This is a genomic window from Paenibacillus sp. HB172176 (assembly GCF_011947265.1).
Lineage (GTDB): Bacteria > Bacillota > Bacilli > Paenibacillales > Paenibacillaceae > Pristimantibacillus.
In genome coordinates this window covers 56,867-114,537 of record NZ_JAATHD010000020.1, presented here as the reverse complement: position 1 = coordinate 114,537, position 57,671 = coordinate 56,867, and the positions used below count along the sequence as shown (strand labels likewise).

General features: G+C 52.8%; 51 protein-coding genes (2 of these 51 running past the window's edge). 46 read left to right on the top strand and 5 right to left on the bottom strand.

The genetic code is table 11. The features are described from left to right. On the bottom strand, nt 1-674 hold the 5' portion of the coding sequence (locus tag HFP08_RS21670) for an MFS transporter (RefSeq protein WP_168122699.1). The gene continues 532 nt to the left of window position 1, outside the view; only the first 674 of its 1,206 coding nucleotides appear in the window; its start codon is at nt 672-674; its stop codon lies off the left edge, out of view. Between the two features lie 223 nt (nt 675-897). Between HFP08_RS21670 and HFP08_RS21665 the strand changes: the two genes are divergently transcribed. The 8 genes from HFP08_RS21665 to HFP08_RS21630 all read left to right on the top strand — a co-directional run bounded on the left by HFP08_RS21665 (nt 898) and on the right by HFP08_RS21630 (nt 10,321). Then, nucleotides 898-2,382 (top strand): sensor histidine kinase, encoded by a 1,485-nt coding sequence (locus HFP08_RS21665; protein WP_168122698.1) that lies wholly within the window; start codon nt 898-900, stop codon nt 2,380-2,382. Then, complete coding sequence (locus HFP08_RS21660) at nt 2,360-3,049, top strand: response regulator transcription factor (RefSeq protein WP_168122697.1); 690 nt, start codon at nt 2,360-2,362, stop codon at nt 3,047-3,049. The genes HFP08_RS21665 and HFP08_RS21660 overlap by 23 nt, the downstream gene beginning before the upstream one ends. A 16-nt stretch (nt 3,050-3,065) precedes the next feature. Next, nucleotides 3,066-6,104 (top strand): efflux RND transporter permease subunit, encoded by a 3,039-nt coding sequence (locus HFP08_RS21655; RefSeq protein WP_168122696.1) that lies wholly within the window; start codon nt 3,066-3,068, stop codon nt 6,102-6,104. 133 nt (nt 6,105-6,237) lie between these two features. Further along, entirely contained in the window at nt 6,238-7,119 is an 882-nt protein-coding gene (locus HFP08_RS21650; protein WP_168122695.1) for an NAD(P)-dependent oxidoreductase, read from the top strand. 70 nt (nt 7,120-7,189) lie between these two features. Beyond that, nucleotides 7,190-7,525 carry a DUF3889 domain-containing protein gene (locus HFP08_RS21645; protein WP_168122694.1) on the top strand — a complete coding sequence of 112 codons (336 nt, stop codon included), beginning with the start codon at nt 7,190-7,192 and terminating at the stop codon, nt 7,523-7,525. 85 nt (nt 7,526-7,610) lie between these two features. After that, nucleotides 7,611-7,922 carry a rhodanese-like domain-containing protein gene (locus tag HFP08_RS21640; RefSeq protein WP_168122693.1) on the top strand — a complete coding sequence of 104 codons (312 nt, stop codon included), beginning with the start codon at nt 7,611-7,613 and terminating at the stop codon, nt 7,920-7,922. A 221-nt stretch (nt 7,923-8,143) separates the two neighbouring features. After that, nucleotides 8,144-9,106: an ROK family protein gene (locus tag HFP08_RS21635; protein ID WP_168122692.1), complete on the top strand. Its 963-nt coding sequence runs from the start codon at nt 8,144-8,146 to the stop codon at nt 9,104-9,106. 39 nt (nt 9,107-9,145) lie between these two features. Continuing rightward, nucleotides 9,146-10,321, top strand: coding sequence for a DUF2264 domain-containing protein (locus HFP08_RS21630; protein WP_168122714.1), 1,176 nt, complete (start codon nt 9,146-9,148; stop codon nt 10,319-10,321). An 83-nt stretch (nt 10,322-10,404) separates the two neighbouring features. Here the strand turns inward: HFP08_RS21630 and HFP08_RS21625 are convergent, their stop codons facing one another. Beyond that, on the bottom strand, nt 10,405-12,330 hold the full coding sequence (locus HFP08_RS21625; RefSeq protein WP_168122691.1) for a glycosyl hydrolase family 18 protein: 1,926 nt from the start codon (nt 12,328-12,330) through the stop codon (nt 10,405-10,407). A gap of 176 nt (nt 12,331-12,506) precedes the next feature. Between HFP08_RS21625 and HFP08_RS21620 the strand changes: the two genes are divergently transcribed. After that, the gene (locus tag HFP08_RS21620; protein ID WP_168122690.1) at nt 12,507-13,028 is read left to right on the top strand and encodes a DUF309 domain-containing protein; all 522 of its coding nucleotides are present in this window, start codon (nt 12,507-12,509) and stop codon (nt 13,026-13,028) included. A 13-nt stretch (nt 13,029-13,041) separates the two neighbouring features. Here the strand turns inward: HFP08_RS21620 and HFP08_RS21615 are convergent, their stop codons facing one another. Continuing rightward, a complete protein-coding gene (locus HFP08_RS21615) occupies nt 13,042-13,377 on the bottom strand; it encodes an iron-sulfur cluster biosynthesis family protein (RefSeq protein ID WP_240941691.1) in 336 nt (111 codons plus the stop codon). A 158-nt stretch (nt 13,378-13,535) separates the two neighbouring features. Here HFP08_RS21615 and HFP08_RS21610 point away from each other — a divergent pair, with 158 nt between their 5' ends. From HFP08_RS21610 to glnA, 20 genes are all read left to right on the top strand, one after another. Then, entirely contained in the window at nt 13,536-15,050 is a 1,515-nt protein-coding gene (locus HFP08_RS21610; RefSeq protein WP_168122689.1) for a carboxypeptidase M32, read from the top strand. Between the two features lie 86 nt (nt 15,051-15,136). After that, nucleotides 15,137-16,150: an ABC transporter substrate-binding protein gene (locus HFP08_RS21605; protein ID WP_168122688.1), complete on the top strand. Its 1,014-nt coding sequence runs from the start codon at nt 15,137-15,139 to the stop codon at nt 16,148-16,150. A gap of 42 nt (nt 16,151-16,192) precedes the next feature. Next, nucleotides 16,193-16,987, top strand: coding sequence for an ABC transporter ATP-binding protein (locus HFP08_RS21600; RefSeq protein WP_168122687.1), 795 nt, complete (start codon nt 16,193-16,195; stop codon nt 16,985-16,987). Between the two features lie 100 nt (nt 16,988-17,087). Then, nucleotides 17,088-17,888 (top strand): ABC transporter permease, encoded by an 801-nt coding sequence (locus tag HFP08_RS21595; protein ID WP_168122712.1) that lies wholly within the window; start codon nt 17,088-17,090, stop codon nt 17,886-17,888. Nucleotides 17,889-17,935: 47 nt separating this feature from the next. After that, nucleotides 17,936-18,913 carry an aromatic acid exporter family protein gene (locus HFP08_RS21590; protein ID WP_168122686.1) on the top strand — a complete coding sequence of 326 codons (978 nt, stop codon included), beginning with the start codon at nt 17,936-17,938 and terminating at the stop codon, nt 18,911-18,913. Nucleotides 18,914-19,195: 282 nt separating this feature from the next. Beyond that, nucleotides 19,196-19,765 (top strand): outer spore coat protein CotE, encoded by a 570-nt coding sequence (locus HFP08_RS21585; protein ID WP_168122685.1) that lies wholly within the window; start codon nt 19,196-19,198, stop codon nt 19,763-19,765. Nucleotides 19,766-19,789: 24 nt separating this feature from the next. Continuing rightward, nucleotides 19,790-21,367, top strand: a complete 1,578-nt coding sequence (locus HFP08_RS21580; protein WP_168122684.1) for a putative amidoligase domain-containing protein — start codon at nt 19,790-19,792, stop codon at nt 21,365-21,367. A gap of 83 nt (nt 21,368-21,450) precedes the next feature. Next, the gene (mutS, locus tag HFP08_RS21575) at nt 21,451-24,093 is read left to right on the top strand and encodes a DNA mismatch repair protein MutS (protein ID WP_168122683.1); all 2,643 of its coding nucleotides are present in this window, start codon (nt 21,451-21,453) and stop codon (nt 24,091-24,093) included. A gap of 54 nt (nt 24,094-24,147) precedes the next feature. Further along, nucleotides 24,148-26,220, top strand: coding sequence for a DNA mismatch repair endonuclease MutL (mutL, locus tag HFP08_RS21570; protein ID WP_168122682.1), 2,073 nt, complete (start codon nt 24,148-24,150; stop codon nt 26,218-26,220). Further along, on the top strand, nt 26,217-26,996 hold the full coding sequence (locus HFP08_RS21565; protein WP_168122681.1) for a class I SAM-dependent methyltransferase: 780 nt from the start codon (nt 26,217-26,219) through the stop codon (nt 26,994-26,996). Before mutL ends, HFP08_RS21565 begins: the two co-directional genes overlap by 4 nt. Further along, nucleotides 26,989-28,023, top strand: coding sequence for a tRNA (adenosine(37)-N6)-dimethylallyltransferase MiaA (miaA, locus tag HFP08_RS21560; RefSeq protein WP_168122680.1), 1,035 nt, complete (start codon nt 26,989-26,991; stop codon nt 28,021-28,023). Before HFP08_RS21565 ends, miaA begins: the two co-directional genes overlap by 8 nt. Then, a complete protein-coding gene (hfq, locus tag HFP08_RS21555) occupies nt 28,020-28,265 on the top strand; it encodes an RNA chaperone Hfq (protein WP_168122679.1) in 246 nt (81 codons plus the stop codon). Before miaA ends, hfq begins: the two co-directional genes overlap by 4 nt. A 149-nt stretch (nt 28,266-28,414) precedes the next feature. After that, nucleotides 28,415-30,964 carry a transglycosylase domain-containing protein gene (locus HFP08_RS21550; protein WP_168122678.1) on the top strand — a complete coding sequence of 850 codons (2,550 nt, stop codon included), beginning with the start codon at nt 28,415-28,417 and terminating at the stop codon, nt 30,962-30,964. A 60-nt stretch (nt 30,965-31,024) separates the two neighbouring features. Continuing rightward, nucleotides 31,025-31,681, top strand: coding sequence for a peptidylprolyl isomerase (locus HFP08_RS21545; RefSeq protein ID WP_168122677.1), 657 nt, complete (start codon nt 31,025-31,027; stop codon nt 31,679-31,681). A gap of 125 nt (nt 31,682-31,806) precedes the next feature. Beyond that, nucleotides 31,807-32,364, top strand: a complete 558-nt coding sequence (locus HFP08_RS21540) for a ribonuclease FAU-1 family protein (RefSeq protein ID WP_168122676.1) — start codon at nt 31,807-31,809, stop codon at nt 32,362-32,364. Beyond that, nucleotides 32,361-33,038, top strand: coding sequence for a YdcF family protein (locus tag HFP08_RS21535; protein WP_168122675.1), 678 nt, complete (start codon nt 32,361-32,363; stop codon nt 33,036-33,038). The genes HFP08_RS21540 and HFP08_RS21535 overlap by 4 nt, the downstream gene beginning before the upstream one ends. Nucleotides 33,039-33,126: 88 nt before the next feature. Beyond that, nucleotides 33,127-34,101 carry an AAA family ATPase gene (locus tag HFP08_RS21530; protein ID WP_168122674.1) on the top strand — a complete coding sequence of 325 codons (975 nt, stop codon included), beginning with the start codon at nt 33,127-33,129 and terminating at the stop codon, nt 34,099-34,101. A 35-nt stretch (nt 34,102-34,136) separates the two neighbouring features. Then, on the top strand, nt 34,137-35,429 hold the full coding sequence (locus HFP08_RS21525; RefSeq protein ID WP_168122673.1) for a methionine gamma-lyase family protein: 1,293 nt from the start codon (nt 34,137-34,139) through the stop codon (nt 35,427-35,429). 61 nt (nt 35,430-35,490) lie between these two features. Further along, nucleotides 35,491-35,901, top strand: a complete 411-nt coding sequence (locus tag HFP08_RS21520) for a MerR family transcriptional regulator (RefSeq protein WP_168122672.1) — start codon at nt 35,491-35,493, stop codon at nt 35,899-35,901. 29 nt (nt 35,902-35,930) lie between these two features. After that, nucleotides 35,931-37,259, top strand: a complete 1,329-nt coding sequence (gene glnA / locus HFP08_RS21515) for a type I glutamate--ammonia ligase (protein WP_168122671.1) — start codon at nt 35,931-35,933, stop codon at nt 37,257-37,259. A gap of 278 nt (nt 37,260-37,537) precedes the next feature. Here the strand turns inward: glnA and lexA are convergent, their stop codons facing one another. Then, the gene (lexA, locus tag HFP08_RS21510; protein WP_168122670.1) at nt 37,538-38,161 is read right to left on the bottom strand and encodes a transcriptional repressor LexA; all 624 of its coding nucleotides are present in this window, start codon (nt 38,159-38,161) and stop codon (nt 37,538-37,540) included. A 168-nt stretch (nt 38,162-38,329) separates the two neighbouring features. On the opposite strand from lexA, the gene yneA reads away from it, so the two are divergent. From yneA to HFP08_RS21490, 4 genes are all read left to right on the top strand, one after another. Next, a complete protein-coding gene (yneA, locus tag HFP08_RS21505) occupies nt 38,330-38,698 on the top strand; it encodes a cell division suppressor protein YneA (protein ID WP_240941704.1) in 369 nt (122 codons plus the stop codon). Nucleotides 38,699-38,861: 163 nt separating this feature from the next. After that, complete coding sequence (locus HFP08_RS21500) at nt 38,862-39,056, top strand: DUF896 domain-containing protein (protein WP_168122668.1); 195 nt, start codon at nt 38,862-38,864, stop codon at nt 39,054-39,056. A 26-nt stretch (nt 39,057-39,082) separates the two neighbouring features. Continuing rightward, nucleotides 39,083-39,589, top strand: a complete 507-nt coding sequence (locus HFP08_RS21495; protein WP_168122667.1) for a hypothetical protein — start codon at nt 39,083-39,085, stop codon at nt 39,587-39,589. A 23-nt stretch (nt 39,590-39,612) separates the two neighbouring features. Then, nucleotides 39,613-40,401 (top strand): HAD family hydrolase, encoded by a 789-nt coding sequence (locus HFP08_RS21490; protein ID WP_168122666.1) that lies wholly within the window; start codon nt 39,613-39,615, stop codon nt 40,399-40,401. A 91-nt stretch (nt 40,402-40,492) separates the two neighbouring features. Here HFP08_RS21490 and HFP08_RS21485 read toward each other — a convergent pair whose 3' ends face one another. Then, nucleotides 40,493-41,041, bottom strand: a complete 549-nt coding sequence (locus HFP08_RS21485) for a 1,2-dihydroxy-3-keto-5-methylthiopentene dioxygenase (RefSeq protein ID WP_168122665.1) — start codon at nt 41,039-41,041, stop codon at nt 40,493-40,495. Nucleotides 41,042-41,198: 157 nt separating this feature from the next. Between HFP08_RS21485 and metH the strand changes: the two genes are divergently transcribed. From metH to HFP08_RS21420, 13 genes are all read left to right on the top strand, one after another. Continuing rightward, nucleotides 41,199-44,624: a methionine synthase gene (gene metH, locus HFP08_RS21480; protein WP_481856592.1), complete on the top strand. Its 3,426-nt coding sequence runs from the start codon at nt 41,199-41,201 to the stop codon at nt 44,622-44,624. 131 nt (nt 44,625-44,755) lie between these two features. Then, entirely contained in the window at nt 44,756-45,697 is a 942-nt protein-coding gene (rnz, locus tag HFP08_RS21475) for a ribonuclease Z (protein WP_346768753.1), read from the top strand. A gap of 102 nt (nt 45,698-45,799) precedes the next feature. Beyond that, a complete protein-coding gene (locus HFP08_RS21470) occupies nt 45,800-48,085 on the top strand; it encodes a DEAD/DEAH box helicase (protein WP_168122662.1) in 2,286 nt (761 codons plus the stop codon). Further along, complete coding sequence (locus HFP08_RS21465; protein ID WP_168122661.1) at nt 48,082-49,380, top strand: ribonuclease H-like domain-containing protein; 1,299 nt, start codon at nt 48,082-48,084, stop codon at nt 49,378-49,380. Before HFP08_RS21470 ends, HFP08_RS21465 begins: the two co-directional genes overlap by 4 nt. A gap of 24 nt (nt 49,381-49,404) precedes the next feature. Then, nucleotides 49,405-50,211 (top strand): TIGR01457 family HAD-type hydrolase, encoded by an 807-nt coding sequence (locus tag HFP08_RS21460; RefSeq protein WP_206109302.1) that lies wholly within the window; start codon nt 49,405-49,407, stop codon nt 50,209-50,211. A 44-nt stretch (nt 50,212-50,255) separates the two neighbouring features. Continuing rightward, on the top strand, nt 50,256-51,065 hold the full coding sequence (locus tag HFP08_RS21455) for an Fpg/Nei family DNA glycosylase (RefSeq protein WP_168122660.1): 810 nt from the start codon (nt 50,256-50,258) through the stop codon (nt 51,063-51,065). 33 nt (nt 51,066-51,098) lie between these two features. Further along, on the top strand, nt 51,099-51,431 hold the full coding sequence (locus HFP08_RS21450) for a cyclic-phosphate processing receiver domain-containing protein (protein ID WP_168122659.1): 333 nt from the start codon (nt 51,099-51,101) through the stop codon (nt 51,429-51,431). Nucleotides 51,432-51,489: 58 nt separating this feature from the next. Then, a complete protein-coding gene (locus HFP08_RS21445; protein WP_240941689.1) occupies nt 51,490-52,506 on the top strand; it encodes an SAM-dependent methyltransferase in 1,017 nt (338 codons plus the stop codon). Nucleotides 52,507-52,597: 91 nt separating this feature from the next. Further along, the gene (locus HFP08_RS21440) at nt 52,598-54,178 is read left to right on the top strand and encodes a serine/threonine protein kinase (protein ID WP_168122658.1); all 1,581 of its coding nucleotides are present in this window, start codon (nt 52,598-52,600) and stop codon (nt 54,176-54,178) included. Nucleotides 54,179-54,273: 95 nt separating this feature from the next. Further along, nucleotides 54,274-54,972, top strand: a complete 699-nt coding sequence (locus HFP08_RS21435; RefSeq protein ID WP_168122657.1) for a response regulator transcription factor — start codon at nt 54,274-54,276, stop codon at nt 54,970-54,972. Beyond that, nucleotides 54,969-56,324, top strand: coding sequence for a sensor histidine kinase (locus tag HFP08_RS21430; RefSeq protein ID WP_168122656.1), 1,356 nt, complete (start codon nt 54,969-54,971; stop codon nt 56,322-56,324). Before HFP08_RS21435 ends, HFP08_RS21430 begins: the two co-directional genes overlap by 4 nt. A gap of 42 nt (nt 56,325-56,366) precedes the next feature. Further along, complete coding sequence (locus HFP08_RS21425; RefSeq protein WP_168122709.1) at nt 56,367-57,227, top strand: carbon-nitrogen hydrolase family protein; 861 nt, start codon at nt 56,367-56,369, stop codon at nt 57,225-57,227. Nucleotides 57,228-57,266: 39 nt separating this feature from the next. Beyond that, on the top strand, nt 57,267-57,671 hold the 5' portion of the coding sequence (locus tag HFP08_RS21420) for a GNAT family N-acetyltransferase (RefSeq protein WP_240941687.1). 246 nt of this gene lie beyond the right edge of the window; 405 of the gene's 651 nt are visible here — the first part of the coding sequence; the start codon lies at nt 57,267-57,269; its stop codon lies beyond the right edge, outside the window.

Below are 57,671 nucleotides of genomic sequence, written 5' to 3'. Positions count from 1 at the left end.
GGGGTGAAGCCGAACATTGTAATGAATAGTACGCCATGCGCGAGAATGCTGAGCATCGATACGCGCAGCAGAGTGGAGTTGCGGACAACCTTGCCAACTCTATCCAGCGACATGCGTTTCCCCTCATCCAGCGAAGTATGGCTCTCGCGCAGGAAGAGGGAAAGCGCGAGCCCGATTACAGCTGCGGCGATTCCAACGACAAAGGGAGCCTTCGGGCTGAAATCATCCGTCAGCCAGCCGCTGAGGAGCATGCCCGCCATCTGTCCGGAAACGGTCATGACACTAATGTTGCCCATCGCTTTGCCGGCTTCGCCATGAGCGAAGAAGGCGGCGTACATAACGGTGAACGCAACCCAGGTCGAGGCGCATACGCCGGCCAGCAGTCTGCCCGCAAGCGGCCAGATCCACAGATCCGGAAGCAAGAACAGCATGCAGCTGCCGCCGGCGCTTACAAAACCGAGCAGAATGAACGGTTTGCGCTTGCCGAGGCGATCCGACAGAACGCCAAGCGGGAAACGCACAAGCATCTGCACGAGGCCATAACTGCCGAGCACAATGCCAATGAACGGCAGGGAATATCCAAGATCGCTTAAGTACGGAGACAGCGTAGGCACATAGATGTACATGGAAGTCCAATAGAGCAGCGTGACGATAGTAAACAAACGTCGTTCCATAGCGTTGCATCAAGCCCCTTTCCTTCTCCACTTTAGCTGATGAGCAAGGAGGATGTCACGATATTTTCAAATTTCGATTGGCATTCGTAATAATTTTGTAAGAATTAGGTTCAACATCGTTTAGAAATGGACGATAAGATAAACATTAGGAATAAGACATGAGTACCGCGAAAAGATCGAAGAACAGGACGTGAGGCTGTTGTCCATAAGAGTAAGACTGTACATGTCTTATCTGGCCATGGCATTCGTGCCGGTCGTGCTGCTGATGCTCATCATTATATTCGTCCTCTTGACCGGAGACAGACAGGATTTGCGAGAGCTTACTTCTGCGCAGAAGAACGAGAATTTCAATCAGGCGTTAATCTACGGGGAGCTGTCCTACGTACTGCGGGAGGATACGGAGCAACTTCAGAATCCCGCATTCGTCGAAAACCTGCAAGAGAGGCTGCGCGAGCAGTGGGCGGGAGTTCTTATTACGAAGAACGATCAACTGACGAATGTGTCTCCATTCCTCCGCGAGCAGTCGCAGGAAGAGAATTGGGAGGAGGTGGCCGCAAACCCGAAGGAAAGCTACGCCTTCAAGCGGTATCGCTACACGACGCATACCATCGCGTTCACGTATGGGGATGGCAGCAAAGGGGAGGTCATTCTGCTTCATCGGTCCAATCCGGTTCCAATTTTCTGGCATCCTCTGTCGATGCTCATTCTGGCGATTATTATTTGCTTGACGAGCCTGATCTTAACCTATCTGATGTCTCGGAGCATCATTCGGCCCATTCATCAGCTAAGAACGGCGGCGCTGCGTATCAAGGATGGCGATTTGACCTATGAGCCGCCTCGGAAACGCAGGAAGCGCAGATTCGGCGGCAAGAAGATGAGCGAGCTCGATCAGCTCAGCTCCGCCTTCGAGGAGATGAGAATGAGGCTGAAGCATTCTATCGACCAGAGTCTTCTCTACGAGGAGAACCGCAAGCTGCTTCTCTCTCATATTTCCCATGATTTGAAGACGCCGATTTCGGCCATTCGCGGTTATGTCGAGGGTATTCTGGACGGCATCGCCAATACGGAAGAGAAGAAGGAGAGATACATGCGGACGATTTACCGGAAAGCGGCGGATATGGACCAGTTAATTGATGAATTGTTTTTGTTCTCGAAGCTGGATCTGCAGAAAATTGCCTATGATTTCAAAGTAATTGATCTATGCCGCTATACCGAGCATGTCATGGAGGAGCAACGGTTTGAGCTGGACAAGGAGCATGTGCAATTGACCTATATCAAGGAAAGCGAAGGGGAGCTGTGGATCGCGGCAGATCCCGAGAAGCTGAATCGGGTATTCATGAATATTTTGAGCAATTCCGTGAAATACATGAGCAATGATCCAGGCGCTTACGGGAAGCGTTCAATAACGGTCACGCTTACGGAGCAACCTCGGCATGCGGTCATCCGTATAGCAGACACAGGACCGGGAATCGACGAGGGCGATCTTCCCTTCATCTTCGACCGCTTCTACCGTGCGGAGCAATCCCGCAATTCGGAAACGGGCGGCAGCGGCCTCGGACTTGCCATCGTGAAACAAATCGTGGAGGGACATGGCGGCGAAGTATATGCGGAGAACAGGTCGCAAGGCGGAGCCTGCTTTACGCTTAGGCTCCCCAAATCGACCGATGTCAAGGCGGTGAACGAACATGAAGAATCTATTGATTATTGAAGACGAGAGATCGATAGCCGAACTGCAGCGAGATTACCTCGAAAGCCACGGGTATGGCGTTGAGATTGAAGGAAGAGGAGATGTGGGGCTCGAGAGGGCGCTCAGCGGCGAATTTCATCTCATTATTCTGGATGTGATGCTGCCGAAGCTTGACGGCTTTGAGATTTGCAGGCGAATCAGAGCGGTGAATAATATTCCGATTCTGCTGGTAACATCGAAGAAAGAGGATATCGACAAGATCAGAGGGCTTGGCCTCGGCGCGGATGATTATATGACGAAGCCGTTCAGTCCGAGCGAGCTGGTGGCAAGAGTGAAGGCCCATCTGAGCCGCTATGAACGCTTAACCGCGGACAAGCTGGAGCAGGGGGAGCATATTCAAATTCGCGGACTTTTCATCGACAAGACAGCCAGACGAATTTTGATTCACGATAAAGAAATTATGCTCACCTCCAAGGAGTATGAACTGCTTGTGCTGCTCGCCTCGCATCCCAACCGCGTGTTCGAGAAAGAAGCGCTGTTCGAGCGGGTATGGGGACTTGATTCCAATGGAGACGCAGCTACGGTGACGGTTCACATTCGGAGGCTGCGCGAGAAGATTGAACACGACCCGTCCAATCCGCAATATATTGAGACCATCTGGGGAGTCGGGTATCGATTCAAGATATAAAAAGAGGAGTGGAAGCATGAAGAGTATCATTAAATTCTCGATTAACAACAAATTCGCGTTATGGATTATGACGCTCATTGTTCTTGTCGCCGGCTTGACTGCGGGAACGAACATGAAGATGGAGACGTTGCCGGATATTACGATTCCGATCGTCAGCGTGACGACCGTCTATCCCGGCGCCGCGCCCGAGGAAGTTATGGAGAAGGTGACCAAGCCGATAGAGCAGCGCACGCGCAATCTCGAAGGTGTGGATACGGTATCCTCCACCTCCTACGAGAATGCTTCATCGATTGTCATTCAATACACGTTCGAGACGGATATGGATAAGGCGGAGGCTGAGATCAAGAGCATTCTTGCGGATATCAGCTTGCCTGACGGCGTGAACGCGCCCGATGTGTCCCGCATCTCACTGAACGCTTTTCCTGTCATTTCTCTCAGCTTGTCCAGCGACTCGCAGGATCTGACGGATCTTACGAAGCAAGTGAGCGAGAGCATTTTGCCAGAAATGCAAGGCCTTGACGGTGTTGCCGACGTGCAAATCTCGGGACAAAATGTAAGAAAAGGCGAGCTGACCTTCGACGCCGAGGCGCTTCAAAAGAATGGTCTGACCGAGGATACGGTTCAAACCATTATTAAGGCATCCGCGATATCCGTTCCGCTCGGCATCTTCGAATTCGGCGACACGGAGAAATCGGTTCTTGTGGACGGGAATATCGCGACGGAAGAGGATCTGAACAATCTGATTCTGATTCCGGGCGTGAAGCTTAGCGATGTGGCGACGCTCAAGGTCGAGGACACCGCGGAATCGATCTCCCATACGAACGGCAAAGAAGCGATTGGCATGAATATCGTCAAAGCCGCCGACGCGAACACAGTTGATGTCGTGAATGCGGTTAAGGATGAGATCAAGTCGCTCGAAGCGGACAACAAGGATCTCGCCTTCACGATTACGCTCGATCAAGGCAAGCCTATCGAGGATTCGGTTCATACGATGATCAGTAAAGCTGTTATTGGAGCATTGGCCGCGATTGTCATTATTCTGCTCTTCCTGCGAAATATTCGGACAACGATTATTTCGGTCGTATCGATACCGCTGTCTATTCTGATCGCGATTCTGCTTCTGAAGCAGATGGATATTACGCTTAATATTATGACGCTGGGCGCGATAACGGTTGCGATAGGTCGGGTAATCGACGATTCCATAGTCGTTATCGAGAATGTGTACAGGAGAATGTCGCTTGCGAACGAGAAGCTCTCCGGAAGAGAATTGATCGTCTCCGCAACCCGGGAAATGTTCACCCCGATCATGTCCTCGACGATTGTAACCGTAGCTGTATTCTTGCCGCTGGGCTTCGTAACAGGCGCGATCGGACAGATCTTCCTGCCGTTTGCTCTTACAGTCGTATTCGCGCTTGGCGCATCGCTTGTGGTCGCGGTTACTGTCGTGCCGATGATGGCGCATATGCTGTTCCGCAATGGCTTGAAGGCGAATCAAGTGCATGAAGACAAGCCGGGCAGACTCGCGCTTTGGTACAAAGGCGTGCTGAATTGGACGCTCAATCATAAAATCATTACTTTCGGTGGCGCGGTTCTGTTGTTGATCGGCAGCCTGCTGCTCGCCCCGGTTGTCGGCTTCAGCTTCCTGCCTGCCGATGAAGAGAAAACGATGATGATCACGTATAATCCGGCTCCGGGCGAGACGCTGGAGAACGTCACGGATATGGCGGCGAAGGCCGAGGAGCAGCTAATGGCGCGAGAAGGTCTGGATATCGTGCAATATGCGGTCGGCGGATCGAATCCGTTCAGTCCCGGCGCTTCCAAGCAGGCGATATTCAACCTGAGCTATGCCAAGGATTTCAAGAATTTCTCCGATGAGAAGGAGAAAATTGTTCCGCTCTTGCAAGAGCTGGGCGGCAAAGGCGAGTGGAAGGAACAGAATTTTGCCGGAGGAGGTCTTGGCGATTCCGGCCTCTCCATCAAGGTCTACGGTCCGGATATGGCGTCCTTGAAGCCTGTGGTCGATGATCTGACGGCGAAGCTTGCAGAGAATAAGGATTTGTCGAACATCGACTCCAGCTTGAAGGAAACGTATCAGCAGTTCCGCATCGTCGCGGATCGCGAGAAGCTGAGCAATTACGGCTTGACGGCAGGACAAGTGGCCATGGCCCTTAGTCCCGTACGCGAGCAGCCGGCTCTGACAACGATTGAGAAGGACGGAAAAGCGGTCAGTGTATACGTCAGCGTTGATTCGAAAACGTACAATGATAAATCGGATCTCGAGAATGTCAAGCTGATGACGCCGCTTGGAACAGAGGTTGCGCTGAAGGATGTAGTAACGATCGAAGAAGGAGAGTCGCCGAACACGATTACCCGTCTGGATGATCGGGTCTACACCGAGGTGAGCGCCGATGTGGAGTCGTCGAACGTTGGAGCCGTATCCAGCGATGTGCAGAAGATGATTGACGAGATGGAGCTGCCGAGCAATGTGGATATCGATATGGGCGGCGTAACGGAGCAGATGAATGAAACCTTCTCCCAGCTTGGTCTGGCTATGCTGGCAGCCGTGGCTATCGTCTATCTCGTGCTTGTCATTACATTCGGAGGCGCGCTTACGCCGCTCACGATTCTGTTCTCTCTTCCGTTCACAGTTATAGGAGCTATGCTAGGGCTCTTGATCTTCAACGAAACCATCAGCGCAACGGCATTAATCGGCGCCTTGATGCTGATCGGTATTGTCGTAACGAACGCGATTGTGCTTATCGACCGCGTTATTCACAAGGAACGCGATGGCTTGTCTGTACGCGAAGCGCTTCTCGAAGCGGGCGTCACAAGACTCCGTCCGATCCTGATGACGGCAATCGCCACTGTCGGCGCGTTGCTTCCGCTGGCATTCGGCTTTGAATCCGGCGGCTTGATTTCCAAAGGCATGGCAGTGACCGTTATCGGGGGGTTGACCAGTTCGACGCTGCTGACACTTATCATTGTGCCGATTGTATATGAATTCTTGAATCGCAAAAAAGCGAAAAAGCAGAAATTGCAAGCGGCAAACCATTAATTCGTTATCAATTGAGAAACAGCAAGTTTGAGGAAGCTCCGCAGGCGCGTTATGCGCTTATGGAGCTTTCTGCTGTTGACAGGGGTATAATAGAGAATGGACGACATTCAAACTCATGTCTGGAGTGATGTTAATGACAGCGTTAGCGGGAAAGAAGATCGGCTTTATCGGATTAGGCGTAATGGGCAGGAGCATGGCGAGACATCTAGGGGAAAACGGAGCGGAGTTGCATATCTATACACGCACGAAGTCGAAGGCGGAGGATTTGATTGAAGCGGGCATGCAGTGGCATGGCTCGGCGGGAGACCTCGCCCCGATATGCGATATCATCATTACGATTGTTGGCTATCCGAAGGATGTGGAAGAAATTTATTTGGGCGAGAAGGGACTGATTCTATCCGCGAAGCCGGGGACGACCTTCATCGATATGACGACCTCGAGTCCCGAGCTTGCGAAGCGGATCTACAAAGCGGCGGAAGGCAATGGCTGCTTCGCCCTGGACGCTCCCGTTTCAGGAGGCGATATCGGCGCGCAGAGAGCGGCTTTGTCTATCATGGTCGGGGGAGACGAGACGGTGTTCGAGGCGGTTCTACCCGTTCTGCAATGCATGGGAGGAGGCATCGTGCTCCAAGGCGGAGCGGGGGCGGGCCAGCATACGAAGATGGCCAATCAGATTGCGATCGCGTCGAACATGGTCGGCGTTTGCGAAGCGTTGATCTATGCGAAGAACGCCGGACTTGAGCTCGAGTCGGTGCTCCAGAGCATCGGCTCAGGAGCGGCCGGAAGCTGGTCCCTAAGCAATCTCGCGCCGCGCATTATTGGAGGCGATTTCGAGCCGGGCTTCTATGTGAAGCATTTTATCAAGGATATGGGCATCGCTCTTGATTCAGCGAAAGAGATGGGCCTTGACCTGCCCGGACTTGCGCTTGCGAACGGCCTCTATGAGCGAATTGCCGAGGCAGGTCTTGGCGACAAAGGCACGCATGCGCTGTATAAGGCTTGGGATGTAGAATAAGGCGGGCTTAATCAGGACAAGCTAGCCTCATCATTCCTGCGCTTTGAAGCAGATTGAAGGAGGCGTTGATGTGTTCGGAAATATTGTGGTGAAAACGGTGTTGCTGCTGCTTAGCCTTGCGCATGGCGAGACCGCATTGCATCTGGAGCAAGCTCATGCCGCCGTCGCGGCTCCCGGCTATGCAAAATGGGGAAGGCTTGCCATGGAAGAGGCGGCTAAGGCCTATTCCGGCGCGGACATTGTCGATTATAAGTATGAAGGAAAATCTAGGCGCAGCGACGGCCATTACGAAGAGAGCTTCTTGCTGCTTCTGAATCGCAATCAGAAGGAATTCAATGTTCGCGTCGTTATCACAGTGGATTCGAGCTCCGAGAGAGAGCTGAGCTTGAAGATAATTGAACTGTAGACTCTTCGCGCCAATGGACAACTTCGTCCTGATAACGTTACAATGCTATTGTAGCTTTGATTCATTGGTGAAAGGTGATGAAGGAATGTATCGTGAAATGACGGCCGATGAGCTGCACGAACAATTGCAGCAAGGCGTGAAGTTGAATCTGATCGATGTCAGAGAGCCTGATGAATGGCAGGAGGCGCATATTAAAGAAGCGCGCAGCATTCCGCTGTCCGAGTTCCAAGCCAGAGCGAACGAGGTTCACGAGGTAGAGGGCGAGGTCGTGTTCATTTGCAGAAGCGGCGGAAGAAGCGGCAGAGTTTGCGAGTTTCTGACCTCGCAGGGCTTTGAAGTCGTGAATGTGAGCGGCGGCATGCTGGCTTGGCAGGGCGAGGTTGTGCACGGCGAGTAAGATGTCTGGCACGGCTGTACGAGCAGGTTTTGCTTCACGATTAGAATATAAGCCTAGGCGGGCTGCCGGCATTCGATTATGGGATACCGGCAGTCCGTTTCGTATTTCAAGGCAAGGTTTCGGGCTTCCGAAGCATTAATGGACTTCTTTTTCACAGAGCCATCCCATCCCTTTCTGAGGTATACTCTACCTAAGAATAGAAGGAGGCATGGAGGCTGGCCATGAACTATGTAATAGGCGTTGATGTAGGAGGAACGAACATCGTTGGCGGTTTGCTGGATTCGGAAGGCCATGTTCTGGCCAAGAAGAAAGATTCGACTGAAGCAATTAAGGGCAGCGCGCATGTGATTGGCAAAATTGCAGGCATGGTGAATGAGCTCTTGGCCGAGCAGGGGGTATCGAAGCGGGAGCTGATCGCAGTCGGGGTAGGAACGCCGGGCTGGGTGGATCCCGAGCAAGGCGTCGTGCTGATTGCCAGCAATTTGAACTGGCTGGATGTGCCGCTGGCCTCCGAGCTGTCGGCTGTTCTCGGCGTTTCTGTCTATATTGACAACGATGTGAGAATGTATGTCTATGGGGAAGCAGTCATAGGAGCGGGCCGCGGTTATGAGCATGTATACGGAATTACTCTGGGCACAGGAATCGGCTCCGCGCTGGTAGAGAGAGGACGGCTGTATTACGGCAGCCGTTATATGTCAGGCGAGCTTGGTCATATTCGCGTTCACGGCTTGAAGCGAAGATGCGCCTGCGGGAAAATCGGGTGTCTGGAAACCTTGGCCTCTGCAACCGGAATTGCCAGATTTGCCGTTGATTTGATAGAAGGAGGAAGAAAGAGTATATTACAAGAGAAAGCGGCAGGCGAGCTGTCGCAATTGACAGCACTTGATGTCTCGAATGCTTACGACGAAGGGGACGAGGTGGCGATTGAGGTGCTGCATGAAACGGGCAGAAGGCTTGGAGAAGCCTTGTCATACGCTGTAGAAATTGTTAGTCCCGACATTATTGTCATTGGAGGGGGAAGCGCCATGGCCGGCGAAAGGCTGTTCAAGCCGATGCGGGATGAACTGCAGCAATGTCTCGAGCCGAAATTCTGGGCAAATCTCGCCATCAGGACCGCTGAACATATCGACGAAGCAGGCGTGATTGGAAGCGCATTGCACGCGAAGGCCAGATTCAGCGAATAACGAACAAGCAATGGGATGACGGAGGCGGTTGCGATGACAATGAGTAATCAGAAAAATCAAGTGAGTGAAGCATTTCAAAAAAATCCAGGGGTTAACGATCGATTGTATTGGGTCGGCTTGCTGGATCAAATCGCGAAGCCCGTTCTGAAAGCGTTGTCTGAGCGTCGATTGAAACGCGACATGCCTGCGGCAGGGCATAGCGATCGCTCGGCCTTCGCCCATCTGGAGGCGCTTGGCCGATTGCTCTGCGGAATCGCACCTTGGCTTGAGGCTGAAGGGCTAAGCGAAGAAGAGGAAGAGCTAAGGCAACAATATGCGAATTGGGCCAGAGATGCAATTACGGCAGGAACAGATCCGAATTCTCCCGACTACATGAACTTTGAATATGAGCATCAGCCCATTGTAGACGCGGCGTTCCTGGCGCAGGCGGTATTGCGGGCGCCGAAGGAATTGTTCGAGAAGCTGGATGAGGAAGCGAAAGGAAATCTGATTGATGCCTTGCAGGCAACCCGTACGCGATTGCCCGCCTACAACAATTGGTTGTTGTTCGCCGCGACAATCGAGGCTGCTTTGCACAGAATGGGGGCCGATTGGGATGTGATGCGCGTCGATTACGCGCTGCTTCAGCACGAGCAGTGGTATGTCGGCGACGGCGCATACGGCGACGGTCCCAGCTTCCACTGGGACTATTATAATTCCTTTGTCATTCAGCCCATGCTGGTCGATGTACTGGCTGAAGTCGGTCATTTGCAGGGCAGATGGTCGAAATTGATTCCAACGGCAAGAGAGAGAGCATGTCGGTATGCGGCCGTGCTTGAGAGATTTATTGCGCCCGACGGTACCTATCCTCCGATTGGCCGTTCGCTTGTCTATCGATTCGGAGCGTTCCATGCACTGTCGCAAGCTGCGCTTCTGCATCGGCTTCCGGACGAGGTTTCGCCGGCGCAAGTGCGGTGCGCGCTTACGGCTGTCATGCGCAGAACGATGCGGCTGGGGAACAATTTCGACGAGGGGGGCTGGCTGACAATCGGATTGAGCGGACATCAGCCCGGTCTTGGAGAGCCTTACATCTCTACCGGAAGCTTATACTTATGCGCTGCCGTATTCCTTCCGCTGGGGCTGTCTCCAAACGATGATTTTTGGCAAGGCGAAGCGAAATGGACGGCTGTGAAGGCTTGGACCGGAGAAGCGACCCCGATTGATCACGCCTATTAACAAAGAACGAACAAGAAAAAGAACGGACCGCTGTTTCATGCGGCCGTTCATTTTTTTTGAGAAGCGCCCTCCTTCCTCTATGCTTATCTGGCTCTGAGCAGCTGCGTCCACAGCTCGCCGTCTTCATAGCCGAGCCTCCAGGCCGCTATGCCCGCCAAATCGTATTTCTTGGCGATCGCGACTCTGGCCAGCACCGTGTCCGGAGTTTCGGCCCAGAATAGATGCGTGTAGCCATCCTGCACATAGGTGTATTTCCACTGACCGGAAGCGATATCGAATTCGCCGACAGCTCCCGTATCCTTAATGAGCTGCGGGATGCTCTTCATCAGAATCGCTTTGTTGTCAATCAACGTTCCGTCCGTGGCGAGCCGCCATTCTCGGACATAGAATGGAATGCCCAGCATCAGCTTGCTGCGCGGCACACCGTAATTCAGAAATTGCTTCACGCCTTCCTCCGCCCAGGAGAGACTTGCGACCGAGCCGGGTTCCTCGCTGCCCTTCCAATGCTCGTCATAGGCCATAATGATGACCGTGTCCACGATTCCGGCAAGCGCGGCATGATCATACGCGGTTAGATGATTCCAACTGACGCTTCCTCTCGGAAGATCGATGGATACTTTAAGCTGCTTCGCATGAGCCGCATCGGCGAGTCTTTTCACGAAGGCCGTATACGCGTCGCGATCGGCGCCGGCGACCTCCTCGAAATCCAGATTCACGCCATGAACGCCAAGCGCGGCAAGCTTGCTGACCAACTGCAGGATGAATAAATCCTGCGCCTTCAAATCGCTTAGGAAGGCGGAGGTCAATGCGCGGTTGAAGCCGTTGTGAACGAGCGGCGTCACGAGAATGCCTTTATCCTTCAGCTGCTTAACCACGGAAGCGTCCGAGGTATCCCCAATGGCGCCGTCGGAGCCCTTCAACTCGAACCAGGTCGGCGAATCGTAATTCAGTCCCTGCGTATTCGCCACATGGCTTGCAATGACTGAGCTTGAACCGCTCCCGTTCCAGCCTAGAATCTGGAGCGGCTTCACATTCGTCCATAGCGCTCTGCCGTCATCTGTACGGATTGTAATATTTGCGTAGTATTTGGCATATTGCAGCGCGGAGCCAAGCTCATGGAAGGTGTTCACCAGCCGTCCGCTTTGATAGATCTTCAAATAAGGAACGGAGGTCCATAGCACGCTGCCGTTCCGCTTAACTTCGGAGTTCGCATATTTTTTTGCCATTTTCACCGCCTCATCCATGCCGATGAAGGTTTTCAGGAGCTTGCCGTTCTGTAGAACTTCATAAGTTTGCTCATTCGAATGAACGATTTTGCCGTTAGCGACGTTTACAACCTGAGAGCCCTCATAATCGTTAGAAGCTTCAATCGCTTCCTTCAAGTAGGCATACATCTTCGCGCCAACGATGGGAGCGTTATCGAACTGAAGCTGGTACACGGCATTCGCGGAACGTTGATCCTTAATCTGCGAGGCTGTTAGATTATCCCATATCCATGTCATGGTATTAAGATCGACGATATGCGCGTTGCTCCATTTCTTCGCTTCCTTCTTCGCTTCCTCCAAGCTGCGGAAGGACCATTTCGACAACGTGTTGTCTCCTTGATAAAGCCGATAACGGTCATAGGACTCGTAAGTCCAGCCGATGTTCTCCAAATCGCGAATGGATGCGTTGGCTAATGTTTTGGCGTAAGCGAGCGCGGCGTTATAATCCGCAAATTCCATCTTCGTTGTAGATCTGCCGTTTTGGTACACTTTGTATTTCGGAAAATTATTCCACAGCCATTTTCGATCCGCGATTCGTTCGACATGACTGTAACTGAAATATTTGGCGTAATTCAGAGCGGCGCCCTCGCTTGCGAACTCTTTCAACGCCTGGTCATACTGGTAAACCCGGTATTCCGTCATTTGCGCCGACGCTGCCGCGGCTTCTGTCCTATGCATGCCCGGTGCAAGGGAAGCATGGAGCAGCATGATGAACGCTGCGATCAGACCTAGCTTCTTGACCATAACCTATTAATCACTCTCCTCTATTCGTCTATCTATTAAACGCAAGAGGATAGGAAGAGTTGCTCGCCAGCTGCACCATTCAGCAAAGAAAAATGAGGCGATGATTTTCCGGACCGGATTGCGAATCCGCCTCAATACCGATACTATTAAGATATCTCTAGCACGGGGAGGGAATTATGAAGCATTTGCCTGAAGCCTATTTGGCGTTTCTCATTGAATTTCATGGAACAAGAGATTATTTCGAATGCCATGAATTGCTGGAGGAATATTGGAAAACATTGTCCGTGAAGGACAAAGATAATATATGGGTTGGCTTGATACAGCTCGCGGTAGGCCAGTATCATGAACGAAGAGGGAATGCGCGCGGAGCCATTAAGATGTACAAGGGCGCTTTAAGTAAATTGGGGGAACAGCAGCTTGCATCGCTGGGCTTGGATGGACAGCGGCTTAACCTGCTGCTCAAGGAGCGGATTCGCCTCGTTGAGGCGGGAGAATCGCCATTCGCGGATCTGGATTTGCCGCTGAACGACGAAGCCTTGCTAGCGAGCCTGCAATTGAAATGCGCTGGCAAAGGCTTGGTATGGGGCGCTGCCAGCGAGATGGATAATGCGGCGATCATCCATCGCCACAAGCTGAGGGATCGAAGCGATGTTATTGAGGAGAGAGACGAGGCTTTGAGACGCAAGTCGAGAAAGTGAGAGTCGAGGCTTCCTAGACGTTTTCTTCCATAAATCTCAAATGCTTCGTATAAATCTGGCTTGCGCTCTTGAGACTAAAGCTGCCGCTTGTTTCATCGAAGTCGATGCTCAGTTCGTCGTCGTAGAATACTGCATACCAGGCTTCATACAAGAACGGGAACGGGTCGCCTTCCCCTTGCTTGTCTTTTGGAGCGAGCTGCCGAGTCGCCTGCAGAACAGGCACGCCGCTCATGCCGCAGCCGCAGCCTTCCGTATCATAGAACAGCTTGAGTCTGCTCCCCGTCTGTTCAAGAATTGGCGCAAGCTTCCGCACGGCTGTCGGCGAGAATGTAATATGAATGATAATCAATTCCTTTCCAAGCAGGGGTCATTGGCTTGCGAACGGGAGGTTCTCAAGTTTAAGATGATTATAAGTTCTTCATTTTTAAAGATCAAGGCGATGACGGGTTGCAGCATGTACGGAAAGGAAGAGAGAATTCAATGATAATCGGAGAGGCGGCGTATTAAATGAACGAGCAGAACAAGACGGTGCTTGACAGCTTTAAGGAGACGATACATAAAATTGCGGGCTACGAGGAGGCAGTAGGCCTTCTCTACTGGGATTTGCGAACCGGAGCGCCTCGCAAAGGAATGGATACGCGCTCGGAGGTCATCGGATCGCTGTCCGGAGATATGTTCAAGCTATCCACCTCGCCGGAGCTTGGCGAGCAGCTGGCAGCCCTGGAGGCTGCCGAAGTGTTCGGCGAGCTTAGCGAGATCGAGCAGCGGCTCGTAACCGAGACGCGCAAGGATTACGACCGCAGCGTGAAGATTCCGCCGAAGCTGTATCAGGAATATGTCGTGCTGGCCTCGCAATCCGAATCGAAATGGGAGGAAGCGAAGGAAGCGAATGATTATGCTGGCTTCGAGCCGTACCTCGAGAAGGTAATCGGCTACACGCAGCAATTCATCGATCTTTGGGGCGCGAAGGAAACCAGGTATGATACGCTTCTCGATCAATATGAGCCGGGCATGACGGTCAGGCAGCTTGATGATATTTTCGGCGGCCTAAGGGAAGAGCTTGTGCCGCTCGCGGCAGCAATTGCGGCGTCGCCCCATCAGCCCGACACCTCCTTTCTCAAGCAAAGCTTTGACAAGTCGGCCCAGAAATCATTCTCTCTCTATATTTTGGAGAAAATGGGCTTCAGCTTCGAAGCGGGCAGACTCGACGAGAGCGTTCATCCCTTCGCGACGGGGCTGAATCCCGGCGACGTGCGCATTACGACGAGATATCTCGAGAATGATGTGACAAGCGCGCTGTTCGGCACGATTCACGAAGGCGGGCATGCGCTCTACGAGCAGAATATAAAGAAGGAGCTTATCGGTACGACACTATGCACGGGCACTTCGATGGGCATTCATGAATCGCAGTCGCGTTTCTGGGAAAATGTGATCGGCAGAAGCCGTCCGTTCTGGAACAGCTGCTTCGGCGAGCTCCAGAAGCGCTTCCCGGGACAGCTCGACATGCCGGTGGACACCTTCTATCGAGGGAATAACACGGTTGCCCCTTCGCTCATTCGAATCGAAGCGGATGAGTTGACGTACAATCTTCATATCATTATTCGTTACGAGATCGAGAAGCTGATCTTCAACGAAGGAGCGAAGGCATCCGAGCTGCCGGGCATTTGGAATCAGAAATACAAAGAATATCTCGGCGTCGTACCTGGCAATGACGCGGAGGGCGTGCTTCAGGATGTGCATTGGTCAGGCGGTGCTTTCGGCTATTTCCCATCCTATTCGCTCGGCAATATGTACGCCGCGCAATTCGCGGATACGCTGGAGCGGGAGCAGCCCGATATGTGGGATCATGTGGCCAGAGGAGAGCTTCTGGCTATTAAGGATTGGCTGACGGAGCGCATTTATCAATATGGAAAGCTGCGCACGCCGTCCGAGCTCATTACATCCGTGACCGGCAAAGAGCTTGATCCGGCTTATCTGGTTCGTTATCTGACGAAGAAATACAGCGATATCTATCAATTATAAGCAACAGAGGTCCTTCAATCACCGACAACACCTCCCGCGCATAGGCTAATGTACATATACATTGCCTATTGGCGGGAGGTATTTTTATGAGTAGACGAAGAAGGCTGGCATTCGCGGCGCTCGCGATGCTGCTTTTGGCTTCGGCCGCCTTGGCGGGCTGCGGCAAGAAGGATTCGGACACCAAGCTCATACGAATTGGAGAAGTGACAAGATCCTTGTTCTATGCGCCGCAATACGTTGCGATCGAGAAAGGCTTCTTCAAGGACGAAGGCCTGGATATCGAGCTGACAACGACGCCGGGCGGCGATAAAACAATGACCGCGCTGCTGTCGAATGTGATTGACGTCGCGCTGGTTGGTTCCGAAACCTCGATTTATGTGTACCAGCAAGGCGCGGATGATCCGGTTATCAACTTTGCGCAATTAACGCAAACGGACGGAACCTTCCTCGTTGCACGCAGCAAGGCGGATGTATTCAATTGGGATTCGCTGAAGGGAAGCGTCTTCCTGGGCCAACGCGTTGGCGGGATGCCGCAAATGGCGGGAGAGTTCGCGCTGAAGAAGCACGGCATTGATCCACATAAAGATCTGGAGCTCATTCAGAATGTGGATTTCGCCAATATCGCGCCGGCGTTCGCATCCGGAACGGGTGAATATGTGCAGTTGTTCGAGCCAACTGCATCGATCTTCGAGAAGGAAGGTCAAGGCTATGTGGTTGCCTCCTTCGGCGTGGAGAGCGGACATTTGCCCTACACCGTATTCATGGCCAAAAAGAGCTTCATCGATAAGAACAAGGAAAGCGTTCAAGCGTTCACGAATGCGTTGTATAAGGCACAGCAGTGGGTTGATGCGCATTCGGCAGAGGAAATCGCGGATGCGGTGAAGCCGTATTTCGAGAATGTGGATGGGAATATTCTCATCTCCTCCATCGATCGTTACAAGCAGCAGGGCTCCTTCGCGACTGATCCCCTTGTGGATGAAGCGGAGTGGAACAATCTGCTGGATGTGATGACTTCCGCCGGGGAATTGAATAAGCGAACGGAGCATGACACGCTGGTCGATACAAGCTTTGCGGAGAAAGCCGTCAAGTCGACCGATTAGAGCGCCGCGACTCATGAACTCCCCGGAGAGGAGGATATCGCTATGGATAAGGCCGCACTCGAGCTTCGCCAATTATCGCATGTCTATGTGAACGATAAAGGCGCGGCATTAGCCCTTGAAAACATCGATCTCTCTGTCGCACGCGGGGAGTTCGTCGCACTTGTGGGCCCGAGCGGCTGCGGCAAGACGACTTTGCTCAGCCTGCTTGCCGGCTTGTTCGCGCCGACCGTCGGTCAGGTGCTCTTGAATGCCAAAGAGGTGACGGGACCAACGCCGAAGGTAGGTTATATGCTTCAGCAGGATTATCTCTTCCCATGGCGGACAATACGGGATAATGCCGCAATTGGACTGGAAATTAACGGAACAAAATCGCGTTCGGCAATGAAGCTCGTGGACGAGTGGCTCGGGGAGCTGGGACTGGCTGGAAGCGGCATGAAATATCCGCATGAGCTGTCAGGAGGCATGCGCCAACGCGTTGCTCTTGCCAGGACGCTGGTGACGGAGCCGGAGGTGCTGCTGCTCGACGAGCCGTTCTCCGCTCTTGATCTTCATATAAAGCTGCAGCTCGAGGAGCTTGTCCAGCTTACGCTGAGGAAGCTTGGGAAGACAGCCGTTCTCGTTACTCACGATCTTGCGGAAGCTGCGGCGATGAGCGACAGAGTCATTGTGCTCGGACGAAATCCGGGACATATCAAACGGACATTCTTCATGCCCGTGGAGCTGAGAGAAGCGGGACCGATGGAGGCGCGCAAACACCAATCCTTTCAACAGGCTTTCGATGATCTATGGACGGAGCTGGATAGTGAGGGAGAGACAAGGAGCGTTCCTCATGCATGAACGCGAATCCGGGCAAGGGGAAGGGAGGTTAATCGTGTCAGTTCAATCGGAGAATTTGCGGAAGGCAGTCGTTTCGGGCGTTCGCGAAGATCGTTCCGCCATGCTCGGCAAGCTGTACGCCAAGCATAAGAGAAGGAACCGCAAGCTTGCCGGAGCGGTCCGCGCCAGCCAGCTCGTTCTGCTCATTCTGTTCATCGGTTTGTGGGAGATCGCCGGACGTAATCGCTGGATTGATCCGCTTCTATTCAGTTATCCGTCGAAAATGCTGAAGCTGCTCGGCCATATGATGGCGGACGGCAGCTTATGGCCTCACTTGGGCGCGACCGTGACGGAAACGATCGTCGGTTTTGTCGCGGGCACTTTGATCGGCACCGCGATTGCGGCCGCGCTATGGTGGTTTCCGTTTCTTTCTCGCGTGCTGGATCCGTATCTTGTCGTGCTCAACAGCATGCCGAAGGTGGCGCTTGGTCCGATCTTCATCGTCACCCTCGGCCCCGGCTTTCTGTCAATCGTTGCGGTTACATTATCCGTAACGGTCATCATTACAACGCTTAACATTTACAATCAGTTCAGAGAAATCGACAGCGGCTATCAGAAGGTGGTGAAGCTGCTCGGGGCGACGAGAGCGCAATTGTTCCGATTGGTCATTCTGCCGGGCTCGTTCCCGGTCATTATATCCACCCTTAAGGTGAATGTAGGATTGGCTTGGATAGGCGTTATCGTAGGCGAGTTCCTCGTGGCGAAGGTCGGTCTCGGTTATCAGATGATCTACGGCTTCCAGGTATTCAATTTCACGCTTGTGCTGTCGAGTCTGCTGGTCATCGGAGCGGTGGCAACCGTCATGTATCAGCTCGTGGCGGCGCTTGAGAAGCGGTTGACGGATGGTTGGCGCGAACGGTAATATGGGAATAGCTTTTGTTTCCATAATCAGCTAAGGAGCTTGCATCGATGGGCATACGAGTCGTTAAAACAGCCATAGCCGCGATTGTCGCGATCTATACAGCCGCTTATTTGGATTTGCAGCCTGTTCTCGGAGCGGGCATTCTCGCCATACTCGGCGTCGAAGTGACGCGGATGAAAGGGCTGAAAAGCGTTTTCATTCGGTTTGCAGCTTCGGTGCTGGGTCTTTTTTTTGCTTCGTTCATTTTCTCGCTGCTCGGCTTTCATTATTGGGTGGTGGCGATTTTCATCATGCTGACCTTTCCCGTGCTGGCCCGTTTTCAACTGAAGGACGGTATGCTGACAAGCGCGGTTATTGTGTTCCAGTTGTTCAATTATGGGCAAGTAAGCGTACATAATCTGGTGAACGAAATTTTGCTGCTTGTCGTCGGCCTCGGCTGGGCGACTGTTATTAATTTTATCTACATGCCGAAGGAAGAAGGCGTGCTTGCGGCTCTTCGCGTTCGAATCGAGCATAATTTCAGCAGCATCTTCTCGGAGATGGCGCGGACGCTGGAGAATCCCAGTCATCTGTGGAGCGGGAGCGAGCTGCTGGACGCGCATCAAGCCATTGAAGAAGGCGCGAGGCGATCGATCATGAACAGAGAAAATCGATTCTGGGGGTATGAAGCCTATTGGATGACCTACTTCGACATGCGCAGACAGCAGCTTGAGCTCATTCAGCAGATGATGCTTGAAGCGGCGTTCGTCTATGAACGGTTTCCGCAGGGAGAGCTGATTGCCGGTTTGCTGAGACAGCTCTCCGGCGACGTGAAATCGGAAGTCTATCAAGGCCAGGTTGAGAATCAGGTCTTCGAGCTGCAGAGAAAATTCCGCAAGATGGAGCTGCCGAAAACCAGAGAGGAATTCGAGGTGAGGGCGGCGCTGTACAGGCTGCTGCATGAGATGGAGCGGTATCTAGGCATCGCGAAGCGGCTCAAGAAGAAAGCGGAGGAGGAAGCGGAGCTTGTCCGAGGGGAAGGCTGACGACACCGATTGCGGATTTTGCTCATCCTCGAAAGGCCGCGATAGAGGTTTTCTCATAATTTTTCTGCAACAAGAATATAAATGAAGCGAGTAGGTTTTTTGAAGGTTCGACAGGATGAGAAAAAGCTTTCCTACGCGCAATTAGCAGAAATGAATAGAGGACGTAAGCGGCGAAAAAACGGACAGGGAAAATAAATTTGTTTGTTTAGACTCGTTTAATCAACAAACGCCTATGACCTGCATACACTTTAAATGAATGATTGTATGGAGGAGGTTAAATCAATGACTATTGCAGATAAACAGCTTCAGTGCAGAGAAATTATTACAAAAGCTGTCTGCGGCAAAGGTCGTAAGTTTTCCACTGTAACCCATACCGTAACTCCGCCTCATCATCCGACCAGTATACTGGGCGCATGGATAATCAACCATCAGTATGAAGCGGTCCGTTCGGGCGACGGTATTGAGGTCATCGGTACTTACGATATCAACATTTGGTATTCGTACAACAAGAACACGCAAACAGAGGTCGCGAAGGAATCCGTACAATTCGTTGAGAATGTTCCGCTTTCGTATGTGGATCCGAAGCATAGACCTTCCACAGAGGAAGTTTCTGCCGAGGTGCTGCAGGAGCCCAATTGCATCGAAGCCAACATCTCTTCGAGCGGAACGGGCGTCGTCGTGCGCGTAGAGCGCGAATTCGCGGTGGAGCTGGTAGCCGAGACGAAGGTTTGCGTGGCTGTTGTTCCTGGGGGCTGCGGCGATTTGGACGATAAGGATTTGGACTTCAGCCTCGGCGATGACGACGGCGATTTCGAGGATCTGGATCCTGAATTGCTCGACGACGAGTTGTAACGCTTCCGCATGGCGGTGCGGATCATGCATTATATGCTGCTTATGCGGCAACTTCGAGGGCGATTGCCCTCGTTTTTTTTCTTTTTCGCATTTTGCGGATCGGCAAGGGGGAGTCGGGGCGTGATTAAGGTGTGGCTGTGGCGAGGGGAGGCTGCGGAATTGAAGGAGCTGCGCGGCGCCGATCGAATGGAGCGTGCAGGAAGGCGAAGGCAAGACGCGCAATTGCGTTCGGATAAAGCGGGGGCGGTCGGAATGCGGTTGCCTCAGCTTGGAGATGTCATCTTGGCGTCTTCGTTATATGAAACGATTGATGAGCGACGTTATTCCGGCATGCGCGTGCTCAATGCCGGCGCGGCGGCATTCGCGGAAAAAAACGTCTCGCAGCTGGAAAGCGACTGGAGGCTGGCCGGTCTGCAAATCAGCGAAAAGCCGCTGGAGAACGAGCGCGTGTATCGCGTATGTATGGTCGATCTCGAGCCGGTCTCCTTGCGCAGAATCAACCGATACGGTGATGAGGCGGGGGACGAGCTGCTGAGTGCAGGGATATCGGCTGAGAGCCGGCATCGCATCGGAGCGTGGCCTCAGGACACGGTGCTGCGGCGAGTGATGCGAGCCGCTGCGAGGGCGGTGTACACGGCGGGACTCGACCTTGGCGAGGCCGATATCGCGGTGAGCGGCGACGGGATCGCCGTCGTGCGCGCGGTGTGGCCGCAGCTGAGAGACGCGAGGCTCGAGGCGGCTGCGCTTGGCGAGCTTGCCGCGTGGCATGCGGCGGGCGAGGCGGCGGAGGATCGGCGGCGCATTCTGCTTGGCGCCGATCCGGAGTTCGCCTTGCTGACGCCGAGCGGCAAGCTTGCCTCGGCATCGCGCTTCTTCGGCGCGGGAGTCGGCGGAGCCGCGGGCTCCGACGCGCTGCTTGTCGGGCGGCGGCTGCTCTACCCCGTCGCCGAGCTGCGGCCCGCGCCGGCGGAGTCGCCGGCCGCGCTCGCCGCGAACCTGCGGCGGCTGCTCGCGCGCGCCGCCGGCAAGGTCCGCGAACCCGGGCTGCGCTGGGTTGCGGGGGCGATGCCCGTGCCGGGGCTGGCGCTCGGCGGGCATATCCATATTAGCGGAGCGCCGCTCTCCGGTCGCTTGCTCCGCCTGCTCGATCGCTGCGCGGCGTATCCGCTCGCGCTCGTCGAAGATCCCGCCGGCCGGCGGAGGCGCCCCCGCTACGGCGGGCTCGGAGACTTCCGCCTGCAGCAGCACGGCGGTTTCGAATACCGCACGCTGCCGAGCTGGCTCGTCTCTCCGGCCGCGGCGAAGGCCGCCTTCGCGCTCGCGCTGCTATGCGCCCGCGAGGCGGAGCGCATGCCGCGCTTGCCCGCATCGTCCGACGCCTTCAGGCAAGCGTACTACAGAGGCGACCGCGAGACGCTCGCGGGCTGTCTGGATGATATTGCGGAGGCGATTGCGTCCACGCCTTCCTACGGAGAGCTGGCGATGTACATTGAGCCATTGTTCGAAGCGGCCCGCCAAGGCAAAACATGGGATGAATCGCAGGATATCCGGACCAAATGGCGCATCCCCGTCGCTTCCATTCGTTCAATATCCGAGAAGTGATAGCGCACATCTGTTCCACTTGTTATAATAGAGGTTGTTCAAAAAGGTTGTTTTGCAATGACAAAGGAAGCAGGAGGAGAAGCATGGCCGGTTACACTCCGATGATTCAACAATATTTGGCGATCAAAGAGGAAGCGAAGGACGCCTTCTTGTTTTTCCGATTGGGCGATTTCTACGAAATGTTTTTCGAGGACGCGATTCGCGCTTCCAGAGAGCTTGAAATCACATTGACGGGCAGAGAGGGCGGCGGCGACGCGAAGATCCCGATGTGCGGCGTGCCGTACCACTCTGCCGATAACTACATAAGCCGATTAATCGAGAAAGGCCATAAAGTGGCGATCTGCGAGCAGGTCGAGGATCCATCCGCGGCCAAGGGCGTCGTCAGGCGCGAAATTGTCCGTATCGTTACGCCCGGCACGATGATGGAATCGAAGACGCTGGAAGGCAAGTCCAATAACTTCATTGCGGCAGTCGGCGTCGCGGAAGGCATGACGGGTCTCGCCGCATGCGATCTGACCACGGGCGAGCTGTATGTCACCTCGTTCCCGCAAGGGACGGAGACGATGATCGACGAGTTGAACATGTACTCGCCTTCGGAGGTGGTCGGCGACGCCGAGCTGCTGGACATGCTGCGCGAGACGCAGGGATGGAATCGGCATTTGCCGCTGACGGCGCGCGAATCGATGGAGACCAATCGATTGACGGAGCAATTCGGCGAAGCGGCGCTGAAAGGTCTCGCGGCGGCGAGACTTCGGGCCGTCAGCATTCTGACCGGCTATCTCGACGATACGCAGAAGCGCTCGCTCTCGCATGTGAGCATGATTCGGGCTTACGAGCCGAGTCAATATATGTTCCTCGATCATTACACCAGGCGCAATCTGGAGCTGACCGAGACGGTTCGGGATCGCAGCAAGAAGGGCTCTCTGCTCTGGCTGCTGGACCGGACTGGCACTTCAATGGGGGCGAGGCTGCTGCGGCGCTGGATTGACAAGCCGCTTCTCAGCGAGTCTGCCGTGAACAGACGTCTCGACGCGGTGGAGACGCTGTGCGGCGATCTTATTCTGCGCGAGGATATTCGCGCAGAGCTGCAGCCAATCTACGATCTGGAACGGCTCGTCGGCCGCGTCGCCTACGGCAACGCGAACGGACGCGATCTGAACGCGCTCAAGCTGTCGCTGCGGCGCATTCCAAGCTTGACGGGGCTTTGCTTATCTTCAAGCTCCCAGGTGCTTCAGAAGCTCGTGGAAGGCTCTGATGACTGCAGCGATCTGGCCGACATGATCGAGACGGTGCTGATCGACGATCCGCCGCTGTCGATCCGCGAAGGCGGTCTCATCCGCAGCGGCTACGACGACTATCTGGATCAGCTGCGCGAGGCGAGCACGAACGGCAAAAAATGGCTTGCGGAGCTGGAGCGCAAGGAGCGGGAAGCGACGGGAATCAAGTCGCTCAAGATCGGGTTCAACAAGGTGTTCGGCTATTATCTCGAGGTATCCAAAGCGAATTTGGCGATGCTCCCTCAAGGAAGATATGAGCGCAAGCAGACCCTTGCGAACGCGGAGCGATACGTGACGCCGGAGCTGAAAGAGAAGGAGCGTCTCATTCTGGAGGCGGAGGACAAGATGGTCGATCTGGAGCAAGCCCGGTTTATCGAGCTGCGCGATCATATCGCGCAGCATCTCTCCAGGCTGCAGAAGGCGGCGGCGATGATTGCCGAGCTCGACGTGTACCAATCGCTGGCTACGGTTAGCGCTGAGCGGCGTTACGTGCGTCCGCATGTGCAAGATGGCTTCGAGCTGTCGGTCGAGGATGGACGCCATCCTGTCGTCGAGAGCATGTTGGACGGACAAGCTTTCATTGCGAACGACACGGTGCTTAAGCCCGAGAATCAGACGATTCTGCTTATTACCGGGCCCAATATGGCGGGCAAAAGCACCTATATGCGCCAAGCCGCGCTTATCTGCGTGATGGCCCAGATCGGCTGCTTCGTTCCAGCGAAAAAAGCTTCGATTCCGCTGATTGATCGGATATTCACGCGTATCGGAGCAGCCGATGATCTTATCGGCGGGCAGAGCACCTTTATGGTGGAGATGAAGGATATTCAGATTATGACGGATAAAGCGACGAATCGCAGCCTGGTCATTATAGACGAACTGGGACGCGGCACCTCCACCGGCGAGGGCATGGCTATCGCGCAGGCCGTCATAGAATATGTGCATGAGCATATTGGCTGCAAGGCGCTTGTCTCGACGCATTTCCACGAGCTTGCCCATCTGGAGGATTCGCTGGCGCGTCTATCGAACGCCCGGATGGCCGTTGAGGAGAGCGGAGATGATGTCACGTTCTTGCGCAAGCTTGTGCCAGGGGCGGCCGATACAAGCTATGGCATCTATTGCGCGCAGCTGGCAGGCTTGCCAAATGCTATTATTGACCGAGCCTATCATTTGCTGGAGGAATCACTGGAAGAGGCGGGGGCACATGCAGAACGGGCGTCCGTAAGCGCAACTGAAACGCAGCATCCCCAAGCCGACGCTGTGCTTGAGTCGAAGCCGCTTCTGCAGCTGTCGATGTTCGATGAGCCCGCGGCAGCTTCCGAATCCGGCGTGAAACGCAGGGGGACGGGGAAGGCGGAGCAGCTCGCGGAGGAGCTGCGCAAGCTCGATCTGTTCAATCTGACGCCGATGCAGGCGATGAATTGGCTCAACGAAAAGAAGAAAATGGTATAGAAGAACTCTCAAATGATTCACTCGCCACGAACCCTATGGAAGGGAGGAGCAGATATGGCAGGCATCAAAATATTGGACGAGCAGCTGGCAAATCAGATTGCTGCCGGCGAAGTGGTCGAACGGCCGGCTTCCGTCGTGAAGGAGCTTGTCGAGAATGCGATCGACGCGGGAAGCTCCACGATTGATGTGACGATCGAGGAAGGCGGCTTATCGCTCATTCGAGTCGTCGATAACGGCAGCGGCATTAACGGCGAGGAGCTGGCGACGGCTTTCCAGCGGCATGCGACGAGCAAGATCGCGACGAGCGGCGATCTGTTCCGAATCGCCAGTCTTGGCTTCCGCGGAGAGGCGCTGCCGAGTATCGCGGCCGTATCGCGTCTCATCTGCGTGTCGGCGGACGGAGACAACGGACTCGCCCGCAAGCTGACGATCGAAGGCGGAGAGCTGGTCGGCAACGCACCGGCGAACGCGCCGCAAGGGACGGACATGAGCGTGAGGGATTTATTCTACAATACGCCCGCCCGATTGAAATATATGAAAGCGATCCAGACGGAGCTGGGGCATATCTCCGATTATATCAATCGGCTGGCGCTGGCCCATCCCGGTGTTTCGTTCACGCTGCGGCATAACGGCAATCTGCTGCTGCGTACCCAAGGCACGGGAGACCGGCTGCAGGTGCTGGCTGCGATATACGGAACGAATACGGCCAAGGCAATGCTGGAGGTCGCCGCTTCCGATCCCGATTATGAGCTTACCGGCTATATCTCAAAGCCGGAGCTGACGCGAGCGAATCGCGGAGGGATTACCATTGTCGTCAATGGGCGGTATATTCGCAGCCATGCGGTGAACCAAGCTTTGCTGCAGGCTTATCATACGCTGCTGCCGATCAATCGGTTTCCGCTTGCGGTCATCGAGCTGGAGATGCATCCCGGTCTGCTTGACGTGAATGTGCATCCGTCGAAGATGGAGGTCCGCTTCAGCAAGGAACAGGAACTCCGCGCGATTATCGAGAGGGCGGCGAAGGCTGCCCTTGGCAAGCTGAGATACATACCGGGTCCCGATGCGGGGAAGAAGGACGCGCGGAAGGGTCCCCAATTCGTGCAGGATGCGATTTCCTTCCATATTGCAGACCGACTCGATTCCGGCAAGGGGACCGGGGGGCCGATCGGAGGAGCACACGTCGGCGCCGCGGGTTCTCGGCAATCCTTGCGGCAGCATGCCTCATCGACAAAGTCTGCCGAAGTGCCGAGCGATGCCGCGGAGAGGCTGTATAAGCCGAATGCCGCCTCGTCCAGGCAACAATCATCAACTGAAGGAAGCCCGTTTGATTCTGATATGGATCCGAGCTGGGTCGCCCGCGAGAAAAATGGCGATTGGGAGCGGCCTGCTGAGAACAAAACAGAAGTTGTAGAACCAACGGATCAGGTTAGAGAGGCAGCGGCTGCGGCGGAAACTAATTCGACATCGGACCTCATCCATGCTGAGGATGCAGCTTCCAATCAAAAGCAGCGGCAAGAAGTGGGCGAGCCGAAATCGAACACATTTCCCGAGCTGCATTGGATCGGTCAGCATCATGGCACGTATATTGTCGCGCAGGCGGAGGACGGACTCTATCTGATCGATCAGCACGCGGCGCATGAGCGAATCAATTATGAATATTATCTGCATAAATTTGGGAATCCTGTAGCTGCAAGCCAAGAGCTGCTCGTGCCCTTCACGCTTGAATTCACGCCTGGCGACGCCGCACAGCTTCGCGAGCAATTGCCGCTTCTCAGAGAAGCCGGCGTTGAGCTCGAACCGTTCGGCTCCCAGACCTTCCTTGTGCGTTCGCATCCGGAATGGATGCCGAAGGGCGAGGAGCAGTCGCTGCTCGAGGAGATGGCCGAGTTGATTATACAGGAGCGCAAAACGATTCATATCGGAAAGCTTCGCGAGAAGGCGGCGATTATGTGCTCCTGCAAAGCCTCGATCAAGGCAAATGACCGCATTTCCCGCGAGGAGGGCGACATGCTGCTCTCGCGACTTTCCCGCTGCGAGCAGCCCTATACTTGTCCGCACGGCAGACCAATCATTGTACATTTGTCCACCTATCAGCTAGAGAAGATGTTCAAAAGGGTGATGTCATGATTGTTACGACGGCGGCCGAGAGCTCGGAGCGCGTTCAGGCGCAGGCTGCTCGTCTCGCGAGCGAGCTTGGAGCAAGGCAGATAGCCAGAAGGAAGAAGTCGCTCGGACAGTTGATCGCGAGCGACGAGGACGCCACCGTGATGGTGGTAACCGAGCGGGAGGTTCGGTTCTATGCCGGCGATGCGGACAAGCCGCTGTTCTTCCATCCCAGCATGGCGCTTGTTCGGGTGAAGCGACTGGCAGCCGGCGAGAAGGACCCGTTAATCTCCATCTCGGGCTGCAAGCCGGGAGACTGCATTATCGACTGTACGGCGGGGATGGCTTCCGATTCCCTCGTATTCGCTTTCCACGCCGGAGAGCGGGGAGAGGTGACGGCGATCGAGAGCGAGCCCGCTCTCGCTGTTATTGTCAGAGAGGGACTCGCAGCCTATAAGACGGGGCTGGAAGAGCTTGATGCCGCCATGCGCGGAATTCGTTTGATTAACGAGAATCATCTCGATTACTTGGCGAGCTTGCCGGATAACAGCGCGGATATCGTCTATTTCGATCCGATGTTCAGACAACCGCTGAACGATTCCTCCTCCATGAACGCCATGCGCGGTTTCGTCAATGTCGAAGCGTTGCGAGGCGAAGCAATCGCCGAGGCGATGCGAGTTGCGAGGCGGACCGTTATCCTGAAGGAACATCAGAAGAGCGGCGAGTTCGAGCGATTGGGCTTTCGCCGAGTGCGGGCGGGCACGACGAAAATTGCATATGGAGTGATCGATTGTGAATGAAGATAGAGCCGCGGAAGGCGGGGCGGCGGTCGACAAATCAACGAAGAAGCAGCCGTTGCTCGTGCTAATCGGCCCGACGGCAGTAGGGAAAACCGCTTTAAGCCTGTCGCTCGCGAAAGCTTGGAACGCCGAAATTATTTCGGGTGATTCAATGCAGGTATATCGGGGTATGAATATTGGTACCGCCAAAATTATGGATGCGGAAAGGGAAGGAATCGTTCATCATCTCATCGACATTTGCGACCCTGACGAAGCTTATTCCGCCGCTGATTTTCAAGCGGGCGCAAGGGCTGCGATAGAGGCGGCTGCAAGCCGCGGCAAGCTTCCCTTTGTCGTGGGCGGAACGGGGCTTTATATCGAATCGCTCTGCTACGATTACAAGTTCGCCGACAATGGCTCCGATGAAGCCTTCAGAAGAGAGCAGGAGTCCTTTGCTGCCGAGCATGGAGCGGAGGCTCTTCATCGCAAGCTTGCAGAGCTCGACGCGGAGACGGCAGAGCGGCTGCATCCGAATGATTTGCGCCGGGTCATTCGCGCTTTGGAGGTGTATCATTTGACCGGAAGAGCCTCTTCGGATCAATTGAGGGGCGAGGAGAAGCAATCGCCTTATGAGCTGTGCATCATCGGTCTTGCGATGGATCGAACCGAGCTGTACAGGAGAATTGACAAGCGCGTCGATCTGATGCTGGAGCAAGGCTTGCTGGATGAAGTGAAGACGCTTATCGCAGGCGGCGCCGGGGTCCATTCCGTTCCGATGCAGGCTATTGGCTATAAGGAGTTGGTGCAATATCTGCATGGCGAATGCAGCTTTGATGAAGCGGTGATACGGTTAAAACGCGATACCAGACGATTCGCCAAGCGGCAGTTATCGTGGTTCCGGCACATGCGGGGAATCGAGTGGGTCGATGCGGGGGAAAACTTTCACAACAATTTGCAGAGGATTCATGCTATAATAGCAGGAAAGTTTAAAGATCATCTTGAATATACTTCTAATCAATCTTTCGTAGACGGGGGTAACTTCCAATGAACAAAACCATTAATATTCAAGATACGTTTTTGAACCAGCTGCGCAAGGACAATATTCCGGTTACCGTATTTCTCATGAACGGCTTTCAAATACGCGGAGTTATTAAAGCTTTCGATAATTTCACCATTATTATCGACAGCGAAGGCCGTCAGCAAATGGTGTACAAGCATGCGATATCCACCTTTGTTCCGCAGCGGAATATTTCATTGGCGCAGCAAGACAGAGATCAGTCTGAGGTCTAGTTTTCGGAGCAGGACTGAAACTTTCTTATACATGGGTTCGTTTAACTAGATAGCGGCATGCAAGAGCAACCCGCTCAGAGCTGGGTTGCTCTTGCTGTTTCGCGGCAATGCTGGAGCTATGAACCTAGGGAGCGCAGGAGGGAGTCTTTATGGCTGATCAACAGAAAGTTAAAAAGAAAACGAAAGCGAAATCCAAGAAAAAAAATAAACGATTTAGAGGACGCAGATTATTTTATACGGTATTCTTTACTTTCGTTATAGGCATTGTATGCGGCATTATCGGTTACTTGCTCATTATTCTGAATGGCGAGAGATTGCTTGAGGAGAATGGCAGCAAGCTCGTTCTGGGCGAAGCCTCGATTATCTATGACGCGAACGGCGAGGAGATTTCAAGATTGTCTCAGGGAGGCGAAAACCGGGAGATCGCCGAATATTCGGAAATTCCTGAGATGCTTCGCCAAGCTGTCGTCGCAACGGAGGATTCCCGATTCTATGAGCATTCCGGACTGGATTTCTTCGCAATCGGACGAGCTGTCGTCAAGGATGTTATCGCGCGAAGCGCGGTGGAGGGAGCGAGCACGATTACGCAGCAGCTTGCGAAGAACGTGTTTCTTACCGCCGACAAAACCTTCTTCCGCAAGGCGACCGAAGCCTCGATCGCGGTCGCGCTGGAGCAGCAGATGTCCAAGGATCAGATTCTGACGATGTATCTCAACCGGATCTATTTCGGCAAGGGCGTCAGCGGCGTCAAAGCGGCGGCCGAATACTATTTCGACAAAGACTTGTCCGAGCTGGATCTATGGGAATGCGCGACGCTTGCGGCCATTCCAAAGGCGCCGAGTCACTATAATCCGATTAATAATCCCAATGATTCGAAGCAGCGCCGCGGCGTCGTGCTTCAATTAATGTTCGAACAGGGAATGATAACCGAAGCGCAGAAGAATGAAGCGGCGGCGGTCGTATACGAGCCGCCTGCGAGCCAGGAGTCGTTCCATCTGTCGGATTACCCGGCCTTTGTCGATTTTGTGGTTGACGAAGCGATGGAGGTGACCGGCAAGACGGAGGAAGAGCTTAGCATCGGCGGTTACAAGATCTACACGACGCTGAACCAACAGGCTCAGAAGGCTGTTGACGCCGAGATGAGCGATCCCGACAACTTCGAGAAGAGCAAGGATGACGAGATCGTTCAAGGCGCCGTCGTCATTATGGATCATACGAACGGCGAGATTAAAGCGTTGTCCGGCGGCAGAGATTATGTGAAGAAGGGCTGGAACCGTGTGGTACAGCCTCGTCAGCCGGGATCTGCGATCAAGCCGATCGCGGTCTACGGACCGGCTCTTGAAACGGGCGATTATTACCCGTGGACGATTCTGAAGAATGACAAGAAATGCTTCTCGGATTATTGTCCTTCCGATCACTGGGGAGCCGTTCCGGTTTCGATGACGCAAGCCATTAAGGATTCGCGCAATCTGGCTGCGGTTTGGACATTGCAGCAGATAGGCTTGAAGGCTTCGGAGGCTTTTACGGAGAAGATGGGCATTCCGCTCGAGCCGGAGGATCACAGCCTGGCGCTTGCGCTCGGTGGCTTGACGAAGGGAGCCACGCCGCTGCAAATGGCAACGGCCTATAGCGCGATGGCCAATGGAGGCAGATCCGTTGATCCGCATACGATTACTAGCGTTCTTCGTTCGGACGGCAGCAGCGAATTCACTTACAAAGCGCCGGATTCGAAAAGACTGATGTCGGAGGATACCGCGTATTATTTGACACAGATGATGCAAACCGTAGTGGAGAAGGGCGGTACAGGCGTTAAAGCGGCTCTCGATCGACCGCTCGCGGGCAAGACGGGCACGACGCAGGCTGGAATTCCGGGATACCATGGAGACGGCATCAAGGATGCCTGGTTCGTCGGTTATACGCCGGAGTGGACGGCCGCGGTCTGGATGGGCTACGACAAAACCGATCTGGATCATATCCTAATGAAGGGCAGCTCCCAATCGGCGGCGATGTTCGGCAAAATCATGTCTCAAGCAATGAAGGGCATTGCGAAAGGAAGCTTCGGCAAGCCGAAGGACATCAAGGAAAACAAGCCGCCTGCGAAGATCGAGAATTTCACATTGAATTTCATACCGGAGTCCATTAAGGTAGAGCTGTCGTGGGACCCGAGCCCGGAGAAAAATATTACGTACGAGGTATATCGCAAGGCATCCGGAGAATCCGAGTATTCCAGCTTTGTCGATTCGCTCACGAACACGGGCGTGGACGACTTGAGCATATTCCCGGGAGAATCCTATGATTATTACGTGGTAGCCTATGATGCGGCAAGCAAGCTTGCGAGCGAAAAATCGAATGTTGTTCATGTAGATGTGCCTGATTCGGAGATTGTCATTCCCGATATTCCCATGGAGCCGGGCGGTCCATCATCGACCAATGACGGCAATGGCAATAATGGCGGCAACAACGGTGATGGCGGGAATGAAAACGGCAATGGCAACGCTGGAAACGGGAACGAAAACGGTGGAAATAGCGGCAACAACGGTGAAGGGGGCGAAAGCACGCCGCCTCCAGCCACTCCGGAAACCTCCGGTCAGCCGGATGGAGGAGATAACGGACCAAGCGCCACGCCGCCTCCTTCCAGCACGGGAGCATCGACCGATAATACGGGAAGCACGGAGTTGCCCATAGGAAATGGACTTTAAGCATAAGTCTCAAAAGCCCGGTTTTCAGCACCGGGCTTTTCACAAACAGGCGGTGATAGCATGGCTTCTAAGGTTGCGAATAATAGAATTCGATGTTTATTCATACTGATGATGGCGCTCATGGCGCTGCTCGCCGGCTGCGGCTCAAGCGGGAGCTCCAAGGCTTCCGACGAGGGGGTCGGCCAAGCGAGCTTGGCTGCGAAGAGCTGGGATCGCATGCCGGAGATGGAGCTGGATTTGAACAAGAGCTATTCGGCAATGGTGAGCACCGATAAAGGCGATTTTACAATCGAACTGTTCGCGAAGCAGGCTCCGATTACCGTCAACAATTTCGTTTTTCTGGCGAATAACGGATTTTACGACGGCTTCCTGTTCGAAACGGTCATTGAATCCTTCATGATCCAGACAGGCGATCCGTTGCAGAACGGGCTTGGCAATGCGGGCTATCGCATTCCGGATGAGCTGGACACCGGACTTTCCTACGAGGAGGGGATTGTCGCTATGTTTAACGGCGGCAAGCCCAACTCGGGAAGCAGCCAATTTTTCATCTGCACGGGTCCTGAGGCCGACAACTTGAACAGTCATCCGAATTACAGTATTTTTGGACGGGTGAAGGAAGGCTATGACGTAATAAGGAAGATTGCTGAGACGCCTGTCAAAAACGACAAGCCGATTGAGGATATTCATATTTTTTCCATTAGAATCATGGAGGAATAACGAGGCTTGCCGAGGCAGGCTTGGTTTATTTTCGCCTCCGGGTGGAGATGATCGTCAATATATGGTAATCTTCTGGTATAGGATCTGATTGGCGAATCCTAAATGAACGGAAAGGTAAGTTCCGGATGAAGAGAAAATTTTCAGACCGCGCGAATTGGCGGCGTGTTCTGCGCAGAAGCTATTCGTGTCTGGCGCTTGACGGGGATGAGTTCAAAGGTCTTGTTACCTTCTACCGGATTCATGAGCTGCGCGATCCGCTTTGGAAGGAATACAACGGTCGGAAATTATGTCTCGCTGACCGTGGTTACTTGTGGATGCAGCATTTTCCGAAGGGCGAGCATTTCGTTGTGACAACGATGTTCGACGACAAAGGCCGGGTAGTGCAGTGGTATATCGATGTGTGCAAGACACAGGGCTTGACCGATCAACAGGTGCCATGGTTCGATGATCTCTATTTGGATGTCGTGGTGCTGCCTAGTGGAGAAATTTTTCTAATGGATGAAGATGAGCTCGAGGAAGCACATAGGCAAGGCGATGTAACCGGCAGGGATGTGGCGCTTGCGCGCAAGACCGCCGGCAAGCTGCTCTCCAGTATTCGCAATGGGCGCTTCCGGTATTTCACCCTTAGCCTCAAGCATCGCAGAAGCTTAATCGAGCGAGCGGGGGAGCTAAGCGAATCATGAAGACTGTGTCTCGGAAACGGAGCAGACCGCGTAAGCGAAAGAAATCCTTTCGACCGTGGCTGCTCCTGTTTCGTTTCATTCAGGTTGGGCTGCTGGCCCTTCTCGTATGGTGCGGCTATATGCTATGGCTGATACAAGATTATAAGGCAATGAATGTCTATCCTCATGCGGATGCGGGAATCGTGCTTGGAGCCGCGCTTTGGAATGATGAGCCAAGCCCGGCTCTTCGAGAGCGGCTCGATTATGCGATTGCGTTATATGAGCAAGGGGCTTTCGACAAACTGATTCTTAGCGGCGGCCATGGCGGCTTGATCTCGCAGCTTACGGAGGCGGAGGGCATGAAGGCGTATCTTGTCTCTCGCGGCATTCCGGAGAATGCGCTTCTGCTAGAGAACGAAGCGAAGGATACTTATCAGAACCTGTTATTCAGCAGCAAGATTGCGATGGCGGAGGATCTGCATTCATTCATTATTATTACACATAAGTATCATGCCGAAAGAGCAGGGGAGATGGCTTCCTATATTGGTTTAGAGTCATTCGAGGTCGCCGGGGTGAAGTCCAAGGTGCTTAATCCTTATTATCATCATACGAGAGAGATTCTCGCGTTGACGAAATGGAAGCTGGATTACCTGCTGCTATGGAGCGGTATTCGTTCCTCGGGTTGGACGCCATGAATCTGCTAATATGCGGAAGCTAGATAGAATAAATATGTAGAGCGGGATTCCGCCACAGCTTCTGTATAAAGGATAGGTGATGCGTCAGATGAGCGGACACGTCATATCGGGACCAGGCGACGGAACGAACAGACCCTCCCGGCAAATCAATGTCGTGCTTAGAAGTCAGGAACATTACGGAGGCGGAGCATCGGCTCAGGCACTGGAAGCAGAGCCGATTCCTGCTGTCAAGCCTCTGCCGGCCGTTGATCAGTTTGCAGATATTCAGAAGGAACTCGAAGCCATGATCGGCATGGAGAATGTGAAGGCGCTTGTGTACGAGGTTTACGCGCTGCTTTACATTAGCCGGATGCGCTCGGAAGCGGGTCTCATGGGCGGTTCCCAGATGTATCATATGATTTTCAAAGGAAATCCCGGTACGGGGAAAACGACGATTGCGCGCATTGTTGCGAAGCTGTTCCAGAAAATGGGCGTTCTCTCGAAAGGGCATCTGATCGAAGTTGAAAGAGCGGATCTTGTAGGTGAATATATTGGGCATACCGCGCAGAAAACAAGAGATTTGGTGCGCAAGGCAATTGGCGGCGTCCTGTTCGTTGACGAGGCGTACAGCCTGGCTCGAGGAGGAGAGAAGGATTTCGGCAAGGAAGCCATTGATACGCTGGTGAAGGCAATGGAGGATCATCGCAGTCAATTTGTACTGATTCTGGCCGGTTATCCGCTGGAAATCGATCAATTCCTGATGACGAATCCGGGATTGCCTTCGAGGTTCCCGATTCAGATTGATTTTCCGGATTATTCGGTTGATCAGTTGATGCAAATTGGCGAGTTGATGGTGAAGGAGCGGGATTACGTGCTTCTGCCGCAGACGGTGTTCAAGCTTAGACAACATCTGCATCAAGAGAAGCAGAACGACTGCTTCTCGTTCAGCAATGCCCGTTTTGTTCGAAATACAATCGAGAAGGCCGTGCGCCATCAAGCGGTAAGACTGATTAATCACTATTCAAATTCGATTCCGGCGAAAAGCGAGTTGATGGCGATCAGACCGGAGGATTTGAAGCTATAATGATGCAATTCCCAAATTGAAGGAGCCGTGCGGTAATGAAGGAGCAACTAGAAGAGAGAGCGCTGCGGGAGCAGTTGGGCGCGCTGGCGGATGCAGTGGAGCAGGAAGCGGCAAGCCTGTTTCAGCGTATTGAGAGGATAGCCGAACGAAATCAGTGGAAGGTTATTGAAGCGTTCAAGCGTTATCAGGTAAGCGACTATCACTTTGCGGGGTCGACGGGCTATGGCTACAATGATCGCGGCAGAGAAGTGTTGGATCTCGTCTACGCCGAGGTTATGGGAGCTGAGGCGGCGCTGGTGAGGCCGCATTTCGCTTCGGGCACACATACGATATCGTGCGCGCTGTTCGGCGTGCTTCGTCCGGGCGACGAGCTGCTGTATATGACGGGTTCGCCTTATGACACGCTGCATAAGGTAATTGGCAAGAAAGGCGACGGAAAGGGCTCGCTTTGTGATTGGGGAATTACTTACGCGGAAGCGGAATTGCTGCCGGACGGCTGTGTGGATTGGCCTAAAGTAAGAAGCTTGATCAATGAGAAGACGAAAGTGGTAGGCATTCAGCGTTCGAGAGGCTATAGCTGGCGATCCTCGTTCACCGTCTCGGAGATTGGCGAGATGGTGAAGGGGATCAAGGCGATCCGAGAGGATATTATCGTGTTCGTGGATAATTGCTACGGCGAATTTACAGAATACTTAGAGCCGACCGAGGCAGGCGTTGATCTGATGGCAGGCTCGCTAATCAAAAATCCGGGCGGAGGTCTTGCCGAGACCGGCGGATATATCGCCGGCAAGCAGGCTTTCGTAGATGCCGCTGCGTATAGGCTGACGGCTCCGGGCATAGGCGCCGAGGTTGGCGCCATGTTAGGAACTTTGCGTTCCATCTTTCAAGGTCTGTTTCTTGCTCCGCATCTTGTCGGACAAGCCGTGAAAGGAAGCGTGCTCGCCGCAGGCGTCTTCGAGAGGCTGGGCTTCGTGTCGAAGCCGAAATGGGATGAGCCGCGAACCGACCTCATTCAAGCCGTTCAATTCAGTTCGCCCGAGCAGCTCATCGCATTCGTGCAGGGCATCCAGGAAGCTGCTGCAGTGGACGCTCATGTCACTCCGGAGCCATGGGACATGCCCGGTTACGACAGTCCCGTTGTTATGGCTGCGGGAACGTTCATCCAGGGGGGGAGTCTGGAGCTGTCGGCGGATGCTCCGATTCGGGAGCCTTATATTGCTTACATGCAAGGAGGGTTAACTTACGCGCATGTGAAATACGGCATTATATTGGCGCTTCAAAAGCTGGTCAGCTCGGGTTTAATTGTGATTAAACCTTACATAACTTGACACATATATGGAGGGACGATACAATGTACCTATAAATGAGCGACTGGAAGGTTGATGCGGGATGGCTGATGAAATTCGCAGAAATATGGCATTATTTCCAATTGGCATCGTCATGAAGCTAACGGATTTAACAGCCAGACAAATCCGTTATTACGAGCAGCATGAATTGATTGTGCCTGCAAGAACTGCGGGCAATCAACGGTTGTTCTCGTTTAACGATGTGGAGAGATTGCTTGAAATCAAGTCATTGATTGAGAAAGGCGTTAATATCGCGGGCATCAAGCAAGTCATGAATCCGGTATCCAAGGAATCCGATGACGCGACAATCGTAAGCGAGCAGTCCGAAGTGAAGCGCAAGGAGCTTTCAGATCAACAGCTGCACCGTATGTTGAAGCAACAGCTACTGGAGAAGAGACCGGGACAGGCATCCCTTATTCAGGGACAGCTTACTCGTTTCTTAAATAAGCGCTAACAACAAATGAAGCACAAGGAGATGATTCTGTGAGTTTCACGAAAGAGGATATTAAACGCATTGCCGCAGAACAGAATGTTCGATTCATTCGATTGCAATTTACCGATTTGCTGGGCACAATCAAGAATGTGGAAATTCCGGTTAATCAGCTGGACAAGGCTCTGGATAACAAGATGATGTTCGACGGCTCGTCCATTGAAGGCTATGTCCGAATAGAAGAATCTGATATGTACTTATACCCGGATCTTGATACGTGGGTTGTGTTCCCTTGGATTGCCGAGGATCGAATCGCCAGACTGATCTGCGATATTTATATGCCTGACGGCACACCGTTCGCGGGAGACCCAAGGGGTATTCTCAAACGTTGCTTGAAGGAAGCGGAAGAAATGGGCTACACCGCGATGAACGTAGGGCCGGAGCCGGAATTTTTCCTGTTCAAGACGAATGCGAACGGCGAACCGACGACTGAGCTTAACGATCAAGGCGGCTACTTCGATTTGGCGCCGATGGACATGGGTGAGAATTGCCGCCGCGAAATCGTGTTGACGCTGGAGGAGATGGGGTTCGAGATTGAAGCATCCCATCATGAGGTTGCTCCCGGCCAGCATGAGATTGATTTCAAATATGCCGACGCGATTCGTGCGGCCGATCAGATTCAAACCTTCAAGCTGGTCGTGAAAACGATCGCCCGCGTTCACGGCCTTCACGCGACCTTCATGCCAAAGCCTTTGTTCGGCGTGAACGGCTCCGGCATGCATTGTCATCAGTCGCTGTTCAACGGCAATACGAATACGTTCTATGACGAGAAGGACAAGCTCGGACTCAGCGAAACCGCTCGTTATTATATGGCAGGCATTCTGCAGCATGCACGCGCGATGGCTGCAATTACGAACCCGACTGTCAACTCGTATAAGCGTCTGGTACCCGGTTATGAAGCGCCTTGCTATGTTGCATGGTCGGCAAGCAACCGCTCCCCGATGATTCGTATTCCGGCATCGCGAGGCTTGTCTACTCGCGTAGAAATTCGCAATCCGGATCCGGCCGCGAATCCTTATCTGGCGCTTGCGGTTATGCTGAAAGCCGGACTCGACGGCATTCAGAACAAGCTTCCGCTGCCATCTCCTACCGACCGCAATATCTATATCATGTCGGAAGAAGAGCGCGTTGACGCGGGAATTCCAAGTCTTCCGGTCAACCTGAAGGAAGCGCTGGACGAAATGCTGAGAAGCGACGTGATCTGCGACGCGCTTGGCGATCATGCTTTGGCCCATTTTTATGAATTGAAAGAAATCGAATGGGATATGTATAGAACCCAGGTTCACGAGTGGGAGAGAGATCAGTATTTGACGCTGTACTAACACTGGAGAGGCCGTTGTCATATTGAACGTGTGGCAGCATGTACGGGGGCAATTCGGAAGAATATTCATTCTTCCGAATTGCCCCCGTTTTAATTAAGCGCTAATGTTGCAGCACAGAGATGCCGGAATGACCTTGCAATGCTTATGTAAAACGATGCCGATCAAAGCTTTTCCAGGCGAACGAAAACGGGGCGCCTTCAAAGAATTTCTTCTTCGCAAGCAGCCCCTGAGTTTGTTATTCGTATTGTTGTTGTTGTTGTTGTTGTTGTTGTTTAGAATCAATGAATATCCCGGAACAAGCCGATTACTTTGCCGAGAATCGTAACGTTGTTAAGAAGAATCGGGTCCATTGCAGCGTTCTGCGGCTGCAGGCGAATATGGTCTTTCTCCTTGAAGAAGGTTTTCACGGTTGCTTCGTCGTCGTCCGTCATGGCGACGACAATATCTCCGTTATTGGCGGTCTGTTGTTGACGCACGATGACATAATCGCCGTTATGTATACCGGCTTCGATCATGCTGTCGCCGACTACGTTCAGAATAAATACGTTGTTGTTGTTCACATAATGAGAGGGGAGGGGGAAATAATCCTCAATGTTCTCCGTTGCGGTAATTGGTATGCCGGCTGTTACTTTGCCGACAATCGGCACCTGCGCTACAGGGAATCGAATCAAATTATCTCCTGCGCTGTCATTGTTGAGAATTTCAATCGCTCGAGGCTTCGTCGGGTCGCGGCGTATAAAACCCTTCTTCTCGAGTCTGTCGAGATGACCGTGTACTGTTGAGGAAGACAACAGACCGACCGCTTCAGCGATTTCTCTGACTGATGGCGGGTAGCCTTTATCTTTCACTTCTTGCTTTATAAATTCAAGGATCGAATTTTGCCGTTTGGAAATCTTCGACACGTTCATCAGCTCCATTCTTATTATTGTGACAAATTATAGCATACAAACGCCAATCATACAAACATAAGTTCCCGAGCACAGAGGTTCGTATTTTTTTGTTGACGCAAACGCTTGTTCGTGTTAAGTTGTAATCAGAACAAACGTTTGGGGTGATTGATTGTGATAGTAATGAATCCGAGTTCGTATCAATCCATACATAGCGCCAATAATCAACTGGAGAAGCCTTTATTGTCAAAGCAGATGAGCGGCTTGAGAAAGCATGGCGCCAAGATTGTTGTCAGCTTTATGTTTTTTGTTCTCGTGTTTACGAGTTTCCTCGTTATGGGGTCGAATGCGTCGTCCATGCATGTTGCCGAAGCGTCCGAGGGGGAGCAAGTTGTTGTTGTTTCGAGCGGTGACACGCTCTGGTCTATCGCCAGTCGATTGGAAGGTCGCAAGTCGAGCATCGGCTTTATGGTTTTTCGTATCAAAGATCGAAATCAACTGCAGTCTGAGACGATTACGCCCGGACAGAAATTAATCATTCCGAACAATTAGAATTTGGTTATATGGGGCAGTCCTGTCAGGTTTCTAGACGGGGCTGCTTTTGTTTTTTTTAACTAGGCCTATCAAAAACGCTGTTTCCTTGACAACGCTATGTTGGTAATGTCAAAGTAAGGTGTAGAGAGCTTCAGCCATAGAGAGAGGAAGGTGCATCGAAATGGAATTCGAGAAAGTTGTTGCCCGTATTAATGAGCTAGCAAGAAAGAATAAAACGATTGGGCTGACTGATGAGGAAATACAGGAAAGAAATGAGCTTAGAGGGCAGTATTTGAACAATTTCAAGCGTAATTTCAAACAACAGCTCGATTCGATTAAATATGTCGAGGATGAAGAAACAAACGGGCAATCGTAATTGAACAAGAAGGGGGATGAACAGGTATGTCTAGATCTTGGGAACGCAGAGTGCGCAAAAATATGAGCAAAATCAATCAGCAGCGCAAGAAGCAAGGCTCGGGCCAACTCGTTCTTGGAGGAGAGAAGGTTGAGCGCTTCAAAGGCAGGAATATATTCGTGCCGATTCTGCTCCTGTTGTTCGTCATTCTGTACAGCATTCTGATGAACAGCAATCCTGATTTTGAGATGGATACGATGTATGCTGTTACTTTGCTTTGCTATGTTGCGTTGGCTGCGCTATTCTTCTTCCGCCGCCCCTATCTGCTGATCGGGAAAGATTTTGTGCAATCTCGCAGGTTCACCGGCGACAAGCGTTATACAATTGAGGGGTTGAAGAGCATCCGATTTCAACAAGGAATGATTACTATCATTCCTCAGAAGGGAGCCAATTGGACATTCTCCAAAACGTTGAATCGGTTTCCCACAGAAAATATGGAAAGTAAACTGAGAGAGTTCGCGAAGGCGAACAACATCATGATTGAAGAAAATTAATGGCAAGGGGAGAACGGTTGCAAATGGCAAAACAAGCGGTATTATTCGATCTTGACGACACGCTGTTATGGGATGATCGCAGCGTAAAGGAGGCATTCCAGGCTACATGTCGGCGGGGGGCCGAAGAAGCGGGAATAGATGCGAATGAACTGGAAGAAGCGGTGCGCAGAGAAGCAAGAGCTCTGTATGAAACGTATGAAACCTATCCATTCACGAAGATGATCGGCATAAATCCATTCGAAGCTTTGTGGGGGGATTTCACAGGCGGGGAGCAGGTTGAATTCCGCAAGCTGCAAGAGCTCGCTCCAGGCTATCGCAAATCCGCATGGACGAACGGGCTGAAGTCTCTCGGAGTACATAATGAGGAGTTGGGCGCAACGCTCGCTGAGCAATTCCCGGCCGAGCGGCGGGCGAGACCAATTGTCTATGAAGAGACCTACCGCGTTCTTGATGCGCTTAAAGCGAAATATAAGCTGCTTCTGCTGACGAACGGTTCACCGGATTTGCAGAAGGAGAAGCTTGACAATGTACCGCAGCTTATTCCTTATTTCGATCATATTATCATTTCCGGTGATTTCGGCGAAGGAAAGCCGAGCGCCGCAATCTTCAAGCATGCGCTTGAGAGGCTGGGCATCGAGCCCGAACATGGGATTATGGTGGGGGACAAGCTGACTACGGACATTCTCGGCGCCAATACGATTGGAATGACATCTGTATGGATTAACCGACATGGCATGAAGCGAAATGACGAGATCGTACCCAGTTATGAAATATCGAATTTGGAGCAGCTGCTTCAGCTTCTGCAGGAATAACGGATTGATAGAAAAAACAAGCCCCCGCTTTCCCATGATTCATGGGAAAGCGGGGGCTTGCTGTCAGTCCGATCCGTTCAAATTGAGCGGATTATTTCGTAGCGGATTGAAAGCTTGAATCGGCATACGGATGCGCAATCCAGCCTTCGGTTTCGATGAACAGACGAACGGCGACAATTTGACGATTATCCATTAACGTGAAGAAATGTGGCTTATGCTCGGGAACGGAAATAACGTCGCCGGCTTCGAGTTCGACATCAAAGTAACCGACCTCTTCCGTGCCTTTGATAATAAATATCCCCTTGCCCGCTGTAATGGCGCGCACCTCGTCTTCGGTATGTGTATGCACGTTCTCGAATTTCTTCAGAAGCTCCTCGAGATTCGGAGTCGCATCTGACAGAGCGATAATATCCCAGGTTTTGTAGCCTCTGCGGCCTGCAAGATCATTGATTTCCGCATCGAAGGTGTTAAGTATTTGTTGCTTCTCGTCGTCGGATAAGATGAATTTATCCTGCAGCTCCGCAGGCAGCTTGGACGGATTCCAATGCTCATAGAGCACCTCCTGGCTTTCCAGGAACGCGCGTACGTTTTCTTCCCCTTGAATACGCTCTTCCGTATTCCGAATTCTAATTTCAGCCATGCTCATTCCCTCTTTTCCAATAGTTATTAAATGATATAATAATTATAAAACAAATCATAATCAATGTCGATGTATGTTCCTTTTCATCACCGGGGGATTCTGCTAAACTAGTGGGTAATGATTTTGGGAAGGGTGTAGCGAATTGTCAAGACCAACAATGCAGCAGCTGCTCAAGGAACGCATTCTAATAATGGACGGCGCGATGGGCACAATGATTCAAGGAGCGGATTTGAAAGAGGAAGATTTCGGAGGCGCAGAGCTCGACGGCTGTAACGAGATGCTCGTTCTGACCAGACCGGATGTCATTCAATCGATACATGAGCAATACCTGGAGGCGGGCGCGGACATTCTCGAGACGAATACGTTCGGGGCGACTAGTCTGGTTCTCGCCGAATACGATATACCTGAAAAAGCGCGGGAGATTAACCTGGCCGCGGCGAAGCTCGCCCGCGCCGCGGCGGATAAATACAGCACGCCCGACAAGCCTCGTTTCGTAGCGGGAGCGCTCGGTCCGACGACGAAGACGCTTTCGGTTACGGGAGGCGTGACGTTCGACGAGTTGGTGGACACCTATTACGAGCAAGCTCTTGCGCTCATAGAAGGGGATGTCGACGCGATGCTGCTCGAAACCTCGCAGGATACACTGAATGTGAAGGCGGGAAGCATCGGCATTCGCAAGGCGTTCGAGACGACGGGCAAGGAGCTTCCAATTATGATCTCCGGCACGATCGAACCAATGGGCACGACGCTGGCTGGACAGACGATTGAAGCCTTCTATATTTCTCTGGAGCATCTGAAGCCGATTTCGATCGGTCTTAACTGCGCGACAGGTCCAGAGTTCATGCGAGATCATATCCGCTCGTTGAGCGACATATCGAGCGCGGCAATCAGCTGTTATCCGAATGCGGGTCTGCCGGACGAGAACGGTCATTATCATGAATCGCCGGAATCGCTCGCGAAGAAGATGGCGGCATTCGCGGAGCAGGGCTGGATCAATATCGCCGGCGGCTGCTGCGGAACGACGCCTGCCCATGTGAGAGCGCTGGCGGAGACGATGAAGAATTACGCTCCCCGATCGAAGCAGGGGGCTCATCCCGATGCGGTATCGGGCATCGACACGGTGTTCATCGAAGCGGATAATCGTCCGATAATGATTGGCGAGAGAACGAATATATCCGGCTCGCGCAAATTCAAGCGCCTGTTGAAGGAAGAGAAGTACGACGAAGCGTCCGAAATCGCCAGGTCACAGGTGAAGGGCGGCGCTCATGTTATCGACATCAACCTGCAGGACACCGATATTGACGAGGCGAATGCGGTGCATCAATTTCTGCCGCAGGTAGCCAAGAAGATCAAGGCGCCGCTTATGCTTGATTCGACCTATGATCATATTATCGAGCTGGGTCTGAAATATTCGCAGGGCAAAGCGATTATCAACTCCATCAATCTGGAGGACGGCGAGTCCAAGTTCGAACAGATCGTCCCGCTTATTCATCGATATGGAGCGGCCGTCGTTATGATCCTCATTGATGAACGCGGACAAGCGGTATCGAGGGAAGCGAAGGTTGAGGTCGCTGATCGTTCGTACAAGCTGCTCGTGGAGAAATACGGCGTTAATCCGTCGGATATCATCTTCGATCCGAACATGTTCCCGATTGGCTCGGGCGATCCGCAATATATCGGCTCCGCGGTTGAGACCTTGGAGGGCATTAAGCTGATCAAGGAGAAATATCCGCAAACGAAAACGATTCTTGGACTCAGCAATATATCGTTTGGTCTTCCGGATGCGGGGCGCGAGGTGTTGAACTCCGTTTATCTCTACCATGCCACGAAGGCTGGACTCGACTATGCGATCGTGAATACGGAGAAGCTGGAGCGCTATGCTTCGATCTCGGAAGAAGAGCGGAAGCTTGCCGAGGATTTGATCTATAACACCAATGATGATACGCTGGCGGCGTTTGTCGCGGCTTTCCGCAACAAGAAGGTCGAGAAGAAGGAGAAAATCTCGACGTTGACGCTCGAAGAGCGGTTGGGCTCCTATATCATTGAAGGAACCAAGGAAGGACTTCTTCCGGATTTGGACGAGGCGCTGAAGAAATATTCTCCGCTTGAGGTCATTAACGGGCCGCTCATGAAAGGCATGGAAGAGGTCGGCAGACTGTTCAACAACAACGAATTGATTGTGGCCGAGGTGCTGCAGAGCGCTGAAGTAATGAAGGCCTCCGTGAGCTATCTGGAGCCGTTCATGGAGAAGAATGAATCCTCCGTCAAAGGAAAGATCATTCTGGCGACGGTGAAGGGCGATGTGCATGACATCGGCAAGAACCTCGTAGAGATCATTCTTTCCAACAACGGGTACAAAATTATAAATCTCGGCATCAAGGTTCCGCCGGATCAGCTTATTGAAGCTTATCGCAAGGAGAAGGCGGATGCGATCGGACTCTCCGGCCTGCTGGTCAAATCCGCCCAGCAGATGGTCATTACGGCGCAGGATATGCGCAGCGCAGGCATTGACGCGCCGATTCTTGTCGGCGGCGCCGCGCTTACGCGCAAATTCACAAAGACGAGAATCGGACCAGAATACGACGGCCTCGTTCTCTACGCGAAGGACGCGATGGACGGTCTCGATATTGCGAACAAGCTGATGAATCCCGATTCCAGGAAGCTCTATGAGGAGGAAATGGCGGCATACAAAGCGGCGGCCGCGAGCGAGGAAGCTGTGGCGAAGCCAATGCCGAAGCTGACGCGGGCGGTGAGGTCGAAGATTTCTCCGGATGCCCCGGTATTCAGCCCTCCGGATTTGGATCGTCACATTTTACGGGACGTGCCGATTCCGCATATTATTCCTTATGTGAATATGCAGATGCTGCTCGGCCATCATCTCGGTTTGAAGGGGAATGTGGATAACCTGCTGGCAGAGGGCAACGAGAAGGCCGTTCAACTGAAAGGGACAGTGGACGCGATTCTGGAAGAGGGACATCGCGAGGGCTATATTAAAGCGCATGGCATGTACCGATTCTTCCCGGCTCAGGCGTCGGGAGACGACATTGTGATCTACGATCCCGGGGATCATTCGAAGGAGATCAAGCGATTCACCTTCCCGAGACAGCAAGTGGAGCCTTACCTTTGCTTGGCCGATTATTTGAAAACAGTCGAGAGCGGTACGATGGATTATGTCGGATTTCTCGTCGTCACGGCCGGGCATGGCATTCGCGAGAAGGCGAGCCAGTGGAAGGATAATGGCGACTATCTGCGTTCGCATGCACTGCAATCCGTCGCACTTGAGGTTGCCGAGGGACTGGCCGAACGCGTGCATCATATGATGCGAGATATATGCGGCTACCCGGATCCTGCCGAGATGACGATGAAGCAGCGTCACGGGGCGCGTTATCAAGGCATCCGCGTTTCCTTCGGATATCCGGCATGTCCGAATCTGGAGGATCAGGAGCCGCTGTTCCAACTGATGAAGCCGGAGGATATCGGCGTCGAGCTGACCGACGGATTCATGATGGAGCCGGAAGCGTCCGTGTCCGCGATGGTGTTCGCGCATCCGGAAGCGCAATATTTCAATGTAGAGAAAGTATAGAACGAAAGATGATGTCAGAGTGCTGAACGATCGATTGAGCCTTCCGCGAATGGAGCCATGCTCGCGCGGAAGGCTCCTTTTCACTTGAATGTTGTAAGATATGCCAGAGACAGAGGTGCATCCTTGTGAGAATGTGGTTTATGGGAACGGGAGCGGGAAGACCGAACAAACATCGCAATGTAAGCGGATTGGCGTTACAAATGACGGAAGGGGAAGGCAATTGGTGGCTGTTCGACGCGGGTGAAGCGACGCAGCACCAGGTCATGCAGCTGCCGCTAAAGCCAAGCAAGCTCGAGAAGGTATTCGTAACGCATATGCATGGAGATCATGTTTACGGGTTGCCTGGTCTCCTCAGCAGTCGCTCCTTCGACGGCGGAGAGACGCCGATTCATCTCTATGGCCCGAAGGGGATCAAGAGTTATCTTCAAGATGTGTTCCGGCTGACGAGCACCACGCTGGATTATGAGCTTGTCATACATGAGCTTAACGAGACCGAATCTACCCAGGTGGTGGTGAAGGAACCGCAGTTTACGGTCACCGCAATGCCGCTTGCTCATCGTATTCCTTGCTACGGCTACCGCATTGTCGAGCAAGATTGTCCGGGCAAGCTCTTGGTTGAAAAACTGAAAGCGCTGGGTGTGAAGGAAGGGCCGCTATTCGGGAAATTGAAAAACGGCGAATCCGTTGCGCTGGCGGATGGAAGCGTGGTTCATTCCAAGGATGTGACGAATCAGCCTTTGCCGGGACGAATTGTAACGATCCTTGGCGACACGAGGCCATGCGCCAGCGTGCGGCCGCTTGCGGAGAAGGCGGATTTGCTCGTGCATGAAGCAACCTTTGCCGCGGGCATGGAGACGAAGGCGCATGAATTCGGTCACAGCACGACGCTGGAAGCCGCTCGCGCCGCGAGGGATGCGGGAGCGAAGCAGCTTGCGCTCACCCATTTCAGCGGGAGATACAGCAATGAGCAGTTGTCTCTGCTGGAGCAAGAAGCGGCTTCCGTATTCCCGAACACGACAGCCGCTCTCGATCTAAGCTTCATTGACATTAAACGAAGACAAGCTGCCGAATAATGGCGTTGCAGCACGAACGTATATTCTGTAAAATAAAAATTAACAAATGATAGTCAATCATGTGCAAATTCGTTCATGAGTGATCTGGGGGAGGGGATGTCGATGAATCGATGGACGGGCAGGGCGGATGATTTCGCAGAATGGCTCCTGCATATCAAGAGCAACAGAGAGATAATGGTGAACGTGACGCATTGGGAAACCTTGCCGCCCAGAGATGCGCGAGTAAGCCCGCTTCCTTCGGATTTGTCGCCGAAGCTTAAGGCGGCGCTTCAATCACGGGGAATCGATTCTTTATATACCCATCAACGGGAGGCTTACGAAGCGGTCAGGTCTGGTCGTCATGTCGTCGCGGTTACGCCGACGGCTTCGGGCAAGACGCTGTGCTACAATCTTCCCGTTATACAGAGCTTGCTGGAGAACGAAGAGGGCAGGGCGCTCTACCTGTTCCCGACGAAGGCGCTCGCGCAGGATCAGGTTGCGGAGCTTCAAGCGCTTGCGGATTTGATGGGCTCGTCCATCAAGACGCATACCTATGACGGAGACACGCCGCCGACCGTTCGAACAGCGATTCGCAACGCGGGTCATATCGTCGTAACGAATCCCGATATGCTGCATGCGGCGATTCTTCCGCATCATACGAAATGGGTCAAGCTGTTCGAGAATATCAAATATATCGTAATCGATGAAGTGCATGCTTATCGCGGCGTATTCGGCAGTCATGTGGCGAACGTCATCCGCAGATTGAAGCGAATATGCGCCTTCTACGGCTCGAATCCGCAATTCATTTGCGCGTCCGCGACGATTGATAATCCGGGAGAGCATGCGGAGCGGCTAATTGGGGAGAAGGTCGCTTTGATTCAGAATAACGGAGCGCCAACGGGCGAGAAGCATATCGTGTTCTATAATCCTCCGGTCGTGAACGTTCAGCTTGGCATTAGACGCAGCTCTGTTCTTGAAACACAGAAGCTTGCCGGGCTGCTGCTGAAGCAGGGCGTGCAGACCATTGTATTCGCCAGAAGCCGGGTTCGCGTAGAGCTCTTGCTCACCTATCTGCAGGAGCTTATTCGCGATAAGCTGGATGCGAAGACGATACGGGGCTATCGCGGAGGCTATCTCCCCAAGCTTAGAAGAGAGATCGAGAGAGGCCTCCGAAGCGGCGAAATTCGCGGCGTTGTCAGCACGAACGCGCTGGAGCTCGGCATTGACATTGGACAATTGCAAGCTTGCGTGCTTAATGGTTATCCCGGCACGATCGCGAGCACCTGGCAACAGTCGGGACGGGCGGGAAGAAGGCAGGAGAGCTCGATTACGTTCATGGTTGCGAGCAGCAACCCTCTGGATCAATATATGATTCAGAATCCGGATTTCTTCTTCAACAGGCCGCCGGAGCGGGCTTTGATTCATCCGGACAATTTGCTTATTCTGATCGATCATGTGAAATGCGCCGCATATGAGCTGCCTTTCAAGAAAGGCGACGTTTTCGGGTCCGAATCCCTCGAGGATATGATGGAATTTCTAACGGAGGAGAAGGTTCTGCATCGGGCAGGCGATCGCTGGTACTGGATGGAGCAATCCTTCCCGGCCCATAATATCTCCCTCCGATCCGCCGCGCAGGAGAATGTTATCATTATTGATCGAACGAACGACAACCGTGTGCTGGGCGAAGTGGACCGCTTCAGCGCTCCTACGCTAGTTCACGAAGAAGCGATCTACATCCATGAAGGCGTGCAATATCAGGTGGAGAAGCTGGATTATCCGGAGAAGAAGGCCTATGTTCGCGAGGTGGATGTCGATTATTATACGGATGCGAATCTAGCCGTGGAGCTGAAGGTGCTGCATGTGGACAAGGAGAAGGTATCCGGCGAGCTTCTGCGCCAATATGGGGAAGTAACCGTTAATGCGAAGGCGACGATATTCAAAAAAATCAGATTGCGCACGCATGAGAACATAGGTTCCGGTCCGATTCATCTGCCGGAGGAAGAGCTGCATACGAGCGGTTACTGGTTCTCGTTCAGCGAAGAAGCGGCGGCGAGGAAGAGCAAGAACGAGATGCAGTTCGCGCTGCTTGGAATAGCCAATGTGCTTGTACATATCGCGCCGTTGTATCTGATGTGCGATCCTTTTGATATTCGCGTCGTGCCGCAGGTGAAGGCCGTTCATTCACAACGGCCGACGATTTATTTCTATGACCGCTATCCAGGAGGAATTGGTCTTAGCGAACGATTGTTCGATGTGCATGACGAGCTGCTGAAACGGGCGCAGGCATTAATTATTTCCTGCACTTGTCTTAGCGGATGCCCGGCTTGCGTCGGGCCGATCGAAGAGGTAGGCTTGCTTGGCAAGCAGCAGGCTCTGGATTTGCTGGTAGAAGCGGGTGGTCGTTCATGAGCGGCTTGCGCAATCGAATGAACCGCTTGAGAGGCGCCTCTGCCGATAACGCAACAGAGCGGGAAGCATTGAAGCAAGAGGAAACCGCCGAATATGATCAAGCGGTTGAAGAAGCGGAAAGTCTTCATTCCGCTTGGGGCCAGATGGGAGTAACGCTTGCAAATACGCCTCATGGCTCGTACCTTGTACGAAAGCAGAGCTTTTCGCCGACACATCGTCACGGCACACATCAGATTGGCGAGTTAAGCGAAGCGGCCGGCGGGCTGCAGGCCTTTCACCCGGAAGCGAAGTCCGTTGACGCGGACCGAATTTTCTATCTGGATTTGGAGACAACCGGCCTCGGCGTCGGAGCGGGAAATGTGCCATTTATGGTGGGAACGGCTTATAGGGAAGGCGATTCGTTCATCGTAGAGCAATCCTTCATCAGACATCCCGCAGAGGAATATGCCATGTTGCGGGCATTATGCGACAGGCTCCAGTCATTCGATTATTTGGCTACTTATAACGGAAAGACCTTCGATTGGCCTTTAGTGCAGAGCCGCATGATCATGAACGGCATCAATCCGAGACGCTGGGAGCCTCTGCATCTGGATTTCCTGCATCCCTCGCGAGCCTTATGGCGCAATACGCTTGCTTCTTGCAAGCTAAGCTATATTGAAGAGGAACGTCTAGGCATTATCCGGGAGGATGATGTGCCAGGATCTCTGGCTCCCCAGTTGTACTTTCAATTCTTGTCCGATGGGGAGCCGGCTCCGCTGCGGGGCGTGTTCGAGCACAATGCAAGCGATCTGCTGAGTCTGGTCTGTCTGTCGATTCGATTCGGAAGCTTGCTGCGCGGGGATCTGTTCCGGCGCTTGCCCTATCCGTCAGAGGGGGAAGAATTGATTCGTACCGGATTATGGCTGGAGAAGATGCATATGACAGACTTGCCCCAGGAGCTATTCGGTTTGGCGCTTAATCAGCCATCTGCCTATCCGTCGGCCCTCGTCATGCTGGCGGCAAGAGACAAGAAGGCTGGAAATTGGGAGCGGGCTGTGTTATTGTGGCAGAAAGCCATAACGCAATCCGGACCTTCTTTCGGAGCCGTTCTCTATGAATCCTACACGGAGCTTGCGATGTATTACGAGCATAAGCTGAGGGATTTGCATAACGCGCAAGTCTTGGCTTGCGAGGCGCTCCAGCGGGCGGAAGTCCGATTTTCTTACGAACGGCATGACAAGAAACGAAGAGAGATGGTTCAGCAGCTTCGCAAACGATTGGATCGACTGGAGCGTAAGCTGGAACGAAAGTCTTAAGATAAGGGATAGGAGTACATATAGATGCAACAACAATTGCCTGCTTTAAAAGGATTGTTAATCGATCTTGACGGCACGCTGTATCACGGCGCGAAACCTATCGAAAATGCGGATCGTTTCATTGAAATGCTGATTGCGACGGAAATGCCCTACCGTTTCGTAACGAATAATTCTTCCGCAACGCCGGAGCAAGTAGCGGACAAGCTGTCGGCTATGGGCATACCAGCGAATTCAGAGCTCGTCTGCACATCCGCGCAGGCGGCTGCCGACTATATTAGCAAAGAGAAGGAAGGAGCCTCTGTCTTCGTCATTGGCGAAGAGGGCTTGCGTTCGGAGCTCGCGCATGCCGGCCTCGAGTTGACGGAGGAGATGCCGGATTTTGTCGTACAAGGCATCGATCGAGGCTTTCGTTACGAACGCGGCGCAGAGGCCGTTCGTTATATTCGCGAAGGCGCACGGTCAATTATGACGAATCCTGATTTACTGCTTCCGTCGACCGACGGCTTGATTCCGGGAGCGGGCTCAATCGGCGCCATGCTGCAAGCGGCGAGCGGCATAGAGCCTGTCGTAATTGGCAAGCCTTCGCCCATTTTGATGAATTACGCCTTGCAGCGGCTGGGACTCCCAAGCGACGAAACATGGATGGTGGGAGACAATATCGCTACGGATATCGCGGCGGGAAAAGCGGCCGGCTGCGGCACGATACTGGTGCTGACGGGGCTTACGACTGCGGATAATTATGAAAAATATGCTCAGGCTGCAGGCTGCAGACCGGATCTTATATGCAACAATTTGGATATATTAATGACAGCGGTTACTAACATTCGATAACAATCGATCATATGTTGTAAGAAGCAGGGAGGGATGAAGACCAGATGCGCGAATTGCCGGAATTGGAAATATACAGAGCGATGCTTGCGGAGAGATTCGCCGGCGCTCTAATAACAGACTTCAAAACAACCTCGGACAGGGAGCGGGAGCATGCGATGGCTCTCGAGTTAAAGGGCAAGATGATTTGGTTCGTGGAGAGACGCGGACCTTATCTGGTGTTTCACCTCGATAACGGAAAACGATTAATGATGGCGATGAGCGATGGAAGCTTTATGTATTGCTCTTCATCCGATGAGGAACTGGGCGAAAAGCCTTCGATTACCATCGAATTTGAGGATCGTCATTTGCATTTCTTTGGTTTAACCATGGAAGATTTGTATTTGAAATCAGTGAAGGAGCTTGAGACGGAGATGAAAAGCTTCGGCATCGATCCGCTCGACAAACGGCTTACTCCTGCAAGATTCAAGGCACGCTTCTCCTCTTCGCGAAAAGGACTCAAATCCGCATTAATGGACAGGAGCGCCATAGCGGGAATAGGTTCGTTGTATGCGGATGAAATAGCGTATGCGGCCAGACTTTCGCCCGCTTCCAAGTTGTCAGCTTTGTCGGAGGACAATTGGGAGCGACTGTTTCATGCCACGACCGAAATTTTGCGCGAAGCGATCGCGCACGGAGGCACGGGGGACCATCCTATGTTCGCGAATGACAGTCTTACCGGAGGCTTCAAAGATTATTTGAAGGTAAGCGGCAGGGAAGGCAAGCCTTGCGAGCGTTGCGGTCATAGGATTGAACGTATCCTGGTTGCGAAGCGCAAGACAGCGATTTGCCCGCATTGTCAGAGCGGCGAGGAATAAGGGAAGCCGAGCTTTCCGCCTGGAGGGATTGCCATGATTCATGTCTATTTGGATGATTACCGACATTGTCCGAAGGGCTTCGTATTAGCCAGAAACGCGGAGGAATGCAAGCATCTGATCGATGAAGAAGAGATTGATATTCTATCTCTTGATTTCGATCTCGGCTGGGGGAATCCGACCGGCTACGAGGTTGTCAGACATTTGGTCGAGCATGGCGCGTATCCCAAACGAATTTTCCTGCATACCTCCAGCATCCTCGGACGAAATCAGATGTATGAACTTTTGTCCGAACAGCTTCCGGAAACGACGGAGCTCTTTGGGGGTCCTATGCCTCAATGCGTGTTGGATGAAGCAGCGGGCAAGTGATCGACATGATCAAAATTGGACCTTATAAACTACCTTTAGGAATGAGGCATACTGAATCGTGAGTCAATGGATCGGAACGGCCAATCAAAAATATGCGTCCTATGCGATGGAAGAGCTCCGAAGAATCATTCCTGGAGCCTCATTCGCTCAGCTTGCGGCCGGAGAAGTGTTCCTTATGACTTCTCCGATTGCAAAGACGGATACGCTGTCGGCGATTTTGCGACAAGAGCCGATTTTCTTGCGGCATATTCAACCTGTTGATAGGTTGATCGAAATTTGCGGCAGTGCAAATGATCTGGATGAATTATCGGCGATGATTCGGCATTCACGCTTGGCCTTCGAAGGCAAGCGAGCGGCTGTCCATATTCGCAGAAGCTCGAAATCGGCCTTTCATTACAGCGCCTCGGATACGAAGGGGATTCTTGACGCCGTTCTCGAGGAAATAGGTGCGGAGCCCGTCGTGCAGCAGCCTGATATTATTCTATCTATTTATGCGGCGGCGGATTTTCTGTATGCCGGATTTGGAGCTCCGCGGGACATGCTCTCCGATTGGCCGGGAGGGGCTGTCAGATTTCAACGGGAAGAAGGACAAATTTCGCGGGCCAAGTTCAAGCTGTTGGAGGCTGAGCGCAGCTTCTCCTTGCAATACGCATCCTTCAGACGGGCGCTTGATGTCGGCGCGGCTCCGGGCGGTTGGACTTCGCTTCTGCTCGAAAGAGGGCTGAGCGTCACCTCGATAGACCCGGCGGAAATGCATGAATCTCTGTCGGCTTATCCAACCTTCACGCATGTGAAGAAGAATGCTTCCGAGGTGAAGCTGAAGGAAGCTGCTTTTGACCTCTTGGTATGCGATATGAGTTGGAGTCCGATGTTAATGTGCAGATTGATTCTGGATTTGCAATATGCGTTGACGAGAGACGCCACCGCCATTATTACGGTAAAGCTGATGCATCGCAAACCTTTGCAGACGATTCGCGAAGTGAAGGAAAGGCTGGAAACGGGTTTTAGACTGTTAAAGGCGAAGCAGTTGTTTCACAACCGCGAGGAAGTTACCTTTCATTTGCAAAGGAAATAAGCACATGATCGATATTTCAAGGGAAAGCATCCCGAGGAAGGCTATTCAGCCGTTCCTCGGGATTTATTTTTTTTCGGGAGGAGAGTCGACAATGAATCATACTTGGGCAAAGCATGGCAGACTAAGCAAAGGAGATTGTATCGGCGGAAGGTATCGCGTATTGCATCCTGTTGGACAAGGGGGAATGGGCACAGTCTATGCGGTAAGCGATTTGAAGCTGGATGGTTCCATTCGCGCCATGAAGGTTGCAGAAGGAAAGCACGGCGTGTCTGCTTACTCGGAGGAAGCGGGCATGTTGATGAGACTTAACCATCCTTGTTTGCCGCATATTACCGATTATTTTCCGATGGATGAGGAGAGCGGCTGCTTTGAAGCGCTCATTATGGATTATGTAGACGGACATACACTGTCCTCTATCTTGGAACAATCATTAATGGCATTAACAATAGCGGACATCATTCAAATCGGCTTGCAATTATGCTCTGCGCTTCTCTATCTGCATGAGCAGCCGGTCCCTATTATTCATCGGGATTTGAAGCCGTCGAATGTCATGATCGACAGAAACGGACAAGTGAAGTTGATCGATTTTGGCATTTCCAGACGATTCAAAGAAGGGCAAGCTTCGGATACGGTTCAACTCGGCACATTGGGCTTTGCGGCTCCAGAACAGCGAGAAGGAAAACAGAGCGATGCGCGCACGGATATTTATAGCTTGGGCATGCTGTTCTATTATTTGGCGATGCGAGGCAGAGTCATGGCCGCAGAGCTTCAAAACGCTCCCCTTCCCGCTCTTTTGAAGGGATTGCCAAAGGATGTGCCGGCGATTATTAGAAGCATGCTGGAGAGAATGCTTGAGCCTAATGCTGCGTATCGCTGCCAATCCATGCGGGAGGTAGAGCGGGGATTGAAGGCCGCAGCCTCAGGCGTCGCAATGGATTTCAGTCATACGATAGCGGTTGATGCCGACGGCAGGTCTGGCAATGCTGGAGGTAACAGCGGACATGGATTGAGAATCAGTGTAATATCTCTATCGCCTGGAGCAGGCGCGACATGGGTGACATTGACGACGGCTATGCTTCTTGCCAAGCAAGGCTACAGCGTTATGGCCGCGGAATATTATAAGCTTCCGCCTGAATGGAATGAGTGGCTTCCCGGCGTAATGGCTTCGTCCAGCCCGGCCTTGACTTGGCTCCCGTGTTCTTCCCCGGACACAAACGAGAAGAAACATCATGAAAGGATGTTCTCGGAAGGGCTTCTGCATTCTGAAGCGCAGATTCAGCTCATCGATTTCTCGCATGCATGGTCGGATCCCGAGGCGATGTCGTGGCTGCTGCAGTCGCAGTATGTGCTGGTCATCTGCGATCCATTCATCGCCAAGTGGCAGCCCGATAAAGTGAAGGCTTTGTTGGAGCTTGAGCAGTCGCTTTGCGCCAATGGCCGGGAGCTGCACTGGATCGCGAACAAAGATATGAAGTTTCGCAGACGCGCGGAATGGCTGGACCTGCTGCCCCGCAAACCGCTAACCGCCATACCGATGCTGCCTCAGGATGAGCTTCTGGAACTGATGTGGAAGAGGCGATGGATTATCGATCATCCAAGATTCGGCAAGCAAATCGAGAGTTCCTTGTCAGCAGTGAGCCGACTCGCTGCAAGATGCATTCAGGGACGTTGAGGCGCCGGAAACCATGTGCCCGGCTTGCATTTGAATGCTGCCTTCATTATGATGAAGAATAGATTCGTAATTGGGAAAGCAGGTGTGAAGCAACAATGAATGAGCATATTCTGGTCGTTGAAGACGAAGAAGGAATCGCTCGGATTCTGCAATTGGAATTAGAGCATGAAGGATATACGGTAGGCGTCGCAAAGGATGGACGCAAGGGCTATGAGATGGTGTCGGAGGGAGAGTGGCAGCTTGTGCTGCTTGATGTCATGCTGCCCGAGATGAGCGGCATCGAGGTGCTTCGATTGATTCGGCAAGCGGGCAATCCCGTCCCGATCATATTGCTGACGGCAAGAGATACGGTGCCTGACAAGGTCAGCGGCTTCGAGCATGGCGCGAATGATTATATTACGAAGCCGTTCGCCATGGAAGAGCTTCTCGCCCGGGTGCGGAACATTCTGCGAATCTTTCAGCAGAATCCGAAGGAAGCGGAAGGCTCGGATCTTATTAAGCTTGGCGATTTGACAATCGAGCTGCGCACGCGCAAGGTGTACCGCAAGGATTTGTTGATCGAGCTTACGCCTCGCGAATTCGAGCTTCTGGTTTATTTGGTCGAGAATCGCAACACGGAGAAATCCAGAGAGGATATCCTCTCCGAGGTATGGGGCTATGATTTCATTGGCGAGACAAACCTGGTTGATGTGTATATTCGATATCTGCGTCAGAAGCTCGACAAGGGTTATCGTCACAAGCTGATTCATACGGTTCGCGGCGTGGGCTATATGATTAAGGAGCCTGAAGCATGACGCTGCGTAAACGATTTACGCTTTTTACGATATTCTGGCTTATTCTTATTTTGATTTTCTTCAACATCTTCGTCTATTTCTATGTGATCAAGATCACAACGGAAAGCGAGAAGGAAGTCATCACGACGAAGGTCAATTTATTGCTCGAAAACCCCCGAATTCAGAGCGGGCGAGGCCTTAATACGGCTGAGTTGCTTAACGAGTACTATAATGTGAAAGAAATGATACGTATCATCGTCCCGTCGAATCGGGTCGTCAATATATCCGGCTCTAATCCGATACTGCTCGAGCTGCCCGCTCAATTTGAGTCGGTTCATCATAGCGGGATGATTACAAAAAACGGAGAACGGGTTATTTTTATGCGGGTGCCGATCTATGAGGATGGACAAGTTATCGCCATGCTTGAGGTGAATCGGATTCTCGACGAGCTTGACAAGTATTTGCAGGTGCTTGTCGGGGCACTTAGCGTGACGAGTATCGGAGCCATTCTATTCGCGATCTTCGGAACGTTATGGTTCACCTCGAGACTGACAGCTCCGATTCAACAGATGGTGAATACGATGAGGGAAATCGATAGAAGCGGCAAGCTGAGACAGATTGCCGTCACGAATCGCGAGGAATCCGCCGAACTCCAGCAATTGGTCCGGGCTTTCAATCAGATGATTGAGAGGCTTGACCGCACATTCGCAAGACAGAAGCAATTCGTGGCGGATGCTTCGCATGAGTTGAAAACGCCGCTGACGGTTATTAGCAGTTATGCGGGCATGTTGAAGCGCTGGGGGCGGGATGATGAGAGCGTCCGCGATGAGGCGATCGAGGCGATTGCCAAGGAAGCGGTGAGGCTGCAAAATTTGACAAAATCGATGCTGATGCTTGCCGAAGCGGAGCAAGAGGATTGGCTGCGTCTGGAGATGTTCGATGTCGTTCAGATTGTTGAGGAGCTTGCGACGATGCTGCAAACGACCTTCCAGCGTCAAATTCGCGTGAGGGTGCTTTCGCGGTCGGTCAAAATGACCGGAGATAAGGACAAGATTAGGCAGTTGCTCGTCATCTTGCTGGACAACGCGATCAAATATTCCAAGGAGCCGATCGATATCTCGATCTCGCTTCTAAAAGGAATTGTCAATATTGAAGTGAAGGACAAGGGGATGGGCATTCCGGAGAAGGATCTTCCTTATCTGTTCGAGCGATTCTATCGCGTTGACGGCGCAAGAAGCCGAACTACCGGAGGCGTCGGGCTCGGCTTGTCCATCGCGAAGCGAATTATCGATCTGCATGAAGGCAAGGTGGATGTATTCAGTCTTCCGAATTTGGGGACGACTATCACTTTGCAATTCAAACAACGTAAATGAGAGAAAGAAACCGGGAGAACGGAAGAGAAATGAGGGATGCATGTGAGATTTCGCACGGCTGCAGTACAATATAAGCTTACAGACATCGACAGTTTTGCCGAGTTCGAGGAGCAGGTAACCCATTCGGTTCGCAACGCGTCCGAGTATGGCGTGCAATTCTTGCTTTTCCCCGAATTTCTTACAACACAGCTGCTTTCCATCAGCGACGAGAATGGCAATCCGCATGCTTTCGAACAATTGCCGTCGTTCACGGAGGCTTATCTTGCGCTGTTCACTAAATTGGCCGAAATCTACCAAATCTATATCATAGGCGGCACCCATGTGCGTCAATGCGCCGACGGCAGCAGGCAAAATGTCGCGCATCTGTTCCATCCGGACGGCAAGGTGGATACGCAAGGCAAGGTTCATCTTACGCCGACCGAGGTAGAGGAGTGGAACATGTCGCCGGCAGACGGCATAGAGGTGTTCCAGACCCATTACGGCAAGATTGCGATGCTGACCTGCTATGATATTGAATTTCCCGAGCTGGTTCGCATTGTGCGATCCAAGGGAGCGGATGTTATATTCTGTCCTTCCTGCACGGATGATCGTCACGGCTTTTACCGCGTGCGGTATTGCTGTCATGCGAGAACGGTTGAAAATCAAATGTATGTCGTGACGACCGGCACGGTAGGATCGCTTCGCAAAGTGGATTTCATGCGGGCGAATTTTGGTCAGGCGGCTATCATCGCTCCGAACGATATTCCGTTCCCGCCAGGCGGCATTATTGCCGAAGGCTTGCTCAACGACGATATGCTGGTGGTCGGAGATCTGGATTTGCAATTGCTTGACGAGGTGCGCAAAAATGGATCGGTCAGGCCCTGGCTTGATCGCAGACCGGATATTTATCCAACCTGGAAATAGCTTGGAAGGCGGTGTGCCGTTCTGAAGAAGGAGTTTTATTTGGGAGTCGAAGGTCGTCCTCGACTTGCATGCGTTCGCAATTATATTGATTTGGATTTTGACGGAATGATCGAGGTGCAGAGGGCTTGCTTTCCGCCTCCGTTTCCCGAGGAGCTGCTGTGGAATCATGGGCAGCTCGGGGAACATGTAACCCGGTTCCCCGAAGGTGCGTTATGCGCCGAGCTCGACGGGGAGATCGTCGGCTCTATGACGGGGTTGATCGTGAACTGGAACGATTACCAAGAGAAGCATTCATGGGCGGAGATTACCGATCATGGCTATATTCGCAATCATGACAGCGGCGGTGATTGTCTCTATGTGGTTGATTTATGCGTGGTCCCTTGGCTGCGGAAAACGGGGCTTGGCAAAATTCTGATGCAATCGATGTATGAAACGGTTGTGCAG

Excerpts from the sequence above, each read along its gene's own strand:
- HFP08_RS21665 (WP_168122698.1), top strand. The coding sequence starts at position 898 with ATGTCTTATCTGGCCATGGCATTCGTGCCGGTCGTGCTGCTGATGCTC.
- HFP08_RS21660 (WP_168122697.1), top strand. The coding sequence starts at position 2,360 with ATGAAGAATCTATTGATTATTGAAGACGAGAGATCGATAGCCGAACTG.
- HFP08_RS21655 (WP_168122696.1), top strand. The coding sequence starts at position 3,066 with ATGAAGAGTATCATTAAATTCTCGATTAACAACAAATTCGCGTTATGG.
- HFP08_RS21650 (WP_168122695.1), top strand. The coding sequence starts at position 6,238 with ATGACAGCGTTAGCGGGAAAGAAGATCGGCTTTATCGGATTAGGCGTA.
- HFP08_RS21640 (WP_168122693.1), top strand. The coding sequence starts at position 7,611 with ATGTATCGTGAAATGACGGCCGATGAGCTGCACGAACAATTGCAGCAA.
- HFP08_RS21635 (WP_168122692.1), top strand. The coding sequence starts at position 8,144 with ATGAACTATGTAATAGGCGTTGATGTAGGAGGAACGAACATCGTTGGC.
- HFP08_RS21630 (WP_168122714.1), top strand. The coding sequence starts at position 9,146 with ATGAGTAATCAGAAAAATCAAGTGAGTGAAGCATTTCAAAAAAATCCA.
- HFP08_RS21625 (WP_168122691.1), bottom strand. The coding sequence starts at position 12,330 with ATGGTCAAGAAGCTAGGTCTGATCGCAGCGTTCATCATGCTGCTCCAT.
- HFP08_RS21620 (WP_168122690.1), top strand. The coding sequence starts at position 12,507 with ATGAAGCATTTGCCTGAAGCCTATTTGGCGTTTCTCATTGAATTTCAT.
- HFP08_RS21610 (WP_168122689.1), top strand. The coding sequence starts at position 13,536 with ATGAACGAGCAGAACAAGACGGTGCTTGACAGCTTTAAGGAGACGATA.
- HFP08_RS21605 (WP_168122688.1), top strand. The coding sequence starts at position 15,137 with ATGAGTAGACGAAGAAGGCTGGCATTCGCGGCGCTCGCGATGCTGCTT.
- HFP08_RS21600 (WP_168122687.1), top strand. The coding sequence starts at position 16,193 with ATGGATAAGGCCGCACTCGAGCTTCGCCAATTATCGCATGTCTATGTG.
- HFP08_RS21595 (WP_168122712.1), top strand. The coding sequence starts at position 17,088 with ATGCTCGGCAAGCTGTACGCCAAGCATAAGAGAAGGAACCGCAAGCTT.
- HFP08_RS21590 (WP_168122686.1), top strand. The coding sequence starts at position 17,936 with ATGGGCATACGAGTCGTTAAAACAGCCATAGCCGCGATTGTCGCGATC.
- HFP08_RS21585 (WP_168122685.1), top strand. The coding sequence starts at position 19,196 with ATGACTATTGCAGATAAACAGCTTCAGTGCAGAGAAATTATTACAAAA.
- HFP08_RS21580 (WP_168122684.1), top strand. The coding sequence starts at position 19,790 with ATGCATTATATGCTGCTTATGCGGCAACTTCGAGGGCGATTGCCCTCG.
- mutS (WP_168122683.1), top strand. The coding sequence starts at position 21,451 with ATGGCCGGTTACACTCCGATGATTCAACAATATTTGGCGATCAAAGAG.
- mutL (WP_168122682.1), top strand. The coding sequence starts at position 24,148 with ATGGCAGGCATCAAAATATTGGACGAGCAGCTGGCAAATCAGATTGCT.
- HFP08_RS21565 (WP_168122681.1), top strand. The coding sequence starts at position 26,217 with ATGATTGTTACGACGGCGGCCGAGAGCTCGGAGCGCGTTCAGGCGCAG.
- hfq (WP_168122679.1), top strand. The coding sequence starts at position 28,020 with ATGAACAAAACCATTAATATTCAAGATACGTTTTTGAACCAGCTGCGC.
- HFP08_RS21550 (WP_168122678.1), top strand. The coding sequence starts at position 28,415 with ATGGCTGATCAACAGAAAGTTAAAAAGAAAACGAAAGCGAAATCCAAG.
- HFP08_RS21545 (WP_168122677.1), top strand. The coding sequence starts at position 31,025 with ATGGCTTCTAAGGTTGCGAATAATAGAATTCGATGTTTATTCATACTG.
- HFP08_RS21540 (WP_168122676.1), top strand. The coding sequence starts at position 31,807 with ATGAAGAGAAAATTTTCAGACCGCGCGAATTGGCGGCGTGTTCTGCGC.
- HFP08_RS21535 (WP_168122675.1), top strand. The coding sequence starts at position 32,361 with ATGAAGACTGTGTCTCGGAAACGGAGCAGACCGCGTAAGCGAAAGAAA.
- HFP08_RS21530 (WP_168122674.1), top strand. The coding sequence starts at position 33,127 with ATGAGCGGACACGTCATATCGGGACCAGGCGACGGAACGAACAGACCC.
- HFP08_RS21525 (WP_168122673.1), top strand. The coding sequence starts at position 34,137 with ATGAAGGAGCAACTAGAAGAGAGAGCGCTGCGGGAGCAGTTGGGCGCG.
- HFP08_RS21520 (WP_168122672.1), top strand. The coding sequence starts at position 35,491 with ATGGCTGATGAAATTCGCAGAAATATGGCATTATTTCCAATTGGCATC.
- yneA (WP_240941704.1), top strand. The coding sequence starts at position 38,330 with ATGAATCCGAGTTCGTATCAATCCATACATAGCGCCAATAATCAACTG.
- HFP08_RS21500 (WP_168122668.1), top strand. The coding sequence starts at position 38,862 with ATGGAATTCGAGAAAGTTGTTGCCCGTATTAATGAGCTAGCAAGAAAG.
- HFP08_RS21495 (WP_168122667.1), top strand. The coding sequence starts at position 39,083 with ATGTCTAGATCTTGGGAACGCAGAGTGCGCAAAAATATGAGCAAAATC.
- HFP08_RS21490 (WP_168122666.1), top strand. The coding sequence starts at position 39,613 with ATGGCAAAACAAGCGGTATTATTCGATCTTGACGACACGCTGTTATGG.
- HFP08_RS21485 (WP_168122665.1), bottom strand. The coding sequence starts at position 41,041 with ATGGCTGAAATTAGAATTCGGAATACGGAAGAGCGTATTCAAGGGGAA.
- metH (WP_481856592.1), top strand. The coding sequence starts at position 41,199 with ATGCAGCAGCTGCTCAAGGAACGCATTCTAATAATGGACGGCGCGATG.
- rnz (WP_346768753.1), top strand. The coding sequence starts at position 44,756 with ATGTGGTTTATGGGAACGGGAGCGGGAAGACCGAACAAACATCGCAAT.
- HFP08_RS21470 (WP_168122662.1), top strand. The coding sequence starts at position 45,800 with ATGAATCGATGGACGGGCAGGGCGGATGATTTCGCAGAATGGCTCCTG.
- HFP08_RS21465 (WP_168122661.1), top strand. The coding sequence starts at position 48,082 with ATGAGCGGCTTGCGCAATCGAATGAACCGCTTGAGAGGCGCCTCTGCC.
- HFP08_RS21460 (WP_206109302.1), top strand. The coding sequence starts at position 49,405 with ATGCAACAACAATTGCCTGCTTTAAAAGGATTGTTAATCGATCTTGAC.
- HFP08_RS21455 (WP_168122660.1), top strand. The coding sequence starts at position 50,256 with ATGCGCGAATTGCCGGAATTGGAAATATACAGAGCGATGCTTGCGGAG.
- HFP08_RS21450 (WP_168122659.1), top strand. The coding sequence starts at position 51,099 with ATGATTCATGTCTATTTGGATGATTACCGACATTGTCCGAAGGGCTTC.
- HFP08_RS21440 (WP_168122658.1), top strand. The coding sequence starts at position 52,598 with ATGAATCATACTTGGGCAAAGCATGGCAGACTAAGCAAAGGAGATTGT.
- HFP08_RS21435 (WP_168122657.1), top strand. The coding sequence starts at position 54,274 with ATGAATGAGCATATTCTGGTCGTTGAAGACGAAGAAGGAATCGCTCGG.
- HFP08_RS21430 (WP_168122656.1), top strand. The coding sequence starts at position 54,969 with ATGACGCTGCGTAAACGATTTACGCTTTTTACGATATTCTGGCTTATT.